At 60.6% G+C, this 55,164-nt stretch carries 56 protein-coding genes, 3 tRNA genes and 1 riboswitch (2 of these 60 running past the window's edge); of the genes, 34 read left to right on the top strand and 25 right to left on the bottom strand.

All coding sequences use genetic code 11. From position 1 onward, the window contains the following. Positions 1–1,343, top strand: partial view of an NAD+ synthase gene (locus tag ACZ5RT_RS08195; RefSeq protein ID WP_464454154.1) — the 3' portion only. The gene continues 331 nt to the left of window position 1, outside the view; only the last 1,343 of its 1,674 coding nucleotides appear in the window; its start codon lies off the left edge, out of view; the stop codon is at positions 1,341–1,343. Between the two features lie 35 nt (positions 1,344–1,378). Then, entirely contained in the window at positions 1,379–1,717 is a 339-nt protein-coding gene (locus ACZ5RT_RS08200) for a P-II family nitrogen regulator (RefSeq protein WP_108427832.1), read from the top strand. A 36-nt stretch (positions 1,718–1,753) separates the two neighbouring features. On the opposite strand, the gene ACZ5RT_RS08205 is transcribed toward ACZ5RT_RS08200, so the two are convergent. The 6 genes from ACZ5RT_RS08205 to ACZ5RT_RS08230 form a co-directional block, all read right to left on the bottom strand. Beyond that, positions 1,754–2,353 (bottom strand): LOG family protein, encoded by a 600-nt coding sequence (locus ACZ5RT_RS08205; RefSeq protein ID WP_464454155.1) that lies wholly within the window; start codon positions 2,351–2,353, stop codon positions 1,754–1,756. 5 nt (positions 2,354–2,358) lie between these two features. Further along, a complete protein-coding gene (locus ACZ5RT_RS08210; protein ID WP_422172319.1) occupies positions 2,359–2,757 on the bottom strand; it encodes a diacylglycerol kinase in 399 nt (132 codons plus the stop codon). Positions 2,758–2,771: 14 nt separating this feature from the next. Then, positions 2,772–3,248, bottom strand: a complete 477-nt coding sequence (locus ACZ5RT_RS08215; RefSeq protein ID WP_464454156.1) for an RDD family protein — start codon at positions 3,246–3,248, stop codon at positions 2,772–2,774. Positions 3,249–3,310: 62 nt separating this feature from the next. Further along, entirely contained in the window at positions 3,311–4,039 is a 729-nt protein-coding gene (locus tag ACZ5RT_RS08220; protein ID WP_291928734.1) for a DUF3106 domain-containing protein, read from the bottom strand. Next, the gene (locus ACZ5RT_RS08225) at positions 4,032–4,478 is read right to left on the bottom strand and encodes a DUF3619 family protein (protein WP_291928716.1); all 447 of its coding nucleotides are present in this window, start codon (positions 4,476–4,478) and stop codon (positions 4,032–4,034) included. Before ACZ5RT_RS08225 ends, ACZ5RT_RS08220 begins: the two co-directional genes overlap by 8 nt. Next, positions 4,475–5,041, bottom strand: coding sequence for an RNA polymerase sigma factor (locus ACZ5RT_RS08230; RefSeq protein WP_291928714.1), 567 nt, complete (start codon positions 5,039–5,041; stop codon positions 4,475–4,477). The genes ACZ5RT_RS08225 and ACZ5RT_RS08230 overlap by 4 nt, the downstream gene beginning before the upstream one ends. A gap of 316 nt (positions 5,042–5,357) precedes the next feature. On the opposite strand from ACZ5RT_RS08230, the gene ACZ5RT_RS08235 reads away from it, so the two are divergent. From ACZ5RT_RS08235 to ACZ5RT_RS08260, 6 genes are all read left to right on the top strand, one after another. Further along, positions 5,358–7,121: an acetolactate synthase 3 catalytic subunit gene (locus tag ACZ5RT_RS08235; protein WP_291928711.1), complete on the top strand. Its 1,764-nt coding sequence runs from the start codon at positions 5,358–5,360 to the stop codon at positions 7,119–7,121. Between the two features lie 2 nt (positions 7,122–7,123). Continuing rightward, complete coding sequence (ilvN, locus tag ACZ5RT_RS08240) at positions 7,124–7,615, top strand: acetolactate synthase small subunit (RefSeq protein WP_089953931.1); 492 nt, start codon at positions 7,124–7,126, stop codon at positions 7,613–7,615. Between the two features lie 39 nt (positions 7,616–7,654). Beyond that, positions 7,655–8,671, top strand: coding sequence for a ketol-acid reductoisomerase (gene ilvC, locus ACZ5RT_RS08245; RefSeq protein ID WP_108427839.1), 1,017 nt, complete (start codon positions 7,655–7,657; stop codon positions 8,669–8,671). Positions 8,672–8,789: 118 nt separating this feature from the next. Then, on the top strand, positions 8,790–9,605 hold the full coding sequence (pssA, locus tag ACZ5RT_RS08250; protein WP_108427840.1) for a CDP-diacylglycerol--serine O-phosphatidyltransferase: 816 nt from the start codon (positions 8,790–8,792) through the stop codon (positions 9,603–9,605). Between the two features lie 198 nt (positions 9,606–9,803). Next, a complete protein-coding gene (locus ACZ5RT_RS08255; RefSeq protein WP_108427841.1) occupies positions 9,804–11,342 on the top strand; it encodes a 2-isopropylmalate synthase in 1,539 nt (512 codons plus the stop codon). A 126-nt stretch (positions 11,343–11,468) separates the two neighbouring features. Then, a complete protein-coding gene (locus ACZ5RT_RS08260; RefSeq protein WP_291928696.1) occupies positions 11,469–12,557 on the top strand; it encodes a serine hydrolase in 1,089 nt (362 codons plus the stop codon). 60 nt (positions 12,558–12,617) lie between these two features. Here the strand turns inward: ACZ5RT_RS08260 and ACZ5RT_RS08265 are convergent, their stop codons facing one another. Genes ACZ5RT_RS08265 through aat form a run of 3 tightly spaced genes read right to left on the bottom strand, consistent with a single transcriptional unit; the run spans position 12,618 to position 14,947 of the window. Beyond that, positions 12,618–13,397 carry an IclR family transcriptional regulator gene (locus ACZ5RT_RS08265; RefSeq protein WP_108427842.1) on the bottom strand — a complete coding sequence of 260 codons (780 nt, stop codon included), beginning with the start codon at positions 13,395–13,397 and terminating at the stop codon, positions 12,618–12,620. A gap of 48 nt (positions 13,398–13,445) precedes the next feature. Beyond that, positions 13,446–14,183 (bottom strand): arginyltransferase, encoded by a 738-nt coding sequence (locus tag ACZ5RT_RS08270; protein ID WP_291928691.1) that lies wholly within the window; start codon positions 14,181–14,183, stop codon positions 13,446–13,448. Continuing rightward, the gene (gene aat, locus ACZ5RT_RS08275; RefSeq protein WP_291928690.1) at positions 14,180–14,947 is read right to left on the bottom strand and encodes a leucyl/phenylalanyl-tRNA--protein transferase; all 768 of its coding nucleotides are present in this window, start codon (positions 14,945–14,947) and stop codon (positions 14,180–14,182) included. Before aat ends, ACZ5RT_RS08270 begins: the two co-directional genes overlap by 4 nt. Before the next feature lie 233 nt (positions 14,948–15,180). On the opposite strand from aat, the gene pgeF reads away from it, so the two are divergent. After that, entirely contained in the window at positions 15,181–15,858 is a 678-nt protein-coding gene (gene pgeF, locus ACZ5RT_RS08280; RefSeq protein WP_464454157.1) for a peptidoglycan editing factor PgeF, read from the top strand. Here the strand turns inward: pgeF and ACZ5RT_RS08285 are convergent. Continuing rightward, positions 15,775–16,077 carry a large conductance mechanosensitive channel protein MscL gene (locus ACZ5RT_RS08285; protein ID WP_291928685.1) on the bottom strand — a complete coding sequence of 101 codons (303 nt, stop codon included), beginning with the start codon at positions 16,075–16,077 and terminating at the stop codon, positions 15,775–15,777. The two genes, pgeF and ACZ5RT_RS08285, sit on opposite strands and share 84 nt — an antisense overlap. Positions 16,078–16,164: 87 nt before the next feature. On the opposite strand from ACZ5RT_RS08285, the gene ACZ5RT_RS08290 reads away from it, so the two are divergent. The 3 genes from ACZ5RT_RS08290 (at position 16,165) to phbB (ending at position 19,951) form a co-directional block, all read left to right on the top strand. Beyond that, complete coding sequence (locus tag ACZ5RT_RS08290; protein WP_464454158.1) at positions 16,165–17,883, top strand: PHA/PHB synthase family protein; 1,719 nt, start codon at positions 16,165–16,167, stop codon at positions 17,881–17,883. Positions 17,884–17,912: 29 nt separating this feature from the next. Next, positions 17,913–19,094: an acetyl-CoA C-acetyltransferase gene (locus tag ACZ5RT_RS08295; RefSeq protein ID WP_108427848.1), complete on the top strand. Its 1,182-nt coding sequence runs from the start codon at positions 17,913–17,915 to the stop codon at positions 19,092–19,094. Between the two features lie 119 nt (positions 19,095–19,213). After that, positions 19,214–19,951 (top strand): acetoacetyl-CoA reductase, encoded by a 738-nt coding sequence (gene phbB / locus ACZ5RT_RS08300; protein ID WP_108427849.1) that lies wholly within the window; start codon positions 19,214–19,216, stop codon positions 19,949–19,951. Between the two features lie 86 nt (positions 19,952–20,037). Here the strand turns inward: phbB and ACZ5RT_RS08305 are convergent, their stop codons facing one another. Together ACZ5RT_RS08305 and ACZ5RT_RS08310 are read right to left on the bottom strand one after the other, a co-directional pair. Then, a complete protein-coding gene (locus tag ACZ5RT_RS08305; RefSeq protein ID WP_108427850.1) occupies positions 20,038–20,958 on the bottom strand; it encodes an SPFH domain-containing protein in 921 nt (306 codons plus the stop codon). A gap of 36 nt (positions 20,959–20,994) precedes the next feature. Next, on the bottom strand, positions 20,995–21,414 hold the full coding sequence (locus tag ACZ5RT_RS08310; RefSeq protein ID WP_422172324.1) for an NfeD family protein: 420 nt from the start codon (positions 21,412–21,414) through the stop codon (positions 20,995–20,997). 122 nt (positions 21,415–21,536) lie between these two features. Here ACZ5RT_RS08310 and dusA point away from each other — a divergent pair, with 122 nt between their 5' ends. Then, positions 21,537–22,538 carry a tRNA dihydrouridine(20/20a) synthase DusA gene (gene dusA, locus ACZ5RT_RS08315; protein ID WP_464454159.1) on the top strand — a complete coding sequence of 334 codons (1,002 nt, stop codon included), beginning with the start codon at positions 21,537–21,539 and terminating at the stop codon, positions 22,536–22,538. Between the two features lie 9 nt (positions 22,539–22,547). Here dusA and ACZ5RT_RS08320 read toward each other — a convergent pair whose 3' ends face one another. Then, a complete protein-coding gene (locus tag ACZ5RT_RS08320) occupies positions 22,548–23,183 on the bottom strand; it encodes a GntR family transcriptional regulator (RefSeq protein WP_464454160.1) in 636 nt (211 codons plus the stop codon). Positions 23,184–23,352: 169 nt separating this feature from the next. Between ACZ5RT_RS08320 and scpA the strand changes: the two genes are divergently transcribed. From scpA to ACZ5RT_RS08350, 6 genes are all read left to right on the top strand, one after another. Further along, positions 23,353–25,530 carry a methylmalonyl-CoA mutase gene (gene scpA, locus ACZ5RT_RS08325; RefSeq protein ID WP_464454161.1) on the top strand — a complete coding sequence of 726 codons (2,178 nt, stop codon included), beginning with the start codon at positions 23,353–23,355 and terminating at the stop codon, positions 25,528–25,530. Next, positions 25,527–26,567, top strand: a complete 1,041-nt coding sequence (meaB, locus tag ACZ5RT_RS08330) for a methylmalonyl Co-A mutase-associated GTPase MeaB (RefSeq protein WP_291928531.1) — start codon at positions 25,527–25,529, stop codon at positions 26,565–26,567. The genes scpA and meaB overlap by 4 nt, the downstream gene beginning before the upstream one ends. Next, positions 26,564–27,352: a hypothetical protein gene (locus tag ACZ5RT_RS08335; protein ID WP_464454162.1), complete on the top strand. Its 789-nt coding sequence runs from the start codon at positions 26,564–26,566 to the stop codon at positions 27,350–27,352. Before meaB ends, ACZ5RT_RS08335 begins: the two co-directional genes overlap by 4 nt. Before the next feature lie 12 nt (positions 27,353–27,364). Next, on the top strand, positions 27,365–28,897 hold the full coding sequence (locus tag ACZ5RT_RS08340) for an acyl-CoA carboxylase subunit beta (RefSeq protein WP_108427857.1): 1,533 nt from the start codon (positions 27,365–27,367) through the stop codon (positions 28,895–28,897). A gap of 81 nt (positions 28,898–28,978) precedes the next feature. Continuing rightward, positions 28,979–31,027, top strand: coding sequence for an acetyl-CoA carboxylase biotin carboxylase subunit (locus ACZ5RT_RS08345; RefSeq protein WP_464454163.1), 2,049 nt, complete (start codon positions 28,979–28,981; stop codon positions 31,025–31,027). Further along, positions 31,028–31,516 (top strand): VOC family protein, encoded by a 489-nt coding sequence (locus tag ACZ5RT_RS08350; RefSeq protein ID WP_291928521.1) that lies wholly within the window; start codon positions 31,028–31,030, stop codon positions 31,514–31,516. It begins immediately after the preceding gene. Between the two features lie 264 nt (positions 31,517–31,780). On the opposite strand, the gene rsxB is transcribed toward ACZ5RT_RS08350, so the two are convergent. The 3 genes from rsxB to ACZ5RT_RS08365 form a co-directional block, all read right to left on the bottom strand. After that, on the bottom strand, positions 31,781–32,470 hold the full coding sequence (rsxB, locus tag ACZ5RT_RS08355; RefSeq protein ID WP_464454164.1) for an electron transport complex subunit RsxB: 690 nt from the start codon (positions 32,468–32,470) through the stop codon (positions 31,781–31,783). 5 nt (positions 32,471–32,475) lie between these two features. Then, positions 32,476–33,942, bottom strand: a complete 1,467-nt coding sequence (locus tag ACZ5RT_RS08360; RefSeq protein WP_464454165.1) for a polyhydroxyalkanoate depolymerase — start codon at positions 33,940–33,942, stop codon at positions 32,476–32,478. Positions 33,943–34,111: 169 nt separating this feature from the next. After that, positions 34,112–35,308 (bottom strand): amino acid aminotransferase, encoded by a 1,197-nt coding sequence (locus ACZ5RT_RS08365; protein WP_464454166.1) that lies wholly within the window; start codon positions 35,306–35,308, stop codon positions 34,112–34,114. A gap of 119 nt (positions 35,309–35,427) precedes the next feature. Here ACZ5RT_RS08365 and uvrB point away from each other — a divergent pair, with 119 nt between their 5' ends. The 15 genes from uvrB (at position 35,428) to ACZ5RT_RS08440 (ending at position 45,754) form a co-directional block, all read left to right on the top strand. Beyond that, the gene (gene uvrB, locus ACZ5RT_RS08370) at positions 35,428–37,554 is read left to right on the top strand and encodes an excinuclease ABC subunit UvrB (protein WP_464454167.1); all 2,127 of its coding nucleotides are present in this window, start codon (positions 35,428–35,430) and stop codon (positions 37,552–37,554) included. 125 nt (positions 37,555–37,679) lie between these two features. Further along, positions 37,680–38,216: a Fe-S cluster assembly transcriptional regulator IscR gene (gene iscR / locus ACZ5RT_RS08375; RefSeq protein ID WP_108427862.1), complete on the top strand. Its 537-nt coding sequence runs from the start codon at positions 37,680–37,682 to the stop codon at positions 38,214–38,216. 19 nt (positions 38,217–38,235) lie between these two features. Then, complete coding sequence (locus ACZ5RT_RS08380) at positions 38,236–39,453, top strand: IscS subfamily cysteine desulfurase (RefSeq protein WP_291928506.1); 1,218 nt, start codon at positions 38,236–38,238, stop codon at positions 39,451–39,453. Between the two features lie 15 nt (positions 39,454–39,468). Continuing rightward, positions 39,469–39,855, top strand: a complete 387-nt coding sequence (iscU, locus tag ACZ5RT_RS08385) for a Fe-S cluster assembly scaffold IscU (RefSeq protein WP_019429402.1) — start codon at positions 39,469–39,471, stop codon at positions 39,853–39,855. A gap of 1 nt (position 39,856) precedes the next feature. Continuing rightward, positions 39,857–40,180, top strand: coding sequence for an iron-sulfur cluster assembly protein IscA (iscA, locus tag ACZ5RT_RS08390; protein ID WP_108427864.1), 324 nt, complete (start codon positions 39,857–39,859; stop codon positions 40,178–40,180). Further along, positions 40,180–40,695: a Fe-S protein assembly co-chaperone HscB gene (hscB, locus tag ACZ5RT_RS08395; protein ID WP_464454208.1), complete on the top strand. Its 516-nt coding sequence runs from the start codon at positions 40,180–40,182 to the stop codon at positions 40,693–40,695. Before iscA ends, hscB begins: the two co-directional genes overlap by 1 nt. 16 nt (positions 40,696–40,711) lie before the next feature. Then, positions 40,712–42,577, top strand: coding sequence for a Fe-S protein assembly chaperone HscA (gene hscA / locus ACZ5RT_RS08400; RefSeq protein ID WP_464452158.1), 1,866 nt, complete (start codon positions 40,712–40,714; stop codon positions 42,575–42,577). 14 nt (positions 42,578–42,591) lie between these two features. Then, positions 42,592–42,930 (top strand): ISC system 2Fe-2S type ferredoxin, encoded by a 339-nt coding sequence (fdx, locus tag ACZ5RT_RS08405; RefSeq protein ID WP_422172337.1) that lies wholly within the window; start codon positions 42,592–42,594, stop codon positions 42,928–42,930. A 19-nt stretch (positions 42,931–42,949) separates the two neighbouring features. Continuing rightward, positions 42,950–43,660 (top strand): DNA polymerase III subunit epsilon, encoded by a 711-nt coding sequence (gene dnaQ / locus ACZ5RT_RS08410; protein ID WP_464452159.1) that lies wholly within the window; start codon positions 42,950–42,952, stop codon positions 43,658–43,660. An 88-nt stretch (positions 43,661–43,748) separates the two neighbouring features. Continuing rightward, positions 43,749–43,823 (top strand) — tRNA-Val (locus ACZ5RT_RS08415). A gap of 147 nt (positions 43,824–43,970) precedes the next feature. Next, positions 43,971–44,426 (top strand): MerR family transcriptional regulator, encoded by a 456-nt coding sequence (locus ACZ5RT_RS08420; protein WP_464452160.1) that lies wholly within the window; start codon positions 43,971–43,973, stop codon positions 44,424–44,426. A gap of 27 nt (positions 44,427–44,453) precedes the next feature. Beyond that, positions 44,454–44,530 (top strand) — tRNA-Pro (locus tag ACZ5RT_RS08425). 49 nt (positions 44,531–44,579) lie between these two features. Continuing rightward, the gene (locus tag ACZ5RT_RS08430) at positions 44,580–44,729 is read left to right on the top strand and encodes a hypothetical protein (protein ID WP_464452161.1); all 150 of its coding nucleotides are present in this window, start codon (positions 44,580–44,582) and stop codon (positions 44,727–44,729) included. Positions 44,730–44,879: 150 nt separating this feature from the next. Continuing rightward, complete coding sequence (locus ACZ5RT_RS08435; protein ID WP_464452162.1) at positions 44,880–45,509, top strand: response regulator transcription factor; 630 nt, start codon at positions 44,880–44,882, stop codon at positions 45,507–45,509. Next, positions 45,506–45,754: a hypothetical protein gene (locus ACZ5RT_RS08440; RefSeq protein ID WP_464452163.1), complete on the top strand. Its 249-nt coding sequence runs from the start codon at positions 45,506–45,508 to the stop codon at positions 45,752–45,754. The genes ACZ5RT_RS08435 and ACZ5RT_RS08440 overlap by 4 nt, the downstream gene beginning before the upstream one ends. A 97-nt stretch (positions 45,755–45,851) precedes the next feature. Here the strand turns inward: ACZ5RT_RS08440 and ACZ5RT_RS08445 are convergent. The 9 genes from ACZ5RT_RS08445 to ACZ5RT_RS08485 all read right to left on the bottom strand — a co-directional run. After that, positions 45,852–45,927, bottom strand: a tRNA-Asn gene (locus ACZ5RT_RS08445). 79 nt (positions 45,928–46,006) lie between these two features. Further along, positions 46,007–48,205, bottom strand: a complete 2,199-nt coding sequence (locus ACZ5RT_RS08450; protein WP_464452164.1) for a TonB-dependent siderophore receptor — start codon at positions 48,203–48,205, stop codon at positions 46,007–46,009. 68 nt (positions 48,206–48,273) lie between these two features. Next, positions 48,274–48,376, bottom strand: a riboswitch (TPP riboswitch). Between the two features lie 27 nt (positions 48,377–48,403). Further along, entirely contained in the window at positions 48,404–49,441 is a 1,038-nt protein-coding gene (locus ACZ5RT_RS08455; protein ID WP_464452165.1) for an NAD(P)/FAD-dependent oxidoreductase, read from the bottom strand. A 46-nt stretch (positions 49,442–49,487) separates the two neighbouring features. Beyond that, a complete protein-coding gene (gene fdxA / locus ACZ5RT_RS08460) occupies positions 49,488–49,817 on the bottom strand; it encodes a ferredoxin FdxA (RefSeq protein ID WP_108427888.1) in 330 nt (109 codons plus the stop codon). 215 nt (positions 49,818–50,032) lie between these two features. Continuing rightward, positions 50,033–51,313 (bottom strand): sulfate adenylyltransferase subunit 1, encoded by a 1,281-nt coding sequence (locus ACZ5RT_RS08465; RefSeq protein WP_422169784.1) that lies wholly within the window; start codon positions 51,311–51,313, stop codon positions 50,033–50,035. 134 nt (positions 51,314–51,447) lie between these two features. Then, entirely contained in the window at positions 51,448–52,398 is a 951-nt protein-coding gene (gene cysD / locus ACZ5RT_RS08470) for a sulfate adenylyltransferase subunit CysD (protein ID WP_291928448.1), read from the bottom strand. A 257-nt stretch (positions 52,399–52,655) separates the two neighbouring features. Further along, on the bottom strand, positions 52,656–53,411 hold the full coding sequence (locus tag ACZ5RT_RS08475) for a phosphoadenylyl-sulfate reductase (protein ID WP_464452166.1): 756 nt from the start codon (positions 53,409–53,411) through the stop codon (positions 52,656–52,658). A gap of 99 nt (positions 53,412–53,510) precedes the next feature. Further along, on the bottom strand, positions 53,511–53,888 hold the full coding sequence (locus ACZ5RT_RS08480) for a DUF934 domain-containing protein (protein ID WP_108427890.1): 378 nt from the start codon (positions 53,886–53,888) through the stop codon (positions 53,511–53,513). Between the two features lie 90 nt (positions 53,889–53,978). Next, positions 53,979–55,164, bottom strand: partial view of a nitrite/sulfite reductase gene (locus ACZ5RT_RS08485; RefSeq protein ID WP_464452167.1) — the 3' portion only. 635 nt of this gene lie beyond the right edge of the window; only the last 1,186 of its 1,821 coding nucleotides appear in the window; its start codon lies beyond the right edge, outside the window; its stop codon occupies positions 53,979–53,981.

Consider the following 55,164-nt stretch of genomic DNA (forward strand, 5'->3'; position numbering starts at 1 on the left):
GCGAGGGGCGCGTGGTGTGTGCCTACGACAAGCGCGAGCTGCCCAACTACCAGGTGTTTGACGAGCGCCGCTATTTCACACCCGGCAACGGGGTGGGGGTGTTCGAGGTCGAGGGCGTGAAGGTTGGCTTGTTGATTTGCGAAGATGCCTGGTTTGACGAGCCCGCCCGCCTGGCGCGTGACGCGGGTGCGCAGGTGCTGGCGGTGCTGAATGCTTCACCGTTCCATGCGGGCAAAGGCCCGGAGCGCGAGCAGCGCATGCGCGAGCGTGTGGCCGATTGCGGCCTGCCTTTGGTTTACGCCCACCTGGTCGGCGGGCAAGATGAGGTGATTTTTGAGGGCCGCTCGTTCGCCTTGAATGCGCAGGGCCAAGTGGTGGCGCGGGCCGAGGGCTTTCGCGAAGCGGAAATGACGGTGCAGGCCCAGCCAGCCGACACAGGTGTGGATCTGAGTGCTGCGCACGAGGCTTTGGTGCCCATGGCCGGAGCCGACGCCGAGTTGTGGGATGCGCTGGTGCTGGGTGTACGCGACTACCTGGGCAAAAACGGTTTTAAAGGCGCGATTTTGGGTCTGTCCGGCGGCATCGATTCGGCGCTGGTGCTGGCGATCGCGGTGGATGCCATCGGGGCCGACAAGATCCACGCGGTCATGATGCCTTCGCCCTACACGGCCGACATCAGCTGGATCGATAGCCGCGAGATGGTCAAACGCCTGGGTGTGCGTTACGACGAAATCCCGATTGCCCCTTTGTTTGACGGCTTCAAGCAGGCGCTGTCGGCGCAGTTTGAGGGTTTGAAAGAGGACACGACCGAAGAAAACATCCAGGCCCGCATTCGCGGCACGCTGCTCATGGCGCTGTCGAACAAGACCGGGGCGATTGTGTTGACCACCGGCAACAAGAGCGAGATGGCCACGGGGTATTGCACGCTGTACGGCGACATGGCGGGCGGCTTTGCGGTCATCAAGGACGTGGTCAAAACCCGCGTGTTTGACCTGGCCCGCTGGCGCAACCTTCATGATCCGTATGGCACGGGCAGCCAACCCATCCCCGAGCGCATCATCACCCGCCCGCCCAGCGCCGAGCTGCGCCCCGACCAGAAAGACCAGGACAGCCTGCCCGCTTATGAGGTGCTGGACGCGATCATCCAGCGCTACATGGAAAACGACGAGGGTGTGGAGGCGCTGATGGCCGACGGCTTTGAGCGGGCCGATGTGGAAAAAGTCACGCGCCTGATCAAGCTCAACGAGTACAAGCGCCGCCAGGCCCCGGTGGGCATTCGTGTGACGCACCGCAGCTTCGGCAAGGATTGGCGTTATCCTATGACCAACAAGTTTCGCGCCTGATGGCGTGTTTTGAACATCTTTGAAGGACTTTTCCCATGAAACAGATCACCGCCGTCATCAAGCCTTTCAAGCTGGAAGAAGTCCGTGAAGGCTTGGCCGAATGTGGCGTGACCGGTCTCACGGTGACCGAAGTCAAAGGTTTTGGCCGCCAAAAAGGCCACACCGAGCTGTACCGCGGCGCCGAGTACGTGGTCGACTTTTTGCCCAAGGTCAAGGTCGAGGTGGTGGTCAAAGACGAAGACGTGGACCGCTGTGTGGACGCCATCGTCAAGGCGGCGCGCACCGGCAAGATCGGGGACGGCAAGATTTTCGTGACCTCGGTCGAGCGCGTGGTGCGCATCCGCACAGGCGAGCAGGACGAAACGGCCATTTGAGGCGGGAGGCGTGTCCCTCCAGACTGACCCAGTCGATCAGAGCAGTTCGATTTTGGCGCGGGGCGCAAAGCCTGCTTTTTGCACCAGGTTTTGCAGCAGTGCCTCGGGCTCGGTGCCCAGAGTCACCAGTTCGGTTTGCCAATCGCCCATGAAACCGTCTTGCACCACTTGGCCAATGAAACCCATCAGGCCATCGTAATAACCCAGGCTGTTCAGGATGCCCACGGGCTTGTCGTGATAACCCAGTTGGCGCCAGGTCCAGACTTCAAACAGTTCTTCGAAGGTGCCAATGCCCCCCGGCAAAGCCAAAAACGCGTCGGCTTTGTCGGCCATCAGGCGTTTGCGTTCGTGCATGGTGTCCACCACATGCAGCTCGGTGCAGCCGTGGTGTGCCCACTCCTTTTCCACCAGGGCGGTCGGGATGATGCCAATCACCGTACCGCCTGCGGCCATGGTGGCTTCGGCCACCAGACCCATCAGGCCGTTGCGCCCGCCGCCGTAGACCAGTTGGCCGCCGTGTGTGCCAATCCAGGTGCCCACTTGCACAGCAATTTGCGCAAACTCAGGCTTGTTGCCTGGTTTTGAGCCGCAATAGACGCAGATGGAAAAGGCGGGTGAAGTCGTTTGGGATTTCATGAGAGTCAAGCCAGACGCTGCCAAAGTGCGCCCAGCCAAATGCCGCCACACAGCAGCAAACTGAGCAAAACGGCCGCGCTGCCCATGTCCTTGGCGCGTTTGGACAGGTCATGCCACTCCGGACCGATGCGGTCGATGGCCGACTCCACGCTGGTGTTGAGCAATTCCACGATCATGACCAGCACCACCGAGCCGGCCAACAAGGCGGTTTCGACCCAGCTTTGGCCCAACCAGAAAGCCAGTGGCAACAAGGCCAATGACAGGATGGCTTCTTGGCGAAACGCGGGCTCTCCCCATCCAGCCCGAAGGCCCTGGATCGAGTAACCCCCCGCATGCAGGATACGGTTCAGGCCTCGGCGTGCTTTTTGAGGGTTGACCTCTTGGTGGCGAGATGGCTCTTGCATGGTGCCGCTGGGGCTCAGGTTGTTCGTGCGGAAATCAGACGCGTGCCCGCAAGGGCATCGTGCCAGAACTGACGCTGTGGGTGAAAGCGGCTGAGGATGGCCCAAATCGCCACCCAGCCCAGGGTCAAAACGGTCACTTCAATCACGGACAAGCGGAAGGGGGCCGCTGCCGCAAGGGGCGGAAGAAACCACAACCAGCTGGCCATGTAGCGCTTGAAAGCGAGTTTGCGACTCACCCTTTGTCCTTGCAGATCGACCATTTCGATGCGCCAGGTTTTCATGGCCAGCGTCTGGCCACGGTGCCACATCCAGATGAAGTAAACCCCCAGCACCAGAAAGCTGATGGCTTGCAGGCCGGATTTCAGTTGGGTGTGGAGGTTCATGTCGCCGGGGGCCAGGCCGGTCAGCCAATATGCGGCGATGAAGTACACCAGCCCGGAAGACACCATGACCCCAAACAGCAGCATGCCTTCATAGAGCCAGCAGGCCATGCGGCGGGTGAGTGAAGGCGGGGTGAGGTCCAGAGCAGGAGAGGGGGGCGAACCGTTTGGCGTCATGAGGGGGCGGTTTCTGTGGCTTGGCGAACGCCATCCGGCGCTCCAGTCGTGGACGGCGTGGGCACATCGGGTGCGGGCGCTGCCAGTGCCGCGGGGCGCGGCAAAAGGGTTTTGCGGTCAATGGCGATGGTGGCCGCTGGTGCGCTGCCAGGTGCAGCCTTCAAGGGCGTTTGAACCAGGCGGTGAGGCTCCAGGGGTTTGGCGGTCGGTGCCGCATTCTTGGGCAGCGGCTTGGAGCCGGCTGAGAGCAGGCGTTTTTCTTCGGCGGGCAGGGCCTGGTAGGCCTCCCATTTGGCTTTTTTGTCTTCTTTGGGCAGATTTTGCAGCTTGTTGAAGTTCAGCCGTGCCAAATTGCGTTGCTGCGGGCTCAGGGCCACCCAGTCGGCCATCCGCGCATGCATGGTGATCTGATCCGTCACGGACAGTTGCGTGAAATTGGTCGAAATGGCCAGCCATTTGTTTTGCTGCTGGGGTGTCAAGGCCCCCCACTGTGCGCCCAAAGGTGCCAAAGCTTGTTTTTGCTGGGGGGTGAGTTGTTGCCAAGCTTTCGAGACCGGACGCGGCTGAGCCTGTGGCGTGCTGGTCTGGCCTGGTGCTGCTGCAGGCGTTTGCGGTTCGGAGGGTTGCGCCGACACGGTGCTCAAACAAGCCGACAAAAGCCAAGCGCCGCCCAGTTTCAGGGCGGCACGCAGGCGCATGGGTCGGCTGGAATGGCGTTCAGTCATGGCTCGTGGGGTGGCCAAGGCTTTGCTTCAAAAACTGGGCGAAACCGGCATCGGTGTAAGCGTCCGGGGGCAATTCGTCGGTGAGCAAGGCCGAGTCGGTTGCGGCGATTTCGGATGTGATGTGGTCTTGCTGGATCCATTGAATGGCCATCAAGCCGATCACCAAAGCCAGCAGGGGCAAGGCAGAGGCCAGGATGCTCCACAGGTTCAGGCCTTCATCAGCGGGGGCGGTCAAGGTGCCGTTGCTGTTGATCTGTGTGTTGTTGGCCAGGCGTGACTGCACCAGCGGCTTGCGCTGCGCCACGGCCAACTGCCGGGCCACGCGCAGCCGTTCGCTGATGTCATGGGGCAAGTCTGCAGCGGCCAGCGTCAGCTGGCGCGAAAAATGCTGGCCCCAGCGGTCCACGTCTTGTTCGGTCGGTGTATGGGGGTGTTTCATGGTCTGATTCCTTGTGTGCCCAAGGTTTTGCTCAGGGCTTGAATGGCCCGAGAACAATGGGTTTTGACGCTGCCTTCTGAGCAGCCCATCACTGCGGCGGTCTCTGCAACGTCCAGCTCCTCCCAGTAACGCAGCAGGAAGGCTTCTCGTTGACGTGCCGGCAGGGCCATGACCGCTGTTTCGATGTGTTCCAAGGTCTGAAGTCGGCCCACCCAGTCTTCGGCGCTCTCAGACCCGGCATCGCCGGAGCTGTCCGTGGTCACTTCCAGCAGGTCAAAGTCGCCTTCTGCATCCGCACCGCTGAAATCCCCCAAGTTGCTGAAAACGGCGTTGCGGGTCTTTTGCCTGCGAAACCAGTCCAGCATGGTGTTCGACAGGATGCGCTGAAACAGCAGGGGCAACTCGCTGACGGGTTTGTCGGCGTAGTTGGTACACAGCTTGATCATGCTGTCTTGCAGGATGTCCAGGGCCGCATCCTCGTTCCGGACATGGTAGAAGGCGCGTTTGAACGCTTTCTTTTCCATGTTTTTCAGAAATTCTGAGAGTTCGGAGTCGGATGCCAACTTTTATTCAGCGCCCGTGTCGGCGGTGCGCTTGCCAGTTTTGGAAAATGAGGGGGGAACTTGGCGGCCGGTGGGGGCCGCCGTCCAATGGGTGCGAATTATGGCATCCGAAGGCCGCGCGTCGCGAAATCCGGAAAGAGCGTTTGACAAATGCGATAATGCGCGATTGCAATTGAAAAAAAGCAAACGGATCACCGTCCGGCACTTTTACAGTTTGGTGCCCATGTCTGTGGTCTCAAGTCCCAAAGCCACTTCACAAGAGTCGAGCCCAGGGGCACCCAAGGTTTTTCGTTAGAGAAATTCACAAAGGTTGAATATGGAAATGAACAAGGCCGATACGGCACACACTTCTGCCGGCGCTCAGGAATTGCGCGGCGCAGAAATCCTCGTCAAAGCGCTCCAAGCTGAAAACGTGCAATACGTCTGGGGTTATCCCGGCGGTGCTGTTCTTCACATTTACGACGCTTTTTACAAACAAGACACCATTCAGCACGTTTTGGTGCGCCACGAGCAGGCTGCCGTGCACGCGGCGGACGGTTTTGCCCGTGCCACGGGCGAGGTGGGTGTGGCGCTGGTCACGTCGGGCCCTGGCCTGACCAATGCCGTGACCGGCATTGCCACCGCCTACATGGACAGCATCCCCATGGTCATCATCAGCGGGCAGGTGCCCACTGCGGCCATTGGCTTGGACGCTTTCCAGGAGTGCGACACCGTGGGCATCACCCGCCCGATCGTCAAGCACAACTTCCTGGTCAAAGACGCCAAGGACATGGCCACGGTCATGAAAAAGGCGTTTCACATTGCCCGAAGCGGCCGTCCTGGCCCGGTGGTCGTCGATGTGCCCAAGGATGTTTCCTTCAACAAGACGCTGTTTTCGGGCTACCCCGAGTCGGTCGAGATGCGTTCTTACAACCCGGTGCGCAAGGGCCATGGCGGGCAGATCCGCAAGGCTTTGCAGTTGTTGATGTCGGCCAAGCGCCCCTACATCTATACCGGTGGTGGTGTGCTGCTGAGCAATGCCAGCGCCGAACTTCGCGCCCTGGTGGACATGCTGAATTTCCCGGTCACCAACACCTTGATGGGTTTGGGTGCTTTCCCGGCCACCGACCGCCGTTTCCTGGGCATGTTGGGCATGCACGGGACGCTGGAAGCCAACAATGCCATGCAAAACTGCGACGTTTTGCTGGCCGTCGGTGCCCGTTTTGACGACCGCGTGATCGGCAACCCCAAGCACTTCGCTTCGGTGGACCGCAAGATCATCCACATTGACATCGACCCGTCCAGCATCTCCAAGCGCGTCAAAGTCGACGTGCCAATTGTGGGCGACGTGAAAGACGTGCTGACCGAACTCATGGGCATGATCCGCGAGTCCGGCCTCAAGCCTGATGCGCAGGCGCTGAGTCAGTGGTGGGAAACGGTTGAAGGCTGGCGCAGCCGCAACTGCATGAAGTACGACAACAGCAACAATTTGGTGATCAAGCCGCAAAAGGTCATCGAGACCTTGTGGGAGATGACCAAGGACGCGGATGCGTACATCACTTCCGACGTGGGGCAGCACCAGATGTGGGCGGCCCAGTACTACAAGTTCAACGAGCCTCGCCGCTGGATCAACTCCGGCGGTCTGGGCACCATGGGTGTGGGCATTCCTTACGCCATGGGCATCAAACTGGCCAAGCCCGACAGCGAAGTGTTCTGTGTCACCGGCGAAGGCTCGGTGCAGATGTGCATCCAGGAATTGTCGACCTGCCTGCAGTACAACACGCCGATCAAGGTACTGGCCCTGAACAACCGCTACCTGGGCATGGTGCGCCAGTGGCAAGAGATTGAATACTCCGGCCGCTACAGCCACAGCTACATGGACGCCTTGCCCAACTTCGTGAAGTTGGCAGAAGCCTATGGCCACGTCGGCATTCTGGTGGAAAAACCGGAAGATGTGGAACCTGCCTTGCGCGAGGCCCGTCGGTTGAAGGACCGCACCGTTTTCCTGGATATCCGCACGGACCCGACCGAGAACGTGTTCCCCATGGTTCAGGCTGGCAAGGGCATCACCGAGATGCTCATGGGCGTGGAGGACCTGTAATCATGAAACACATCATTGCTGTACTGATCGAAAACGAAGCGGGCGCCTTGTCCCGCGTGGTGGGGCTGTTCTCGGCCCGTGGCTACAACATCGAGTCCTTGACCGTGGCCCCGACCGAAGACCCGAGCCTGTCGCGCATGACCATCCAGACCACCGGGTCGGACGATGTGATCGAGCAAATCACCAAACACCTGAATCGCCTGATCGAGGTGGTCAAGGTGGTCGACCTGACCGAAGGCGCTTACACCGAACGCGAGCTGATGCTGGTGAAGGTGCGCGCCGTGGGCAAGGAACGCGAAGAAATGAAACGCATGGCCGACATCTTCCGTGGCCGTGTGATCGACGTCACCGACAAGAGCTACACGATTGAGCTCACCGGTGATCAGTCCAAGAACGACGCCTTTTTGGAGGCGATCGACCGCAGTGCCATTTTGGAGACCGTGCGCACGGGTGCGTGCGGTATCGGGCGCGGCGAGCGCATCCTGCGCGTCTAAACCCACTCTTTGAACCTGTTTATTCCTAAGGAGAACCCTGTGAAAGTTTTTTACGACAAAGATTGTGATCTGAGCGTCATCAAGGGCAAGACTGTTGCCATCATTGGTTACGGCTCGCAAGGCCACGCACACGCCCAAAACCTGAACGACAGCGGCGTCAAAGTGGTCGTCGGTCTGCGCAAAGGCGGCGCATCGTGGGACAAAGTCGGCAAAGCCGGTTTGACCGTGATGGAAGTCAACGACGCAGTCAAAGCCGCTGACGTGGTCATGATCTTGTTGCCCGACGAGCAAATCGCCGAGGTTTACAACAACAACGTCGCCCCCAACATCAAGCAAGGCGCTTCCTTGGCGTTTGCCCACGGCTTCAACGTGCACTACAACCAGGTCGTTCCCCGCGAAGACCTGGACGTGTGGATGGTCGCGCCCAAGGCCCCCGGCCACACCGTGCGCAACACTTACACCCAAGGCGGCGGCGTGCCCCATTTGGTCGCGATCCACCAGGACAAGAGCGGCAAGGCCCGCGCTTTGGCCCTGAGCTATGCCATGGCCAACGGTGGCGGCAAGGCCGGCATCATCGAAACCAACTTCAAGGAAGAGACCGAGACCGACTTGTTCGGCGAGCAGGCTGTTCTGTGCGGTGGTGCGGTCGAGCTGATCAAGATGGGTTACGAGACCCTGGTGGAAGCCGGCTACGCCCCCGAAATGGCCTACTTCGAGTGCTTGCACGAGCTGAAGCTGATCGTGGACCTGATCTACGAAGGCGGCATCGGCAACATGAACTACTCGATCTCGAACAACGCCGAGTACGGTGAGTACGTGACCGGTCCTGAAGTCATCAACGAGCAGTCGCGCGAAGCCATGCGCAACGCCTTGAAGCGCATCCAGACTGGCGAATACGCCAAGATGTTCATCCTGGAAGGCAAGACCAACTACCCGAGCATGACCGCACGTCGCCGCTTGACTTCGGAGCACTCCATCGAAGTCGTGGGTGCCCAGCTGCGCGCCATGATGCCCTGGATTGCCAAGAACAAGCTGGTCGACAAGACCCGCAACTGATCTGGCCCTTGGGCGAGTTTGAAAAAGGCCACTGCGGTGGCCTTTTTCTTGGGCGCTGGGTCTGCCTTAAACTCCGCTGACACGGGATGGCTCCGAAAAACCGTTACAGGAATGGACGATGAACAAAGTCAACGACACCGCTGAAGACGCCGAAGTCGCCGCACCGGTGCGCAAACCCTCCAAGGGCATTTACATGCTGCCCAACATGATCACGCTGGCCGCGCTGTTTGCCGGTTTTTACGCGGTGGTCATGGCCATCAATGGCCGTTTTGACCTGGCCACGGTGGGCATTTTCAGTGCCATGGTGCTCGACAGCCTGGATGGCCGGGTGGCCCGCATGACCAACACCCAAAGTGCGTTTGGCGAGCAGATGGATTCGCTGTCGGACATGGTGTCGTTTGGTGCCGCGCCTGCCTTGATCGCCTACGTCTGGACTTTGAAGGAGCTGGGCCGTTGGGGCTGGATTGCCGCTTTTGTGTACTGCGCTTGTGCCGCGCTGCGCTTGGCACGCTTCAATGTCAACACGGGTGTGGTCGACAAGCGTTATTTTCAAGGTCTGCCCTCGCCAGCCGCTGCAGCCTTGGTGATGGGTTTTGTGTGGATCATGTTTGAAAACGCTGTGCCCGCCAAAGCGGTGTCGTGGGGCATGTTCGCCGTGTGCCTGTTTTCGGGCCTGACCATGGTGACCAATGTGCCGTTTTACAGCTTCAAGGACATGCACATGAAAAAGAGCGTGCCGTTTGCCACGCTGGTGCTGGTGGCTTTGGGCATCGCAGCGGTGAACATCGACCCGCCCACCGTGTTGTTCGGTTTGTTCGTGGCTTATGGCCTGAGCGGTTACGTGATTTATGTCTGGCGCAAGGCCAAAGGGCAGCCGACCAGCATGATCAGCACCTCCACCGACGAGCCCGAAGAGCGTGGCTTACACCAGTGATGTCCTGTGCACGACAAGGCCTGTTTTGAACTGTGCTACAGTGTTTGTATGAAATTTTCTTTGTTTGCACTACTGCTAGCGCCCCACGGGCGGGATGTGTAGCGCACGCAAACATTTTCCCAAAAGGCCCGTATGCCATCCGCAACGGGCCTTTTGCATTTTTTGCTTGGACTTGCGGGTTTTTGACCAGGAGTGAACATGGCTGACAAACTGATTATTTTCGACACCACTTTGCGCGACGGCGAGCAATCGCCAGGCGCCTCCATGACCCGCGATGAGAAACTGCGCATCGCCCGTCAACTGGAACGCCTGCGTGTGGACGTCATCGAAGCCGGTTTTGCCGCCAGCTCCAACGGCGACTTTGAGGCGGTCAAAACCATCGCCGACGCCATCAAGGACTCCACCATTTGCTCTTTGTCGCGAGCCAACGACCGCGACATCTCGCGTGCGGCCGAGGCTCTCAAAGGGGCCAACAGCGGGCGGATCCACACCTTCATTGCCACCTCGCCTTTGCACATGGAAAAGAAGCTGCGCATGACACCCGACCAGGTGTTTGAGCAAGCCAAGCAGTCGGTGCGCTTTGCCCGCAACCTGGTGGGCGATGTCGAGTTCAGCCCGGAAGACGGCTACCGCAGCGACATGGACTTTTTGTGCCGTGTGCTGGAAGCGGTGATTGCCGAGGGCGCCACCACCATCAACGTGCCCGATACCGTGGGTTATGCGGTGCCGGAGTTGTATGGCCAGTTCATCAAGACCCTGCGCGAGCGCATCCCCAACTCGGACAAAGCCATCTGGTCCGTGCATTGCCACAACGACCTGGGTATGGCCGTGGCCAACTCCCTGGCAGGCGTCAAGTTGGGTGGGGCGCGTCAGGTCGAGTGCACCATCAACGGCTTGGGCGAGCGGGCGGGCAACTGCTCCCTCGAAGAGGTGGTCATGGCCGTCAAAACCCGCCGTGATTATTTTGGCCTCGACATTGGCATCGACACCAGCCACATCGTGGCGGCCAGCCGCATGGTCAGCCAGACCACCGGCTTCGTGGTGCAGCCCAACAAGGCGGTGGTGGGGGCCAACGCCTTTGCCCACGCCTCCGGCATTCACCAGGACGGCGTGCTCAAAGCGCGTGACACCTACGAAATCATGCGTGCCGAAGACGTGGGCTGGACCACCAACAAGATCGTCTTGGGCAAGCTCAGCGGCCGCAATGCCTTCAAGCAGCGCCTGCAGGACTTGGGCGTGACGCTCGACAGCGAGACCGAAATCAACAACGCCTTTGCCAAGTTCAAGGAGTTGGCCGACCGCAAGAGCGAGATCTTTGACGAAGACATCCTGGCTCTGGTCGGGGACGAAAGCGTGACCGCTGAAAAAGAGCAATACGGCTTTGTTTCGATGTCGCAACACAGCGAAACCGGTGAGCGCCCCCATGCGGCAGTCGTTTTCACGGTCGATGGCAAAGAAGTCCGGGCCGAGTCGGACGGCAATGGTCCGGTGGATGCGTCCTTGAAGGCCATCGAGTCCCACATCAAAAGTGGGGCAGAAATGGTGCTGTATTCGGTCAACGCCATCAGCGGTTCGACCGAAAGCCAAGGCGAGGTGACGGTGCGCCTTCAAAACAGCGGTCGTGTGGTCAACGGCGTTGGCGCTGACCCGGACATCGTGGTGGCCTCTGCCAAGGCGTACCTGAGTGCACTCAATAAATTGCAAAGCAAAGCCGATCGGGTGGCTGCTCAGGGGTGATGCTGTAGTCTTTGGATGTACTATCTGGCTTCAATAAAGTCACGCAAGTCATTGTTCTTGCGTGACTTTTTTTATTTCGGTACACTTGGAAACAATTGCCCCTATCATTGAACGAAGATGTCCCTGATGCGATTTGCTTCCCTGTTTCCCTTTCAAGCCGCTGGCCGTTGGTCGCAGGGCTTGCTTGCCGCTTTGACCGCAGGGGTGTTTCTGGCCGTCTCGGCTTGGCCCAGTGCGGTGCTGGCACAAAACAAGGCGTCCACTGCCAAGAAGCGTCCGGCGGCAACGGTCAGTAAAACCGTTCAGAAAAAAAAGCAGACCGTCGCTAAAAAATCCAAAGGCCAACGGGCCGGAGTCGCAAACAGCAAGGCAGCAGTGCCTATGCGTGCCTCTTACGGGCAAATGGCGGGTCTTCACAGCGCCAACGATCCTCTGGATTTGCGCTCCAGCGTGGCCCTGGTGATTGACCAGGACACCCGCGAAGTCCTGTTCCGTAAAAACGACCATGCCGTTTTGCCCATTGCCTCCTTGACCAAGTTGATGACCGGTCTGGTCATTTCCGAGGCGCAATTGCCCATGTCCGAGATGATCGCCATCACCCAAGCCGATGTGGACACGGAAAAAGGCAGCACCTCCCGTTTGGCGGTGGGCACCGTGCTCAGCCGTGGTGATTTGCTCCATTTGGCGTTGATGTCCAGCGAAAACCGGGCGGCCCACGCTTTGGGTCGCACCTTTCCGGGTGGTCTGGATGCCTTCGTTGCGCGCATGAATGCGCGTGCGCAGGCTCTGGGCATGTCCGACACACGTTATGTGGAGCCGACAGGCTTGTCCAGCCGCAACCAGTCCAGCGCCAGTGACTTGGCCATTTTGGTGGGGGCTGCCTACAAAGAGCCGGTCTTGCGTGAGTTGTCCACTTCGCACGGCCGTGAGATCGAAGTGGGTCGCCGCACGCTTCAGTACAACAACACCAACCGTTTGGTGAAAAGTGCCGACTGGGACATCGGTCTGCAGAAAACAGGCTACATCTCGGAGGCGGGTCAGTGCCTGGTGATGCAGGCGCAAGTGGCCGGGCGCAAACTGATCATGGTGTTTCTGGATTCTGCGGGCAAACTCAGCCGCATCGCCGACGCTGAGCGTGTCCGCCGCTGGGTGGAGAAGTCGTCAGGTGCCTCCGGCGTCAGGCACTCGGCTTTGGCTGAACACCTGCCCGGTTGATGCGTGTCAGCCCATGGAAAAAGGCCTCTCGGAGGCCTTTTTTCATGGGCGAGCGGCGCTTCAATGGTCGCCGTGGTAACCCAGTGTTTTGCTGATCTCGAGTGACGTTGCCTGCAGCTTGGGCAGCCAGCCTTCGTCCAGGCGGTCGGCGGGGGCAGAGATGGACAAGCCGGCCAGCAGTTTCCCTTGGTCGTCGTAGATGCCGGCTGCGATGCAGCGCACGCCCAGTTCCAGCTCTTCGTTGTCTCGGGCAATGCCGTATTGCTTGACCCGGGCCAGCTCCCTTTCAAGAACCTGCAGCTGCGTGATGCTGTTGCGTGTCTGCCCCAGCAAACCGGTGCGTGTGGCGTAAGAGCGAACCCGCAGCGGGTCGTCTGCTGCCAGGAAAAGTTTGCCCACCGAAGTCAGGTGCAAAGGCGCCCGCCCGCCAATGGCCCGAACCACTTGCATGCCGGAGCGTTCGCTGTAGGCCCGCTCGATGTAGACGATTTCATCGCCTTGGCGCATGCTGAGGTTGACGGGTTGCTGAATGAGCTTGTGCAGCTCACGCATGGGCACCAGGGCCGCGTCGCGCACATTCAGCCGCCCCTTGACCAAGTTGCCCAGTTCCAGCAGCCGCATGCCCAAGCGGTAGTTGCCCGCTTCCGGGCGATCAACAAAACGGCCAGTGGCCAAATCGTTCAGAATGCGGTGCGCTGTAGAGGGGTGCAAGCCTGTTTTTTCACTGATCTCTTTCAAGGAGATCGCTTCTTCGCGGGAGGCGAGCACGTCAATCAGCGAAAACATCCGCTCAATGACCTGGATGGTGGGAGAGGGTGTGAATGCAGGGTCTTTTTTCATGGTGTCGTCAGGCGATGCTCAAATTTTACACTGTGAAAATTCGGCCTATCACGCCAGCGCTTGCCATTGGCCTTGAACACGTATTTCACAGGGTTCAAAGCGCGATTTGTAATTCATTTTGGGGCTGCTTTCGATCCAATAGCCCAAATACACATAAGGCAGTTGCAGTTGTGCCGCTTGCTGAATTTGCCAGAGCACGCCGTAGGTCCCATAGCTGGCCTGGTCTTCAGGCTCATAGAAGGTGTAAACCGCCGAGAGGCCATGGTTCAGCACGTCCACAATGCTGACCATTTTCAAGGCACCCAAGCAGCCCTCGCTGGCCGGCTCGCGAAATTCCACGATGCGTGAATTGACCCGGCTTTGCAGCAAAAACTGGTTGTATTGGTCCACGCTGTCCTGATCCATGCCGCCTCCCGGGTGGCGACTCATCTGGTAGCGCAAATACAAAGCGTAGTGGTCAGGATCGAATTGCAGGTCCAACACCCGAGCCTGCAAATGCTGGTGTTTGCGCCAGCTGCGTCGCTGGCTGCGGTCCGGCTTGAAGGCGGCGACCTGCACGCGCAAGGGCTGGCAGGCCTGGCAGCCATCGCAGTAGGGGCGGTAGGTGAACATCCCGCTGCGGCGAAAACCCTGCTCCACCAAGTCGGAGTAGACCTCGTTCTGGATCAGATGGCTGGGCGTTGCCACCTGCGAGCGTGCCGAGCGCTCAGGCAGGTAGCTGCACGCGTAGGGCGCCGTGGCATAAAACTGCAAGGCCTGAATGGGGAGATCTTTGAGATGGGTCACGACGTGGTGTCCAAAGCCGTCAACGTGGTCCAGTATAAAGTTTGCTGTGCCCAGTCGATGGGGGGCTTGAGGCGCTCTTGCTGGACGGTCGCCACAAAATCAGCCCGGGGTATTTCCCGGGCACCCAAGGAGGCCAGGTGCCGGGTGTTTTGCTGGCAGTCGATGGCGGGCACGCCATGCGCCAGGCACACACTGACCAGGCAAGCCAAAGCCATTTTGGAGCCATCGCTGATCGTGGTGAACATCGATTCACCGAAGACGGCATGGCCCAGCGCCACAAAATACAGCCCGGCGACCAGCTCGCCATCGAGCCAGACCTCGGCGCTGTGGGCGTGGCCTGCGCGGTGCAATTCTTCATAGGCTTGCACCATGGCCGGCACGATCCAGGTGCCGTTTTGTCCGGCGCGGGGTGAGGCGCTGCAGCGGCGGATGACCTGACCGAAATCGCGGTCGAAGCTCAGTGAAAAACCAGGGTGCCGCAGCCAGCGTTGCAATGACTGGCGCAGCGAGCGGCGCAAGCGGAAATCGCCCGGCCGCAAGACCATGCGGGGGTCAGGACTCCACCACAGCACGGGCTGTCCGTCGCTGAACCACGGAAAAATCCCCTGGCTGTAGGCCTCCAGCAAACGCGAGGCGGACAGGTCTTGGCCCGCTGCCAGCAAGCCCGGGGCGGGCGATTGCGGGCCCCAGGCCTGGTGCACCGGAGGCAGGGCCTGGTCAGCGTCAATCCAGCACAGTTCGGGCAGAGGAGAAGTCCGTGGCATGGCTGCATTACACATGAACAGGTACACGTTTCTTGTCGTTTGGGGCCCGGATCGCGATTTTTTTGCGTTTATCCTCAACCACACCTGACCGACCGGCTTTGACCCCTCATTTTTTGCGCGTGATGACATCTTTTCCACCCCATTGGTTGCGACCCCACTGGCCTGCGCCAGAGCATGTTCAGGCTGTGATGACCGATCGGCATGGCGGCGTCTCCCGCCCCCCTTGGGACAGCATGAACCTGGGTGACCATGTGGGTGATGCGTCGCACAGCGTGCAAGTCAACCGCCAGCGCTTGCAAACCCTCATGGGTAGCCGTCCGGTATTTTTGAAACAGGTGCATGGCCATCAAGCGGTGGTGCTGAACGCCAACACCCCGGATGGCACCGAGGCCGACGCCTGCGTCGCGTTGAATGCAGAGGTGGCCTGCACCATCATGGTGGCCGACTGTTTGCCCATCTTGATGTGCGACAGGTCTGGCCAATGGGTGGCTGCAGCGCATGCAGGCTGGCGAGGTCTGGCGGGTGAGGGCGGTACAGGTGTGCTCGAAGCCTTGTGCCAGCAGTCTGCTTTGCGGGACACCCCGCCTGACGACATCCTGGTCTGGCTGGGGCCTTGCATTGGCCCCGAGGCTTTTGAGGTGGGCTCAGACGTGCGAGAGGCTTTTTGTGCAGATGCCCCAGAGGCAGGCGTTTACTTCAAACCCGCTGTGGCGGACAAATGGCTGGCCGACCTGGCAGGCCTGGCCCGGTGGCGGTTGCACCGCTTGGGACTTCACCGTGTTTTTGGCAACGACAGCCAGTCTGCGTGGTGCACGGCCACGCAGCCTTCAAGGTTTTTTTCGCACCGCCGCGACAGTCGTGTCCTCGGACAGAGCGGGCGCATGGCCGCCTGCATCTGGCTCAGCCGTTGATGGGGGGACTGGGGTTGGCTCTTGCGCTTTTGCTTCTGTCTGCCTTCGGGCTTTGCGGCGCAAGGGTGTGCCCATCAAATACACCACCAAGGACATGGGTAAAACCCCATACAAAAGAAAAGTGATGATGGCCCCCAACACAGTGCCTTGGGTACTAAATGCTTCAGCCAGACCCATCAACAAGGTCACATAGAGCCAGGCAATAACGATCAAATACATTTTTTTGCGCTTTGTAATTTAGGTGACATCAAATTGACAGATACTGAAGGTAACCGATATCAAAAAAACCATTTACCGGAGACAAGCATGAGCACATCCAAGCCAGAATTCTGGTCCAGCATGAGTGAGAGTTTTCAACAAAACCTGTCCAAAAGCTGGGGGCAGGCGATGCAGCATTTCCAAACCCTGGACCTCGGTGGGCTCAAACCTGGTGTCGACGCCGCTTTGCCACCCATCAAATTCTCGCCTGAAAAGCTACAGGCCCTGCAAGGGCAGTACTTCAAAGACGCCTCTGAGTTGTGGAATCAGAGCCTGCACAACAGTTTGCAAGTCAAAGACCGTCGCTTTTCAGGGGAAGCTTGGAGCGCCAATCCGATGGCGGCTTTCAATGCGGCCACCTATTTGCTCAATGCCCGCACGCTGATGGGATTGGCCGATGCGGTGGAGGGGGACGAGAAAACACGCAATCGCATCCGCTTTGCCGTGGAGCAATGGGTGGCCGCTGCTGCGCCCAGCAATTTTCTGGCCTTCAATGCCGAGGCACAAAAGAAAGCCATCGAAACCCAAGGCGAGAGCATTGCCAAGGGCGTGAAAAACCTGATGCACGACATGCAGCAAGGCCATGTGTCGATGACCGACGAAAGCCTGTTCGAGGTGGGCAAGAACGTGGCCACCACCGAAGGCGCGGTGGTCTTTGAGAACGAGTTTTTCCAGCTCATCGAATACAAGCCGCTCACGGCCAAGGTCTACGAAAAACCCTTCTTGCTGGTGCCGCCTTGCATCAACAAGTTCTACATCCTGGATCTGCAGCCTGAGAACTCCTTCATCCGTTACGCCGTGAGCCAGGGCCACCGCACCTTTGTGGTGAGCTGGCGTAACCCCGACGAATCCATGGCGCAAAAGACCTGGGACGACTACATCGAGCAAGCGGCCATCCAAGCCATCAGCACGGTGCAGTCGATCACGGGCGCACCCAAGATCAATGCGCTGGGTTTTTGCGTGGGCGGCACCATCTTGTCCACCGCTTTGGCCGTGTTGGCGGCCCGTGGCGAAAAGCCTGTGGCCAGTGCCACCTTCCTCACCACCCTGATCAACTTCACCGACACCGGCATTCTGGACGTGTTCATTGACGAGAACTTCGTCAAGTTCCGTGAGCAGCAAATGGGCAAGGGCGGCTTGCTCAAGGGCCAGGACCTGGCCTCGACTTTCAGCTTTCTGCGCCCCAACGACCTGGTCTGGAACTATGTGGTGGGCAACTACCTCAAGGGCGAGACGCCGCCACCGTTTGACCTGCTCTACTGGAACAGCGACTCGACCAATTTGCCCGGACCTTTTTACGCCTGGTACCTGCGCAACACCTACCTGGAAAACAACCTGGTCAAGCCCGGCAAGGTCAAAGTCTGTGGCGAGCCCATTGATTTGGGCAAGGTCGACATGCCGGTCTACATCTACGGCTCGCGTGAAGACCACATCGTGCCCATCGGCGGCGCGTACGCCAGCACCCAGGTGCTGCCGGGCAAAAAGCGTTTTGTCATGGGGGCCTCGGGCCACATCGCGGGCGTGATCAACCCGCCCGCCGCCAAAAAGCGCAGCCACTGGCTGAGCGAGGGCAGCAAATTCCCGGCCGATGTGAATGACTGGATCGTCAGTGCCAAAGAGCTGCCCGGCAGCTGGTGGACCGACTGGTCCGATTGGCTCAAGGGCCATGCGGGCAAGCAAATTGCCGCCCCCAAAACCTATGGCAAAGGCAGCCAATTCAAAGCCATCGAAGCGGCCCCAGGCCGCTACGTGAAGGCCAAAGCCTGATTTTTATTGACACAACGGAGATCTGAAAAATGGAAGACATCGTCATCGTCGCAGCCGCTCGCACCGCCGTGGGCAAATTTGGCGGCTCGCTCGCCAAGACCCCTGCCACCGAGCTGGGCAGCATCGTCATCCAGGGCTTGCTCCAGCGCAGCGGCTTGCCGGTCGACGCCATTGGCGAAGTCATCATGGGCCAGGTGCTGGCCGCAGGCGTGGGCCAGAACCCCGCCCGCCAAGCCATGATGAAAGCCGGGCTGGCCAAAGAGACCCCGGCGCTGACCATCAACGCCGTGTGCGGCTCGGGCCTGAAAGCCGTGATGCTGGCCGCGCAGGCTGTGGCCTGGGGCGACAGCGAAATTGTGATCGCGGGTGGCCAGGAAAACATGAGCGCCAGCCCCCACGTCTTGAACGGCAGCCGCGACGGCCAGCGCATGGGCGACTGGAAGATGACCGACACCATGATCGTGGACGGCCTGTGGGATGTCTACAACCAGTACCACATGGGCATCACCGCCGAGAATGTGGCCAAGGCCCATGGCATCACCCGCGACATGCAAGACGCCCTGGCCTTGGGCAGCCAGCAAAAAGCCGCTGCTGCGCAAGACGCGGGCAAGTTCAAGGACGAGATCGTGGATGTGCTGATCCCTCAGCGCAAGGGCGATCCGCTGGTCTTCAACACCGACGAGTTCATCAACAAGAAAACCAATGCCGAGGCCCTGGCCGGTCTGCGCCCTGCGTTTGACAAGGCGGGCAGCGTGACGGCTGGCAATGCCTCGGGCATCAACGACGGCGCTGCCGCCGTGATGGTGATGAGCGCCAAAAAGGCCGCTGCCTTGGGCCTCAAGCCCCTGGCCCGCATTGCAGCCTTCGGCACCAGCGGTCTGGACCCGGCCACCATGGGCATGGGCCCGGTGCCCGCTTCGCAAAAGGCCTTGGCCCGTGCGGGCTGGAAGGCGCAAGACGTGGACCTGTTCGAGCTGAACGAGGCCTTTGCTGCACAAGCCTGCGCCGTCAACAAGGCGCTGGACATCGATCCGGCCAAAGTCAACGTCAACGGCGGTGCCATTGCGATTGGCCACCCGATTGGCGCATCCGGTTGCCGCATTCTGGTGACTCTGTTGCACGAAATGCAGCGCACTCAGGCCAAAAAAGGCCTGGCCGCGCTGTGCATCGGCGGCGGCATGGGCGTGTCATTGGCGGTTGAACGCGTTTAAAAACCTGCGCCGCTCATGCGGCGTGGTTTGGCGCACTGTCCAACCGTATAAGGGCAGCCAATCATCGCGGTTTGAGCGGACTTCATTGATCCCACTTCACTCATAACAAGGAGACAAACATGAGTCAAAAAGTAGCTTACGTCACAGGTGGCATGGGCGGTATCGGTACCGCGATTTGCCAACGCCTTCATCAGGAGGGCTTCAAGGTCATCGCCGGTTGCGGCCCGACCCGTGACTACAACAAGTGGCTGGACGAGCAAAAAGCCCAAGGCTTCACTTTCTATGCATCGGTGGGCAACGTCGGTGACTGGGATTCCACGGTGGAAGCCTTCAGCAAGGCCAAGGCCGAGCACGGCAGCATCGATGTGCTGGTGAACAACGCGGGCATCACCAAGGACCGCATGTTCCTGAAGATGACCCGGGATGACTGGGACGCCGTGATGAACACCAACCTGGACTCCATGTTCAACGTGACCAAGCAGGTCGTGTCCGACATGGTTGAAAAGGGCTGGGGCCGCATCATCAACATCTCGTCGGTCAACGGTGAAAAAGGCCAGGCAGGCCAAACCAACTACTCGGCTGCCAAAGCCGGCATGCATGGTTTTTCGATGGCCTTGGCGCAAGAGTTGGCCACCAAGGGCGTGACCGTGAACACCGTGTCGCCGGGCTATATCGGCACCGACATGGTCAACGCCATCCGTCCTGACGTGCTGGAAAAAATCGTGGCCACCGTGCCCGTCAAGCGCTTGGGTAAGCCCAGCGAGATCGCTTCCATCATCGCCTGGTTGGCCAGCGAAGAGGGTGGTTACGCCACTGGCGCTGACTTCTCGGTCAACGGTGGTTTGCACATGGGCTGATGCCCGGGCCCTTGGGCCACATCGTCCTGGGCATGGCCCACAAAAAAACCCGCCTCGGCGGGTTTTTTGTTTTTGCAAGCAGGCGTTCAGGGGCCGACTTGCTTGCCTGTGCCCACCAGCTGCATGGCCGAGGCGATCAGCCCGGACACTTCGGTCATGTTGCCTGGCACGATGAGTGTGGTTTTGGCGTCTTGCGCCACTTTGCCGTAAGCCTGCACGGCTTGCTCCGCCACCTTGAGTTGCACCGCCTGCTCGCCCCCGGGCTGGCGGATGGCGGCGGCGATGCGCTCGATGGCCTGCGCGGTGGCGTTGGCCATTTCGGTGATGGCGGCGGCATCGCCTTGCGCTTTGTTGATGGCGGCTTGTTTCTCACCTTCTGATCGCGCAATGAAGGCCTCGCGCTCGCCCGTGGCGATGTTGATCTGCTCCTGGCGGCGGCCTTCGGAGGCCGCGATCAGGGCGCGCTTTTCACGCTCGGCCGTGATTTGCGACTGCATGGCCAGCAAAATTTCCTTGGGCGGTGTCAGGTCCTTGATCTCGTAGCGCAGCACCTTCACGCCCCAGTTGAGCGCCGCCTCGTCGATGGCTGCCACCACCTGCGCGTTGATGATGTCGCGCTCTTCGAAAGTCTTGTCCAGCTCGAGCTTGCCGATCACGCTGCGCAGGCTGGTTTGCGCCAGTTGCGTCACGGCCACGATGTAGTTGGACGAACCGTAGCTGGCCAGTTTGGGGTCGGTGACCTGAAAGTACAGGATGCCGTCGACTTGCAGTTGCGTGTTGTCGCGGGTGATGCAAATCTGGCTGGGCACATCGAGCGGGATTTCTTTCAGGCTGTGCTTCTGGATCACGTTGTCGACAAAAGGCACCACAAAGTTCAGGCCCGGGGCCAGACTGGCGTGGAATTTGCCCAGCCTTTCGACCACCCAGGCTTCTTGCTGCGGCACGACCTTGACGGTCTTGACGATGAACAGGACCGCGATGATCACGAGAACGGCTGCGACTTCCATGGTTTTTCTCCCTATTGAGTGGTTGGAGCGGTGTGCTCAGATTTTCTCGAGGACCAGGCGGTTGCCCGCGATGGCCTGGATGCGGTGTGCACCCGGTGCGGCGCTTTGGCCCGGGGCCAGCTCGGCACTCCAGGCCGCGCCCCGGTGCAAGACCCGTGTGGTGCCCTGTGCGTCCCAGGCCTCGACCATCACAGTGGCCCCCAGGTCCAGATGCTGGTCTTGCGCTTCTTGTGGCGTGGCGGCTTGGCGCTTGCGCCATTGGCCCAGCAGCACAGCCCCAAGGCCGCCCACGACCGCCGCCACCACGAGTTGGGTGGTCAGGCCATAACCTGCCATGGCGGTCAAGGCTGCCGCCACGGCGCCCAGGCTCAGCATCAGCAGGTAAAAAGTGCCGGTCACCAACTCCAGTGCCACCAGCACACCGGACAGGACCCACCACATCGTTGCGTTGCTCATCTTTCCCCTCCAGAATTTTTTGTCTTGTCAGCCTTGCGACCACAGGTATTTATACGCCGTCCCAACGGGCGCTTGCCCGGGCTTGGGTCAAGTCCGGCACCAGCCAAGGATAATCCGTCCCTATGCATTTCCCTGAACCCCAACGCTGGCGCCTGTCCGTCGCCCCGATGATGGACTGGACTGACCGTCATTGCCGTTTTTTCCATCGCCTGCTGACCCGCCACACGCTGCTCTACACCGAGATGGTGACCACCAGTGCTTTGCGCCATGGCAGCGTGCAGCGGCACCTGCGCTTCAACGCCGAAGAACACCCCGTGGCGCTGCAATTAGGCGGCAGCGATGCGGCCGACCTGGCCCACGCCGCCAAGCTGGGGCAGGCGTGGGGCTACGACGAGATCAACCTGAACTGCGGCTGCCCCTCAGACCGGGTGCAGCGCGGCGCTTTTGGCGCTTGCCTGATGAACGAGCCGCGCACCGTGGCCGATGGCGTGAAAGCCATGCTGGACGTGGTGGACGTTCCGGTGACCGTGAAGCACCGCATTGGCATTGACCGCATCGAAAGCTATGACTTCGTACGCGACTTTGTGGGCACGGTGAGCGAGGCGGGCTGTCGGGTGTTCATCGTGCACGCCCGCAATGCCTGGCTCGACGGCCTGAGTCCCAAGGAAAACCGCGAAATCCCGCCGCTGCGCTACGAGCTGGCCTACCAGCTGAAAAAAGATTTCCCGAGGCTGCTGATCGCGGTGAACGGTGGCATCAAGACCAACGAAGAGATCGCGCAACATTTGCAGCACGCCGACGGCGTGATGGTCGGGCGCGAGGCTTATTACAACCCCTGGCTGTTGGGCAGCTGGGACGCCACGTTTTATGGCGATGCCCACGAGGTGCCCAGCCGCGAAGCGGTGGAAGAAGCCATGGTGGCCTACATGGAGCGGGCCTTTGCCGAAGACGGCTGCCCCTGGTACGCCATTGCGCGGCACATGCTGGGCCTCTACCACGGGCAACGCGGTGGGCGTTTGTGGCGTCAGGTCTGGAGCGACCATAAGCTCAAGCCTTTGCCGCCGCGAGAGGTCTGGGCTTTGGCCCGTGCGGCGCTGGCCCGTGGGGCGGTGGTCAGCGACTGACCATCAGATTTATTGCGCGGCCTGCAAGCCGTTTGTGAAGTGTGCCGACATGCGCTCGGCCGCTTGCTCGGGCTGGCGTTCGGTCAGGGCCTGGACGATGGCGCGGTGCTCGGCCAGGGATTGCTCAATGCGGCCCTCTTTGAACAGCGAGCTGTGGCGGTTGAGCTTCATCACCTTGCGCAGGTCGGCCACCATTTGGTCGCGCCAGCGGTTGTCGGCCAATTCCAGCAGCAGCATGTGAAAGGCTTCGTTGATCTCGAAGAAACGGTCCCGGTCGTGTTTGGCTTTTTCCAGGTCCTGGTGCAAGGCCTGAATCTGTGCCATCTGTTCGGCACTGGCGTTCTGTGCCACCACGCGGGCAGCGTCTGATTCGAGCAGGGCCAGCAGATGGTACACATCGCGCAGGTCTTTTTCGCTGACTTCGGTCACGTAGGCGCCGCGGCGCACCTTCATGGTCACCAGGCCCTCGGCTGCCAGCACCTTCAGGGCTTCACGCAGCGGGGTGCGGCTGATGCCCAAAGCCTCGGCAATGCGCAATTCGTCGATCCAGCTGCCTGGCTCCAGTTCGCGCGCAAAAATGCGCTGGCGCAGGAGTTCGGCCACTTCTTCGTACAGAGCGCGGGGGGCAAGGGACAGGGCAGACATGGTGTGAGCGGTCGAGGCGGGGGCTGGTCAGGGCGTTTCAGATGCTGAATTGTAAGCCGGTTAAAATATTCTGCATCAATAATTATGAATCACGGTACTTGTAAGCCGGTAGGCAGTTGCAAGCTGCCAAAATCCGGACCAGTCATTTTTGTCCCGAAAGCACAGCGCCATGACGTCTCCATCTTTTGAATTCAACGCCTCCAATCTGGAAGCCTGGCAAAAAGCAGCCGCCAAATCCGCCCCGGGTGGCGATGTGTCGGCCCTGAACTGGAAGACGCCCGACGGCATCGTCGTCAAGCCGCTCTACACCGCCGAAGACACGGCGAACTTGCCTTACGCCAACACGCTGCCGGGCTTCGAGCCCTTCCTGCGCGGCCCGCAGGCCACCATGTACGCGGTGCGTCCCTGGACGATCCGCCAATACGCGGGTTTCTCCACCGCCGAAGAATCCAACGCGTTTTACCGCAAGGCTCTGGCCGCAGGCGGGCAGGGCGTGTCGGTGGCTTTTGACCTGGCCACGCACCGCGGTTACGACTCCGACCATCCGCGCGTCACGGGCGACGTGGGCAAGGCCGGCGTGGCGATCGACTCGGTCGAGGACATGAAGATCCTGTTTGACCAGATTCCGCTGGACAAGGTCAGCGTCTCGATGACCATGAACGGCGCGGTGCTGCCCGTGCTGGCGGGCTACGTGGTGGCCGCCGAAGAGCAGGGCGTCTCGCAGGACAAACTGAGCGGAACGATTCAGAACGACATTCTGAAAGAGTTCATGGTGCGCAACACCTACATCTACCCGCCCGAGCCGTCGATGAAGATCATCGGCGACATCATCGAGTACACGAGCAAGAACATGCCCAAGTTCAACTCGATCTCGATCTCGGGCTACCACATGCAGGAAGCCGGGGCCAACCAGGCACTCGAGATGGCCTTCACCCTGGCCGACGGCAAGGAATATGTGAAGACCGCCATCGCCAAAGGCATGGACGTGGACGACTTCGCCGGTCGCCTGTCCTTCTTCTGGGCGGTGGGCATGAACTTCTACCTGGAGATTGCCAAGATGCGTGCGGCGCGCCTGCTGTGGTGCCGCATCATGAAGGGCTTCAACGCCAAGAACCCCAAGAGCCTGATGCTGCGCACGCACAGCCAGACGTCTGGCTGGTCGCTGACCGAGCAAGACCCCTACAACAACGTGGTGCGCACCACCATCGAGGCCATGGCAGCCGTGTTTGGCGGCACCCAGTCGCTGCACACCAACAGCTTTGACGAAGCGATTGCCTTGCCCACCGAATTCAGCGCCCGCATTGCCCGCAACACGCAGCTCATCATCCAGGAAGAGACCCACATCACCAACGTGATCGACCCCTGGGCTGGCAGCTACATGATGGAGAGCCTGACCCAAGAAATGGCCGACAAGGCCTGGGCCATCATTGAAGAAGTCGAGGCCATGGGCGGCATGACCAAGGCCGTGGGCAGCGGCTGGGCCAAGCTCAAGATCGAAGCGGCGGCCGCTGAAAAGCAGGCCCGCATCGATTCGGGTAAAGACGTCATCGTGGGCGTGAACAAATACAAGCTGGCCAAAGAAGACCCGATCGAGACGCTGTCGATCGACAATGTGCGCGTGCGCGACGGTCAGATTGCACGCCTCAAAGCCATCCGCGCCAGCCGCGACAGCGCCAAGGTGCAAGCCGCGCTGGACGCGTTGAGCGCCGCCGCCGAATCGGGCCAGGGCAATTTGCTCGACTTGTCGATTCAGGCCGTGCGCCTGCGTGCCACGGTCGGCGAGGTGTCGGATGCGCTGGAAAAAGCCTTTGGCCGCCACCGTGCCGACACGCAAAAAGTCACGGGCGTGTACGCCGCGGCTTATGACGACGGCGAAAACGTGGGAGACACCATGGAATACTGGAACCAGCTCAAAGCCGACATCGCCGCCTTTGCCGAAGCGCAAGGCCGCCGTCCCCGCGTGATGATCTCCAAACTCGGCCAGGATGGTCACGACCGGGGCGCCAAAGTGGTGGCCACGGCGTTTGCCGACCTGGGCTACGACGTGGACATGGGCCCCTTGTTCCAGACCCCCGAAGAGTGCGCCCGTCAGGCGATTGAGAACGACGTCCACGCCGTGGGTGTGAGCACGCTGGCCGCTGGCCACAAAACCTTGGTGCCCGCCATCATTGCCGAACTCAAGAAGCAGGGTGCCGACGACATCATCGTCTTCGTCGGCGGTGTGATCCCTCGCCAGGACTACGACATGCTCTACGAAGCCGGCGTCAGAGGCATTTACGGCCCCGGCACACCGATCCCTGTCAGCGCCAAGGATGTGCTGGAGCAGATCAAAAAGGCGATCGGGTGAGCCCTGAGCACTTGCTCGACGGCTTGCTCAATGGCAGCGCTGCCGTGCAGCGCCGCGCCATGGCCAAGGCCATCACCTTGCTCGAATCCACCCGCCCGGATCACCGGGCCTTGGCCGACGAGCTGCTCACGGCCATGCTGCCGCACACAGGCAACTCGTTCCGCCTGGGCATCAGCGGTGTGCCCGGCGTGGGCAAGTCCACCTTCATCGAAGCGCTGGGTTTGTATCTGATTGGTCAAGGCCACCGCGTGGCGGTGCTGGCTGTAGACCCTTCCAGCACGGTGTCGGGCGGGTCGATTCTGGGTGACAAGACCCGGATGGAGTTGCTCAGCGTGCACGAACGTGCCTACATCCGCCCCAGCCCCAGCAGCGGCACCCTGGGTGGCGTGGCCGAAAAAACCCGTGAATCGATGCTGGTCTGCGAAGCGGCGGGCTACGACGTGGTGATCGTCGAGACCGTGGGTGTGGGCCAGTCCGAGACGGCCGTGGCCAACATGACCGACATGTTTGTGCTGATGCAGCTGCCCAATGCGGGCGACGACTTGCAGGCCATCAAAAAAGGCGTGATGGAAATCGCCGATCTGGTGGTCATCAACAAGGCCGACATCGACGCGATGGCCGCCACCCGCGCCGAGTTGCAGATCACCAGCGCCCTGCAACTGCTGGGCATGCACGGCAGCTCGGGCCACGCGCACGCCGACACCTCTCAGTGGCACCCCAAGGTGGTGCAGCTGAGCGCTCTGCTGGGCCAGGGCGTGGACAGTTTTTGGGCGGCGGTCACAGAATTTCGGGCCTTGCAAACTGGCAACGGCCGTCTGGGTGAGCGGCGTCAGCAGCAAGCCTTGTCCTGGATGTGGGAGCGGATCGAGGCGGGGCTTCGGCAGTCTTTCAAAGACCATCCCGAGGTCCGGCATCAGCTGCCTCTGGTGTCTGCCCGAGTGGCACAGGGCACGTTGGCCGCTTCGACGGCAGCACGCCAATTGCTGGCGAGCCTGTCGATCCCGGCGAGCCCCAGCGTTTCGGGTTCTGCGCCATGAGTTTGAGCCCTGAATCCCTGCAACTGATCGCAGCGGACCCGCGCTGGCGCACGCAGCGCATTGCCCGGGTCGACACGCCCGATGGCCCGCTGTTGATCAAAGGCCAGCGTCCTGCAAGGGGGCCTTTGCGCTTCAAAATCATGAAGTGGCTGTCCCAGCTGACGCGCAACCCTTTGTTGCAGCCTGTGCCCGCCCATGGTGGGGCGCGTGCCCAAAACACCGAGGTACAGCGCTTGAGACAACTCGCGGCTGCAGGCTTGCCCGTGCCTGCGGTGTTGCACCAGGCACCGGATTACATCGCCTTGCAATTCTTGCCGGGTGAATCCTTGCAGCACGGCCTGACACAGACCCCGGATCTGGCGCTGCGCCTGTTTGAGCAAGGCTTGCAAGCGATTGGGCATGTCCACCAGCAAGGCCAGTATCTGAGTCAGGCTTTTGCCCGGAACATCATGGTGTCTTCCGGGCAACTCTGGTTCATCGACTTCGAGGACGATCCATTGGAGGTCATGGACCTGCCGCAGGCCCAGACCCGCGACTGGCTGGCCTATTTGCTGTCCACCCTCTGGATGGCGAATGCGCCCCAAGAGGCGTTGCTGCAAAGTTGGCACCGCCAGTTTGAGCAACTCGATGCCAACACCCAAAACCGTTTGGTGCAATCGTGTGACCGCCTGGTCTGGTTGCGCCACCTGTCCAATCAAAGAAGACCCTGGGGTCGGGATATCGTCACCTTGCAAGCGCTGGGTGATTTTCTTGACCGCTGGCGAACCCATCTGAACCGAGCATAAGGAGCTGACAACATGCAAGACATCATTGAACAACTGGAAAAAAAGCGCGCTGCGGCCCGCTTGGGCGGCGGGCAAAAACGCATCGATGCGCAGCACGCCAAAGGCAAGCTCACCGCGCGTGAGCGCATCGAGGTCTTGCTCGACGAAGGCACTTTCGAAGAGTGGGACATGTTCGTCGAGCACCGTTGCACCGACTTCGGCATGCAGGACAACAAGATCCCCGGCGACGGCGTGGTGACGGGCTACGGCATGATCAACGGCCGCCTGGTGTTTGTGTTCAGCCAGGACTTCACCGTGTACGGCGGCGCTTTGTCGGAAACCCACGCCGAGAAGATCTGCAAGATCATGGACCAGGCCATGAAAGTCGGTGCCCCTGTGATCGGTTTGAACGATTCGGGCGGTGCGCGTATTCAAGAAGGCGTGGCGTCCTTGGGTGGCTATGCCGACGTGTTCCAGCGCAATGTGATGGCCAGCGGTGTGGTGCCCCAGATCAGCATGATCATGGGCCCCTCGGCGGGTGGTGCGGTGTATTCGCCAGCTTTGACCGATTTCATCTTCATGGTCAAGGACACGTCTTACATGTTCGTCACGGGCCCCGAAGTGGTCAAGACCGTGACGCACGAAGAAGTGACCGCCGAAGAGCTGGGTGGCGCGTTGACCCATACCACCAAGAGCGGCGTGGCCGACATGGCCTTCGAAAACGATGTGGAAGCGCTCTTGATGCTGCGCCGCCTCTACAACTACCTGCCGCTCAACAACCGCGAAAAAGCGCCTGTGCGCCCCAGCGGTGACCCGTCGGGTCGCATGGACATGAGCCTCGACACCCTGGTGCCCGAGAACCCCAACAAGGCCTATGACATGAAAGAACTCATCGTCAAGACCGTGGACGATGGCGATTTCTTCGAGCTGCAACCCGACTACGCCAAGAACATCCTGATCGGCTTTGCCCGCATGGAAGGCCAGACCGTGGGCATCGTGGCCAACCAGCCGCTGGTGCTGGCCGGTTGCTTGGACATCAAGAGCTCGATCAAAGCCGCCCGCTTTGTGCGTTTTTGCGATGCGTTCAACATCCCCGTCATCACCTTTGTGGACGTGCCCGGTTTCATGCCCGGCACCAGCCAGGAGTTCGGCGGCATCATCAAGCACGGCGCCAAGCTGCTGTACGCGTACGCCGAATGCACCGTGCCGAAAATCACCGTCATCACCCGCAAGGCCTATGGCGGCGCGTACGACGTGATGGCTTCCAAGCACCTGCGCGGCGACGTGAACTTTGCCTGGCCCAACGCCGAAATCGCGGTCATGGGTGCCAAAGGCGCGGTGGAAATCATCTTCCGCGAAGACAAGGGCGACCCCGAAAAGTTGGCCGCCAAAGAAGCCGAATACAAAGCCCGTTTTGCCAACCCCTTTGTGGCGGGCGCACGCGGCTTCATCGACGACGTGATCCAGCCGCACGAGACCCGCAAGCGCATCTGCCGCTCGCTGGTGATGCTCAAGGACAAGAAGATCGAGAACCCCTGGCGCAAGCACGGGAACATTCCACTGTGATTGCTACCCCGTCATGGCGGACGTGAGCCGCCATCCATGGATCCCGGGTCAAGCCCGGGATGACAGATAAAAGGATTCCATATGTTCAAGAAAATTTTGATTGCCAACCGCGGTGAAATCGCCTGCCGCGTCATCGCCACCGCCCACAAAATGGGCATCCAGACCGTGGCCGTTTACTCCGAAGCCGACAAGGAGGCCCGCCATGTGCAGCTGGCCGACGAAGCCGTGTTGCTCGGCCCCGCACCCTCACGCGAGTCGTATCTGGTCGCGGACAAGATCATCGCAGCCGCCAAAGCCACGGGCGCGCAAGCGATCCACCCCGGCTACGGCTTCCTGAGCGAGAACGCCGAGTTTGCCAAGCGCTGCGAAGACGAGGGCATCGCCTTCATCGGTCCGCGCCACTTCTCGATTGCCGCCATGGGCGACAAGATCGAGTCCAAAAAACTGGCGGGTGCTGCTGGCGTGAACTGCATTCCTGGCGTGAACGATGCGATTGAAAGCGCTGAGAAGGCGGTTGAAATTGCCAAGGGCACTGGCTACCCCGTCATGATCAAGGCTTCGGCAGGCGGCGGCGGCAAAGGCCTGCGCGTGGCCTTCAACGACAAAGAGGCATTGGAGGGCTTCACCTCTTGCCGCAACGAAGCACGCAACAGCTTTGGCGATGACCGCGTGTTCATCGAAAAATTTGTTGAGGAACCTCGCCACATCGAAATCCAGGTGCTGGGCGACAGCCACGGCAATGTGATTTACCTGAACGAGCGCGAGTGCTCCATCCAGCGCCGCCACCAGAAGGTGATCGAAGAGGCACCTTCGCCCTTCATTTCTGAAGCCACCCGCAAAGCCATGGGCGAGCAGGCGGTGCAACTGGCCAAGGCGGTGAAATACCAAAGCGCTGGCACGGTGGAGTTTGTGGTCGGCAAAGACCAGAGCTTTTACTTCCTGGAGATGAACACCCGCCTGCAGGTGGAGCACCCGGTGACCGAAGCGATCACGGGTCTGGACCTGGTCGAGATGATGATCCGTGTGGCCGCTGGCGAGAAGTTGCCGATCGAGCAGAAAGACGTCAAGCGCAACGGCTGGGCCATCGAGTGCCGCATCAACGCCGAAGACCCGTTCCGCAACTTCCTGCCGTCCACGGGCCGTCTGGTGCGTTTCCAGACGCCCAAACAAACCATGTTCCAGGCCAACACCGCCGACCTGCTGGGTGTGCGTGTGGACACGGGTGTGCAGGACGGCGGCGAAATCCCGATGTTTTATGACTCGATGATCGCCAAGCTGATCGTGCACGGCAAAGACCGCAACGACGCGATCGCCAAAATGCGCGAAGCCCTGAACGGCTTTGTCATTCGTGGCATCAGCTCCAACATCCCGTTCCAGGCTGCTTTGCTGGCGCACCCGCGTTTTGTCTCGGGTGAATTCAACACCGGCTTCATCGCAGAGCAGTACGGCAAGGGCTTCCGCGCCGAAGACGTGCCGCACGACGACCACGACTTCCTGGCCGCACTGGCCGCCTTTGTGCGCCGCAAGTCGCGCGAACGTGCCGCCAACCTCAGCGGTCAGTTGCCCGGCTACGACGTCAAGATCGGCCAGGACTATGCGGTGGTCGAGTTGGGGCAGGGCGGGCAGAACCGCTATGTGGCTGTGCATGTGGACGAATTCCCGGGCAAACCCGGCGTGGCGCAGATCACGGTGGACGGCAAAACCTATGCCATGGAGAGCAACTCGCGCCTGAACGACATCCGCATTGAAGGCACCTGCAACGGCAAACCTTTCACTGCGCAAGTCGAGCGCGGTACCTTGAAGAACCCCTTGGCCCTGCAGGTGCAGCACAACGGCACGCGCATCGAGGCCTTGGTCATGTCGCCCCGCATGGCCGAGCTGCACAAGCTCATGCCTTACAAGGCCCCGCCGGATCTGAGCCGTTATGTGCTCTCGCCCATGCCCGGTTTGCTGGTCGACGTGGCGGTGAAGCCAGGCCAGAAGGTGCAGGCGGGCGAGCGCGTGGCCGTGATCGAAGCCATGAAAATGGAAAACGTGCTGTTTGCCGCGCAAGACGGTGTGGTCAAGAAAGTGGTCGCTGCCAAGGGCGAATCGCTCACCGTGGACCAGATGATTGTGGAGTTTGAATAAATGAGCACCCAACGCCCCTTCAAGGTGCTGGGCGTCCAGCAGATCGCCATTGGCGGGCCTGACAAGGCCCGCTTGCAAAAGCTCTGGGTCGACATGTTCGGCCTGGAAGTGACCGGCACCTTCCAAAGCGAACGTGAGAACGTGGACGAAGACATCTGCGCCATCGGCTCTGGCCCGTTCAAGGTCGAGGTCGATTTGATGCAGCCACTGGACCCCGAGAAAAAGCCCGCCGTACACACCACGCCGCTCAACCACATTGGCTTGTGGATCGACAATCTGCCAGTGGCGGTGGAATGGCTCACGTCACAAGGCGTGCGCTTTGCGCCCGGCGGCATCCGCAAGGGCGCGGCCGGATTTGACATCACCTTCTTGCACCCCAAGGCGAACGACGAGTTCCCGATTGGCGGCGAGGGCGTGTTGATCGAGCTGGTGCAGGCCCCCCCCGAAGTGGTCAAGGCCTTTTCGGCTTTGGCGGCCCACGCACACTGAACGAAATTGGGCCTGAAGGTCCGGATCTGTCATACCCGCGAACGCGGGTATCCATGACAAACGAAGGCATGGACCACCGATCAAGTCGGTGGTGACAAATCTTTGTCATGCCCGCGCATGCGGGTATCCATGCCAAATGAAGGCATGGACCGTCGATCCAGTCGGTGGTGACAAGACTTCGTCATGCCCGCGAACGCGGGTATCCATGACAAACGAAGGCATGGACCACCGATCAAGATGGCTAAGACCGGGCGCAGCAGCCCGTCAGACCCCGGTCTGCCGGGCTTTGGCCTTGGCCAGCGCCGCCTCGATGATGGCGCGTTTGCGGTCCACTTCGGGTGCGTTGTCGCTGCCCTTGGTGTGCGCAGTCAAATCGGCCAGTTTGTGCTCCGCTTTGGCTTGCAGTTGCCTTTGGTGCTCGGCTTCTTCGCGAACCAGGCGTTGCTGGCGTGAGGTGTAGCGCTCGCGTGCGATGTGGGCTTGTTCCGCAGACCAGGCAGCCCAGCCGGTTTGCGTGCCGGTCACGTTCTCCAGCGCGATGCAGTCCACCGGGCACACCGGAATGCACAGCTCGCAGCCCGTGCACCAGGGCTCGATCACGGTGTGCATCAGTTTGTTGGCACCCAAAATCGCGTCGGTCGGGCAGGCTTTGATGCACAGCGTGCAGCCGATGCACCAGGCTTCATCGATGATGGCCACATGGCGGGGGCCTTCGATGCCATGCTCAGGGTTGAGGGGTTCCACTGGCTGACCCGTCAGCGCAGCCAAGCGCTCGATACCGGCTTGTCCACCCGGCGGGCATTGGTTGATGGGCGCTTGACCATTGGCCATGGCTTGGGCATAGCTGGCGCAGTCGGGATAGCCGCACCGCGTGCACTGCGTTTGGGGCAGGGCGTCGTTCAGCAATAGAAAAAGCGCCTGGGTCTCAGGCGCTGATCTTGGCAAAGCGGGCATGGGCCTCAGGCTTTTTTCTTGGGCTGGACCCAGGTGGTTTGGATGGAGCCTCTGGGCGGGGTGGCTGCAGCGGCCTTGCTCGTGACTTTGGCCACAGACTTGAGGGCGGTCTTGGCCACCGTTTGTACGGGTTTGGTCTGGACTGCCTTCTTGGCCACGGCACTGACCGCCTTGGGCTGGGCCGTTACCGAGCCTTTGGCGGCCGTTTTGGTCGGGTGGTTCAGGATGAACTTGACCAGTTGCGGGTAGACGATGTCGCGCCAGCGGCGGCCGCTGAAGATGCCGTAATGGCCTGCGCCGGGGACTTCCAGATGCAGGCGTTCGTTGGCGGGCACACCGCTGCACAGGTCTTGCGCTGCGCGGGTCTGGCCCGAGCCGGAGATGTCGTCGAGCTCACCTTCCACGGTCAGCAAGGCGGTGGTCTTGATGTCTTGTGGGCGCACGCGCTCGATCTTGCCATCCACGCCCTTCACGTCCCATGTGCCGTTGACCAGTTTGAATTCCTGGAACACGGTCTGGATGGTCTCCAGGTAGTAATCGGCGTCCATGTCGAGCACGGCGTTGTACTCGTCATAGAACTTGCGGTGGGCTTCGGCGCTGGCATCATCCCCCTTGATCAGGTCCTTGAAGTAGTCGTAATGGCTGGTGGCATGGCGGTCGGGGTTCATGGCCACAAAACCGGTGTACTGCAAGAAGCCGGGGTACACGCGGCGACCCGCCCCCGGGAAGGACGGTGGCACGCGGTAGATCACGTTGTTCTCGAACCACTCGAAGCTCTTGTTGGTGGCCAGGTTGTTCACCGAAGTGGGCGACTTGCGCGCATCGATGGGGCCGCCCATCATGGTCATGGTCAAGGGCGTCTTTTCGCTGCGGCTGGCCATCAAGGACACGGCGGCAAGCACCGGCACGGTGGGCTGGCAAACGCTCACCACATGGCAGTGGCCGTAGATGGCCTGCAGGTGGCGGATGAATTCCTGCACATAGTTGATGTAATCGTCCAGGTGGAACTCACCGTCGGACAAAGGCACCAAGCGGGCGTTCTTCCAGTCGGTGATGTAGACCTTGTGGTCTTGCAGCATGGTCTTGACGGTGTCGCGCAGCAAAGTGGCGTAGTGGCCCGACAAGGGGGCCACGATCAAGACCGCAGGTTGGGCCTTGAGCATCGTCAAAGTCGCGGGGTCGTCCGAGAAACGCTTGAAACGGCGCAACTCGCAAAATGGCTTGTCAATTTCGACCCGCTCGTGGATGGCCACATCGGTTTTGTTGACCTTGACCGTGCGGATGCCGAACTCGGGTTTTTCGTAGTCCTTGCCCAGGCGGTGCATCAGGGCGTAACCGGCCGAGACGCGCTGAGCCAGGGGGGTTTGCGCCATGGGGTTCAAGGGGTTGCTGTAGAGCTTGGCTGCAGCTTGGGCCAGATCGGCGAAAGGCTCCATGATGGAGCGTTGGGTTTCAAAAATCTGATAAAGCATGTGACGGTTTCCCTGGCGACGAATGGTGCGCTGCAGCAATGCTACAGGAGTCGGACCCGAATTTTTGGAGTGATGACCCTAATCGGCAGTCACCTTCCGGACGGCCCAAAAATAAACCGCCCCGTCGGGGGCGGTTGCAAGCCAGGTGTCAGCCTTGATGGGGGTCAAGTCAGACGACTTTGGCAATCGCAGCGCAGACGTAGTCGATGTTTTTGCTGTTGAGCGCGGCCACGCACATGCGGCCGGTGTCGGTGCCGTACACGCCGAATTCGTTGCGCAGGCGCACCATTTGGTCCTTGGTCAGGCCCGAGTAGCTGAACATGCCAATTTGCTGGGTGATGAAGGACATGTCCTGTTTCACGCCAGCGGCTTTCAGGCCGTCGACCAGCTTCTGGCGCATGGCCTTGATGCGCACACGCATTTCGGCCAACTCGGCCTCCCACTGGGCACGCAGCTCGGGGTTGCCCAGCACGGCCGCCACCACGGCACCGCCGTGGATGGGCGGGTTGGAATAGTTGGTGCGGATCGCGATTTTCAATTGCGACAACACGCGGGAAGCCTCTTCCTTGTCAGACGCCACCACCGACAGAGCACCCACGCGCTCACCGTACAGGCTGAAGCTCTTGGAAAAAGACGTGGACACGAAGATGTTCAGGCCCGCCGCCACAAACTTGCCGATCACCGCGCCGTCTTCGGCGATGCCGTGGCCAAAGCCCTGGTAGGCCATGTCCAGGAAGGCCGTCAGGCCCTTGGCCTTGACGACAGCAATGACCTGGTCCCATTGGGCGGCAGTGATGTCATAACCCGTGGGGTTGTGGCAGCAGGCGTGCAGCACGACGATGGTGCCGGGGGCGGCCGCGTTCAGGTCGGCCAGCATGCCGTCGAAGTTGACGCCGCGCTTGGCCGCGTCGTAGTAGGCATAGGTGCCGACCTCGAAACCGGCGTTCACGAAAATGGCGCGGTGGTTTTCCCAGCTGGGGTCGGAAATCAGCACCTTGGCGTTGGGGCTGACCTTTTTCAGGAAGTCGGCGCCAATCTTCAGGCCGCCCGTGCCGCCAATGGCTTGCACGGTGGACACGCGGCCGGATTGGACCACGTCCGAATCAGCACCAAACACCAGCGCCTTGACCGCGTTGTCATAAGCCACGATGCCGTCGATCGGCAGGTAGCCGCGTGGTGCGGGCTTGTCCATCATGGCTTTTTCAGCAGCCTGCACGCATTGGAGCAGAGGCAGTTTGCCAGCGTCGTCGAAGTACACGCCCACACCCAAATTCACCTTGTTGGGGTTGGTGTCGGCGTTGTATTGCTCGTTCAGACCCAGGATCGGGTCGCGGGGGGCCATTTCGACGGCGGAAAACAGAGACATGGAAAGTCCTTGGATTGTGTTCAGTGGTGGCAGGAAACCCGTTCCTCGGTTAGGCTTTCGGGTTATTCCTGATTTTAACGGCCCCCGCCGCCTGGTTTAGCCAAGCCGCGCTTACAAAGATGTCCACCGTGCCCGAAGTTCCTGTTGTTGAAGTTGTGTCTGATGCGGACAAGTACGCAGTGGGGAAGTTTGTCAGTTATCCCGGCTCCCCGTTTGAGTTGTACCAGCCGTACCCGCCGGCAGGCGACCAGCCTGTGGCCATTGAGCAGCTGGTGGAAGGCGTGCAGGACGGCGAGGTGTTCCAGACCCTGCTGGGCGTGACCGGCTCGGGCAAGACCTTCACCATGGCCAACGTGATCGCCCAGCTGGGGCGGCCCGCCATCGTGTTTGCGCCCAACAAGACGCTGGCGGCGCAGCTGTACAGCGAGTTCCGCGAGTTTTTCCCAAAAAACGCGGTCGAATATTTCGTCAGCTACTACGACTATTACCAGCCCGAGGCCTATGTGCCCCAGCGCGATCTGTTCATTGAAAAAGACAGCGCGATCAACGAGCACATCGAGCAGATGCGCCTGTCGTGCACCAAAAGCATCATGGAGCGGCGCGATGTGGTGATCGTGGCCACCGTGTCGGCCATCTACGGCATTGGCGAACCCGAGAGCTACCACCGCATGATCATGACGCTGCGCACGGGCGACAAGCTGGGCCAGCGCGACGTGATCGCGCAGCTCATACGCATGCAGTACCAGCGCAACGACATGGAGTTCAGCCGGGGCAAGTTCCGCGTGCGGGGCGACACGATCGACGTCTTCCCGGCGGAACACTCCGAGTTGGCGATTCGCATCGAGCTGTTTGACGACGAGATCGAGAGCCTGCAGCTGTTTGATCCGCTGACAGGCCGCATCCGCCAGAAGATCCCGCGTTTCACGGTTTACCCGTCCAGCCACTATGTGACGCCACGCGACAAGGTGCTGGCCGCGGTGGAGACCATCAAGCTGGAGCTGGCCCAGCGCCTCAAAGAATTGGTGGGCATGGGCAAGCTGGTCGAAGCGCAACGTCTGGAGCAGCGCACCCGGTTTGATTTGGAAATGCTGTCGGAAGTGGGCCATTGCAAGGGCATTGAAAACTACACTCGGCATTTGTCGGGTGCGGCCCCGGGTGACCCGCCCAGCACGCTCACCGATTACATGCCGCCCGACGCCATCATGTTTCTGGACGAGAGCCACCAGATGATCGGCCAGCTCAACGCCATGTACAACGGCGACAAGGCGCGCAAAACCACGCTGGTGGAGTACGGCTTTCGCCTGCCCAGCGCGCTGGACAACCGACCCCTCAAGTTTGAAGAATTTGAAAAGCGCATGCGCCAGTGCATTTTTGTTTCGGCCACCCCGGCCGATTACGAAAAAACGCATTCGGGCAAGGTGGTCGAACAAGTCGTGCGCCCCACTGGTCTGGTGGACCCGCAGGTCGAGGTGCGCCCCGCCACGCACCAGGTGGACGATGTGCTGCAGGAAATCCGCATCCGGGTGGACAAGAACGAGCGGGTGCTGATCACCACACTCACCAAGCGCATGGCCGAGCAGCTGACCGATTACCTGAGCGACAACGGTGTGAAGGTGCGCTACCTGCACAGCGATGTGGACACAGTGGAGCGCGTCGAAATTTTGCGCGATCTGCGTCTGGGCGCTTTCGATGTGCTGGTGGGCATCAACCTGCTACGCGAGGGCCTGGACATTCCCGAGGTGTCGCTGGTCGCCATTCTGGACGCCGACAAAGAGGGCTTTTTGCGGGCCGAGCGCAGCCTGATTCAGACCATTGGCCGCGCCGCCCGCAACCTGAACGGCCGGGCGATTTTGTACGCCGACCGCATCACCGAGTCCATGAAAAAAGCCATGGGTGAAACCGAGCGTCGGCGCATCAAGCAATTGGCGCACAACGAGGCCATGGGCATCACGCCCCAGAGCATCGTCAAAAAAGTCAAGGACCTGATCGACGGGGTGTACAGCGAAAAATCGGGCAAGGAAGCCGAGCGCCTGGAGCAGGCGGCGCTGCAGCGGGCCAAGGTCGAGGACATGAGCGAAAAGGACATCGCCAAAGCCATCAAGCAGCTCGAAAAACAAATGATGGAGCACGCCCGCAACCTCGAGTTCGAAAAGGCCGCCCAGGTGCGGGACCAGTTGACCATCCTGAAAGAGCAGGCCTTTGGTGCCACAGGCGGCGACAACGTCGTGCCTTTGATTCGGGCTTAAGAAGCCAGTGAATGACCCTATAACCCGAGTGATTTGATCGGGATTGCGTTATACTTGACTCGTTTAGTCGGGATCCTGCTCAGGCAGGCCAAAGACCAAGCCCCCAACCACTTCAGGAGTCTGCCATGCGTCTTACCACCAAAGGCCGTTTTGCCGTCACCGCCATGATCGATCTGGCCCTGCGCCAGGATGCCGGCCCCGTGACTTTGGCCGCCATCAGCCAGCGCCAACAGATTTCCCTGTCCTATCTGGAACAGCTCTTTGGCAAGCTGCGCCGCCACAACCTGGTCGAGTCCACCCGTGGCCCCGGCGGCGGTTACACCCTGGGCCGCAAATCCACGGACATCACCGTGGCCGACATCATTTTGTCGGTGGACGAGCCCATTGACGCCACCCATTGCGGCGGCAAGGAAAACTGCAACGGTGGCGATGGCCGCTGCATGACGCACGACCTGTGGGCTTCGCTCAATTCCAAAATGGTCGAGTTTCTGGACTCGGTGTCCCTGCAAAAGCTGGTGGACGACCAGCTGGCCAAGGGCCTGGTGGTAGAGCTCAAGCCCACCCTCAAGCGCGCCATCTCCCCCATGCCGGTCAGCAAGCCGATCCGCCTGACCGGACCCAATTCCGTGTTCGACCTGGGCAATGTGTTTGCCAAATCCTGATTGAAAAGAAGTACCACCCATGACCACGCCCCACTTTCCCATTTACCTTGACTACGGCGCGACCAATCCCTGCGATCCGCGCGTGGTGGACGCCATCATCCCTTGGCTGCGCGAACACTTTGGCAACCCTGCCTCCCGCAGCCACGCCTGGGGCTGGGAAGCCGAAGCCGCCGTTGAAAAAGCCCGCGAGCAAGTCGCCGACCTGATCGGTGCCGACCCCCGCGAAATCGTCTGGACCAGCGGCGCGACCGAGTCCAACAACCTGGCCATCAAGGGCGCGGCGCATTTTTATAAGTCTCGCGGCAAGCACCTGATCACCGTCAAAACCGAGCACAAAGCGGTGCTGGACACCATGCGCGAGCTGGAGCGTCAGGGTTTTGAAGTCACTTATATGGACGTGCAGGCCGATGGCTTGCTGAACATGGATGCGCTCAAGGCCGCGATTCGCCCCGACACGATCCTGATCAGCGTGATGTTCGTGAACAACGAAATCGGCGTGATCCAGGACGTGACCGCGATTGGCAATCTGTGCCGCGAAAAAGGCATCGTGTTCCACGTCGATGCGGCGCAAGCCACGGGCAAGGTCGAGATCGACATGACCCAGCTGCCCATCGATCTGATGAGCCTGGCCTCGCACAAAACCTATGGCCCCAAAGGCATTGGCGCTTTGTACGTGCGCCGCAAGCCCCGCATTCGCCTGGAAGCGCAAATGCACGGCGGCGGACACGAGCGCGGGATGCGTTCGGGCACTTTGCCTACCCACCAGTGCGTGGGCATGGGCGAGGCGTTCCGCATTGCCAAGCTGGAAATGGCGCAAGACAACGCCAAGGCCCGTGCCTTGCACGACCGCCTGATCAACGGCCTGAGCGACATGGAGCAGGTGTTTTTGAACGGCCACCCCACCCAGCGCGTGCCGCACAACATCAACATGAGCTTCAACTTCGTCGAAGGCGAGTCGCTGATCATGGGCATCAAAGGCTTGGCGGTCTCGTCCGGCTCGGCCTGCACCTCGGCCAGCCTGGAGCCCAGCTATGTGCTGCGTGCCTTGGGCCGCAGTGACGAGTTGGCCCACAGCAGCTTGCGCATGACGATTGGCCGCTGGACCACCGAAGAAGACATCGACTACGCGATCAAGACCATCCGCGAGAACGTGGCCAAGCTGCGCGAACTCAGCCCCTTGTGGGAAATGCACAAAGACGGCATCGACTTGAGCACCATCCAGTGGGCTGCCCACTGATAAAGGAGAAACACCATGGCTTATTCTGAAAAAGTGGTTGACCACTACGAAAACCCCCGCAACGTCGGCTCGTTCGACAAGGGCGACGACAGCGTGGGCACCGGCATGGTCGGTGCACCGGCTTGCGGCGACGTGATGAAGTTGCAAATCAAGGTCAACCCGCAAACCGGGGTGATCGAAGACGCACGCTTCAAGACCTACGGTTGCGGCTCGGCCATCGCCTCCAGCTCACTCGTCACCGAATGGGTCAAGGGCAAAACGCTCGACGAAGCAGCGGCCCTGAAGAACAGCCAGATCGCCGAAGAGCTGGCGCTGCCACCTGTCAAGATCCATTGCTCCATCCTGGCCGAAGACGCCATCAAGGCTGCCGTGGACGACTACAAAAAGAAACACCTGAACTGACATGGCCATCACACTGTCTGCTGCCGCCGCACGGCACGTGAACCGCTACCTGGCCAAGCGTGGCTCGGGCGTCGGTGTGCGCCTGGGCGTCAAGACCACCGGCTGCTCGGGTCTGGCTTACAAGCTGGAATACGTGGACGAGATCGCCCCGGAAGACGTGGTCTTTGAAGGCCACGGCGTCAAGGTGTTGGTGGACCCCAAAAGCCTGGCCTACATCGACGGCACCGAGCTCGACTTCGTGCGCGAAGGCTTGAACGAGGGCTTCCGCTTCAACAACCCCAACGAGCGTGACCGCTGCGGTTGCGGTGAATCGTTCCGCGTGTGATCTCGCTGCAAGCCAACGACTTCGAGCTTTTTGACGTGCCGGCGCAGTTCGCGCAGGACCGCGCACAGCTCGACGCCCGCTGGAAAGCCCTGCAGCGTGAAGCCCATCCGGACCGTTTTGCCGCCGAGGGCGCTGCCGCCCAGCGCGTGGCCATGCAGTGGTCGGTGCGCATCAACGAGGCGTACCAGCGCCTGAAAGACCCGCTCAAGCGGGCTGCCTATTTGTGCGAGTTGCGTGGCGCACCGGTGCAGGCCGAAAACAATACCGCCATGCCTGCGTCCTTTTTGATGCAGCAGATGGCCTGGCGTGAAAGCCTGGACGACACCGACTCGGTCGAGGGTCTGGAAGCGCTGGCCGACGAAGTCGCTGCCGAGCAGCGCCGTGTGCAGCAAGAACTGGCCCGTTTGCTGGACGAAGCCCAAGACCCTGCGCAGGCCGTGGGGCAGGTGAGGGCGCTGATGTTCATCGAGCGCTTCACGCAAGAAGTGAACGCTAAACTCGACCAGTTGACCTGAACTTTCCCGATTGACCATGGCCTTATTGCAGATTTCCGAACCGGGCCAGTCGCCCGACCCGCACCAGCGTCGCATTGCGGTGGGCATTGACCTGGGCACCACCCATTCGCTGGTGGCTTCGGTGCGCAATGGCGTGGCCGAGTGTTTGCCCGACGACGATGGCCGCGTGATCCTGCCTTCGGTCGTGCGCTTCATGCCGGGCCAAGGCCGCCAGATCGGCTTTGACGCGGTGCAGTCGGCGGCCACCGACCCGGTCAACACCATCGCTTCGGTCAAGCGCTTCATGGGCCGTGGCTTGAACGATATCGCCGACCGCAGCAAATTGCCTTACGAATTCACTGCCAGCGACAAAGGGATGCTCAGCATTCAGACCGTGCAAGGCCCCAAATCGCCTGTGGAGGTGAGTGCCGAGATCTTGGCCACCCTGCGTTACCGCGCCGAGGACACCTTCAACGACGACCTGTATGGCGCGGTCATCACTGTGCCGGCTTACTTTGACGACGCTCAGCGCCAGGCCACCAAAGATGCCGCGCAACTGGCGGGCCTGAATGTGCTGCGCCTGATCAATGAACCGACCGCCGCGGCGATTGCCTATGGCCTCGACAACGCGAGCGAAGGCGTTTACGCCGTGTTCGATCTCGGCGGTGGCACGTTTGACATCTCCATCTTGCGCCTGACGCAAGGCGTTTTTGAAGTGCTGTCTACGGGCGGCGACTCGGCTTTGGGCGGCGACGATTACGACCAAGCCCTGGCCGACTTCGCCATGGCCCAGCAGCCAGGCTTGCAAGCTGCCACGGCCGAAGACAAAACCCAACTCAAGGCAGCGGCCCGTGCAGCCAAAGAAGCCTTGACCAACGCCGACACGGCCAGCCTGAATGTGGCCCTGTCCACCGGCGCTTTGTCGGTGCAAATCAGCCGCGCCGATTTCGAGCAAGCCACCCAGGCCCTGACGGCCCGCTGCATCACCGCCGTGCGCAAAGCGCTGCGCGATGCAAAACTGGCCAAAGAAGACGTGCAAGGCGTAGTCATGGTGGGCGGCTCCACCCGCATGCCGCAAATCCAGCAAGCCGTGGCCGACTTTTTTGGTCAGGCCCCGCTCAACAACCTCAACCCCGACGAAGTCGTCGCTCTGGGCGCGGCCATTCAGGCTAACCAATTGGCGGGCAACAACGCCGCTGGCGAACTGCTTTTGCTGGATGTGATCCCGCTGTCGCTGGGCATCGAGACCATGGGTGGCCTGGTCGAGCGCATCATCCCGCGCAACCAGACCATCCCCACCGCCATGGCGCAGGACTTCACCACCTACCAGGACGGCCAAACCGCGCTGGCGCTGCATGTGGTGCAGGGCGAGCGCGATCTGGTGCAAGACTGCCGCAGCCTGGCCCGCTTTGAGCTGCGCGGCATTCCCCCCATGGCTGCAGGTGCTGCCCGCATCCGCGTGACTTTCACGGTCGATGCCGACGGCCTGCTCAGTGTGGGTGCCAAAGAACAAATCAGCGGTGTCGAAGCCCGCATCGACGTGAAACCCTCTTATGGCCTGAGCGACGAGCAGATTGCCAGCATGCTGCAAGAAAGCTTCACCACCGCGCAAGCCGACATGAAGGCCCGCGCCTTGGTCGAGGCGCGTGTGGACGCCGACCGCATGCTGCTGGCCACGCGCAGTGCCTTGGCTGCAGATGGCGATTTGCTCAGCCCTGCAGAGCGCGCCACCATCGATGCCCTCATGGCCACTTTGCAAGCGGCTATCCAGACCGAGCAAGACGCCAAAGCGCTGGAAGACTGCACCCAGGCATTGGCCAAAGGCACCGAAGCTTTTGCCGCCGAGCGCATGAACCACAGCATTCAAAAAGCCCTGGCTGGCCAGAACATCCAGTCGATGTGAACCACAATACCGTCATGCCCGTCATCAAAATCCTGCCCCACCCCGAGTACTGCCCACAAGGCGCGCAGATCACCGCCCCTGCGGGCACCAGCATCTGCGAGGCCCTGCTCGACAACCACATCAACATCGAACACGCTTGCGACATGAGCGCCGCCTGCACCACCTGCCATGTGGTGGTGCGTGAGGGCTTCAACACCCTCAACGAGATGGAAGAAACTGAGGAAGACCTGCTCGACCGCGCCTGGGGCCTGGAGCCGAACTCGCGCTTGAGCTGTCAGGCCTTTGTGGCCAAGAATGATCTGGTGATCGAGATCCCGCGCTACACCATCAACCACGCCAAAGAAAACCACTGAACAGACGGAGCGGGAAGACATGCGCCAAATCGTTCTGGACACCGAAACCACAGGCCTGTCGGCCGAAGGCGGTGACCGCATCATCGAGCTGGGCTGTGTGGAGCTGTACGCGCGCAAGCTCACCGGCAACAACCTGCATTTCTATTTCAACCCCGAGCGCGACAGCCACGAAGACGCGCTCAAGGTGCACGGCATCAGCAACGAATTTTTGCGCGACAAGCCCAGGTTTGCCGAATTGGCCGAAGAAATTCTGGACTACCTGAGCGATGCCGAACTCATCATCCACAACGCGGCTTTTGACATTGGCTTTTTGAACAAAGAGCTCGAGCGTGTGGGCAAGAAGCCACTCAAGGCCTACGTCAGCAACGTGATCGACACCTTGGCCATGGCCAAGGAGATGTTCCCGGGTAAGCGCAACAGCCTGGATGCCTTGTGCGACCGTCTGGAAGTGGACAACTCGGGCCGCACGCTGCACGGCGCTTTGCTCGATGCCGAGCTGCTGGCTGACGTCTACATCAACATGACGCGCGGGCAAGAGGCTTTGTTGATTGATGCGGGCGATACGCCCAGCGATTCGCAAAGTGTGGTGGTGCAAGTGGATTTGCGCCAATACGCTTTGCCCATCTTGTCGGCCAATGCACAAGAGGTGGCGGCGCACGAAGACGTGCTGTCTCAGCTCGACAAATCCAGCGGTGGCAAAACCGTTTGGCGTCAGATACAAGCCGCTTGAGGGCGCTGCGAAGGATCCATTTTTTGCGCGCTCGGGCCAATTCGGCGGTATTTTTATGCCATAATTCAGGTCTTCGCTGATAAGCGTAGGGCGGTTAGCTCAGGGGTAGAGCACTGCATTCACACTGCAGGGGTCACAAGTTCGAAACTTGTACTGCCCACCAAAAATTCCCGATTAAAAAAGCACTTGAGAGAAATCCCAAGTGCTTTTTTGTTTTGTCAGGCCTTTTTCGCTTCGGTTGAATTCGTCTGGACGCCAGTGGCCCAGTTGCAGTAAGCTACAAGGTTTTCCACGTAACTTGTTGTCGTTCATGGACAGTCCGCTTCCCTCCATTCCAGCCAAACGCTATTTCACCATCGGTGAAGTGGGCGAATTGTGCGGTGTCAAGCCGCACGTTTTGCGCTATTGGGAGCAGGAGTTCACGCAGTTGCGGCCAGTCAAACGCAGGGGCAACCGCCGTTATTACCAGCACCATGAAGTGTTGATGATCCGGCGCATCCGTGACTTGCTTTATGACCAAGGCTTCACCATCAGCGGTGCACGCAACCGGTTGCAGGAGTTGGTCCAGACGGACCGTCAGCTGCGGCGCGATGCCTCCGGTGGCTTTGAGGCTGCCGACACACCCGGCCGCTCAGATGCGTTGCTTCATCCTTCGGTAGATCAATTGATCTCGATGGGCCCCGAATTTTCCGTTCCCGAGTTCGCTTCCTCACCGCTGCACAAGGAACTGCTAGAAATTAGAGCCTTGCTGACCATTGGGGCCTGATTTATCCGGTTATAATTTGAAGCTTGTCGGCGTGTAGCGCAGCCTGGTAGCGCACTTGCATGGGGTGCAAGGGGTCGCGAGTTCGAATCCCGCCACGCCGACCATTTGATCTGAAAAAGGCTTCTGACTAGTGATAGTTAGAAGCCTTTTTTCATGGGTGTAACCGAAAAACGGCTTGCGAAGCCTATCTTTGAATCATCATTGTTGACGGCGACCGTGGAGATCAAGACAGGTCAAAAGTCCGTGCTGGAATACCTGTTCCGGCCTTTGCAAAACGTGACTCAGGCACTGCGTGAGCGGTGATATATGTATTTTGTGGCCTTTTTTATTCTTAAAACATGAGGCCAAGTCTTGAATCGATGAAAATGTTGACCGAGACTCCCCAAATAGGGATGTTCTTCGCAGGGTTTGCCACCTAGTATTGGCAAGTTTGATGATTTTCATAATTCCAAAATGAGCCTATCTGCACGCGGCCATGTCTACGTTGTCGATGACAATCCTGACATCCGTTTCTATTTGACTGATTTGCTGCGGCAGATGGGCTACAGCATTGAGGGCTATGACAGCGCGCAGGCGTTCTTGCAGCAGTCGTTTGACATGTTCCCTGCGGTGTTGGTGCTGGATGTGCGCATGCCCCAAATGTCTGGCATCGAGTTGCAGGAAAAGATGAAAACGCTGGGGCGTCACACGCCTATCATCTTCATCAGCGGCGAAAGCCATTCCGAAGAAATCATCCGGGCCATGAAGGGCCAGCCGATCGAATTTTTGTGGAAGCCTTTTCAGATCCAGGACCTGATCGACGCCATTGAACGGGGCCTCGCGATCGACACCCTGAACCGACAAGCCTTCATTCAAAAAAATGAGATACGCCGTAAATGGCAGACCTTGAGTTCGCGTGAACGTGCGGTGTTCACTTTGATGCTGGAGGGTCACACCAACAAGGGCATCTCCGAGCGTTTGGATATCTTGCCCGATACGGCCAAAAAACACCGTGCCAATGTTTTGCAGAAGATGGAAACACCGCAGCTGTCCGACTTGCTGGCCTTGTGCAAAGGCCTCGATCCGAAAGTGTTGGAGCCATGAACGCAACCTGGGAACCCTGGTCTGAAGAGGAAGCCGCTGAGTTGCAAAAGCTCAGGCTGCAAGCGCATTTGGACAGTTCCCGTTTCGCCATTGAAAACGCGATTTCGCACACCCAGTTGCTGCAGCTCGAAAACGGGGGTGATACCTTGTTTTATTCCCCAGCCATCAAGGCGCATGTGGGGCGCAAACTGATCAAGAAATTGCAGGCACGGTCCGAGGCGTCGGACACGCACAACCGGTTCTGAGCAAACCGTTGGCACCTGGGTGGGATAGACGAAGACCGCGCAAGTGTTCGGCCCAAAGAAAAAGCCTCTGCACGTAAGTGCAGAGGCTTGTCTTTTTTGGCTCCTCAACCTGGGCTCGAACCAGGGACCTACGGATTAACAGTCCGGCGCTCTACCGACTGAGCTATTGAGGAATAGCTTTGAATTATAGAGTGATTTTGAGGCTGTTTTGAGAGGGGCGGCAAGATTTTTTAAAAATCTTGCCGCTGTGTTTCAGAAGCTGGCTTTGACACCCACGCGCACGGTTCGAGGCGCACCGGGATACAGGTAGTAGTGGCCAAACTGCTTGGGCGATTCGCGCCAGTAACGACGGTCTGCCAGGTTGTCGATGGCCAAGGTCCATTCGGTGCGGGTGCCTTGGATGCGGGTGTCGTAATGCGTGGCCAAGTCCACGGTGGTCCAGTTGGGCAACTGGATGCTGCCGTCTTCGGTCACGCGTCGCGATCCTTCGTGGTTCAGGCGCAAGCTGCTGCGCAAACCGGGGATGTCGGTGAAACGGTACTGGGCCATGGCGCGCAGGGTGTATTTGGGCACGTTGAGGGCTCGTTGGCCATTGACTGTGGTGTCGATCACGGCGTTCTGGCGCAGCGCTTCAATCCAGGCCGCGCCCATGCCGAGTGTCAAGGGGCCTTGTGTGGTGCCTGCCGCCAGTTCAAGGCCGCGATGTCGGGCTTCCCCATTGATCTTGCGTGTGCAGGTGTCGGCTTCGTCGCATGCACCAGCATCACCGGATTGTGGACGCGTGATGTCGAATATGCTGGCTTGCCAGTGGGTGCGTGTCCATTGGCCCTTGATACCTAATTCGTATTGCTTGCTGCGCAGTGCGGGTAGAGCCTGGCCGGCGTTGGTGTAACGGCTGCGGTTGGGCGTGATGTCGGTTTCAATGCCTTCACCGTAACTGCCGTACACCAGATAGGCCGGGGTGACCTGGTGGGTCAGGGCCAACCAGGGGGTGTTGAAGCTGCGCTCGTCCTGCACGGCGCGGCTGCCGTCGGTGCGCACGCTGGCGCGATTCAGCCGCGTGTGCCGCATACCCAGCCAGAGCGCTGTGTTGGCGCTCAGCGTGACTCGGTCCTTCAGTGCGATTTCGGTGGTGTATTCGCTGCGGTTGGTGTTCAGATCCCTCGGCGTAGGTTGTGCTTCAGGGCTGTCGGACGTGCCGTCGATGTTGCCAGTGCCCGCGAAGTTGTAGGCCTGCATATCCGACAGACGGTCCAGCAGGCGGCTGCGCATCACGCTCACACTGACATCATGGCGCAGGTCTGCCAGGCGAATCTGGCCGCTGAGCTCGGTTTGCAGGGCATCGCTGGAACGGCGCTCGTTGTCGCTGCGGTAGTCGTACAGGTCAAAGCCGCCGTTGCTGCAGTATTTGTCGCCCAGCCAGTCGCCACTGGGCAAGGTGCAGCCAAAGGCAAAGCTCACACGGTCATCGGTGCGCAGGCGCTGAGCCCCGTATTGTGTGGTCCACAACCAGCCGCCGTCCAGGTTCTGCTTGAAGCGCAAGGTGCCAGTGGTGCCGACAAACACACCGGGTACCGACCAGGTTTGACGTGTGATGTTTCGGGTGCCATCCACTACCGCGGGCAGGGTGGGCACGCCATTCAGAGGATCTGCGGCATTAGCCAACAGGCTGTAGCCGTTCACGCCGAATTGTTGTCGTTCGCTGCGCTCGATTTCCCACTCCAGCTTGCTGTCGGGGCTGATGCGCCAGTCCATGGCCAGTGCGAACAGTTTGCGGTGGCCTTCGGTGTTCTGGATGTAGGGATTCAGGTTTTCATAAGCCGCGTTGAAGCGGTAGCCCAAGGCTTGGTCTTGACCAAAGCGCCCACCCAGGTCCAGGCCCGTGCTGCTGCTTTGGCCTGGGCCATAGCTGGCGCTGACCGAGCGGATGGTCTCGTCCTTGGCCGAAGGGGGGCGCTTGACCACATAGTTGACCAAGCCGCCTGGTGCGCTCGTGCCAGCCTGGATGCCGCTGGTGCCCTTGAACAGCTCGATGCGTTCCTTGTTGTCCATGGGGATCATGGTCTCGGCCGAGATCGGCAGGCCTTCTCGACGGTAGTTGTAGCGGTTGTCCAAGGTGTAGCCGCGCACGCTCAGCATGTCCCAGTAAGCCGGTGAGTTGTAGCTGTCGGCCACGCTGGCGTCCAGGCGCAGGGCGTCGGACACCCGTTGTGCCCCGATGTCCTGCAGCGTTTGCTGGTCGATGGTGACCGCACTGAAAGGCGCTTTGCTCAAGGGCACATCACCAAAGCCGCTGACCTGCGAAGGGGCCGTGTCGGTGATGGTGATTTCGGTCAGGCTTTGTGCATGGCCGCTGCCCAGTGTCAGCAGCGCAACGGCGCTGGCGATGTGGCTGGCGCGACATGTGAAACGGCCAGATGTCCGGCGAGAAAATGGCGAAAAAAATGCCATGACGTTTTTCCTTCAACGTAATGGCAGGTCGGCTGACTGGGAACGCGACGTGCCCGTGAGAAGGGCACCGTTCTTTTGACAAGCTTCCCTGCGCGAGGATTACCTCAATCAGGTTCAAAGGGACTTTCTCAGTCGAAGACCTCACGGCCTTCAACACCCCTAGCGGATGCGCCACAGGGGAGTGACGCGGTGTGGATTCTATGCGATGCCCAGACGTTGGTGCAGCAGCGTCGACGTTGTCGTGTACTGAAGCAGGGTTTTTTCTTCGGGGCGCAGCAGGGCCACGGCGCCGAACGCGGCCAGGGTGGCTTCGTGGAAACCGCAGAGGATCAGCTTCTTTTTGCCAGGGTAGGTGTTGATGTCACCCACTGCAAAAATGCCAGGCTCTGATGTGCCGAAGTTTTCGGTGTTCACCGTTAATTGCTTGCGTTCCATGGCCAGGCCCCATTGCGCCACGGGACCGAGCTTGGGCGACAGGCCCAGGCAGGTTTGCAGCACATCGAGAGTGAGCCACTCGGTTTCACCTTGCGGGTTGAGCAGTTCGAGCGCTTGCAGTCGGCCCGCTTCTGCACGCAAGCCGGTGGGCTGGCCCGCCACAAAGCGCATCTGGCCTTGGGCGCAGGCTTGCCGCATTTGATCGATCAGTTCAGGGGCTGCGCTGAACTGATCGCGTCGGTGCAGCAGGGTCACGCTGGCGGCCGCTTGCGGAACTGCTATCGCGCTCAGGCAGGTTTGCAAGGCGGTGTCGCCGTCTCCGGCGACGACAAGGTGTCGCCCGGCCCAGCGCTCGGGCGTGGGGTGTTCGGCAAACACCTGTGTGCCTTCGAAAGCCGTCAGACCTTCGAGCGCCATGCGGCGCGGCACAAAGGCGCCCACGCCCGCAGCAATGAACAAGGTGGTGGTGTGAAAGGTCTGGCCTGCGCTGGTGCTCACCTTCAGACGCTGATCGGGCAGTCGCTCAATGTGGTCGACTTGTTGGGCCAGGTGCTGGGTGGCCTGGAACGGCGCGATTTGCTGCTGCAAGCGCTCGACCAACTCATGGCCAGTACAAAAAGGGATGCCGGGGATGTCGTAAATCGGCTTGGGGCCGTACAGCTCGGCGCATTGCCCGCCGACATGGGGCAAGGCATCGACCACATGGCAGTGAATGCCTTGCAGGCCGAGCTGGAAAATCTGAAAGAGGCCGACGGGGCCTGCGCCAATGACCAGCGCTTCGGTGTCGATGGGGGCGGTCATGGTGCAGAGTTCACAAAGAAAGGACCAAGGGCTTGGCCCTTGGGGCTTAACGGATCAGTTCAGACAGTTTGCCGGTCTTGTCTTTCCACTCTTCGGCGGTGGGCAGGGGGGCCTTGCGCTTGGTGATGCTCTTCCAGCCAGGCAGCAAGGCCAGCTCGGCGTTGATTTGGGTCATGTGCTGCTGGTCGGCCGGCAAGTCTTCCTCGGCATAGATGGCGTTCACGGGGCATTCGGGGATGCACACGGCGCAATCAATGCACTCATCGGGGTCGATGGTCAGAAAGTTGGGGCCTTCACGGAAGCAATCCACAGGGCAAACGTCCACACAGTCGGTGTATTTGCACTGGATACAGGATTCGGAAACAACGTGGGTCATGATGGACTCGGAAAATGGGGCTGCGCGTTCGAATTGGCGCGGAACCGTGGATTTTAAAGGAGATCGGTTGACCTCTGTGGGGGCGAGCCCCTGCTAGCGAAAGGGAAAACAGCGAACCCAGGATGTGGCTGATGCGGGCTGGTTTGTCGGGGCTAAAGCCGCCGACCTACGACATGATTTGTAGGTCGGCGGCTTTAGCCCCGACATCAAGTCCCTCAGTTCACCAACACAGCGCCAGATGTCTTGTGGCTGGCCGTGTCCACCAGCACCAGCGCGCCCAGAATGCGCGACTGGGCAAAGGGCAGCGTGACCAGCGGCTCCTGCAGGGCCAGGGTCACATGGCCAATGGCGTTGGGGGCCAGCTCAGTGGCCTCTTCTTCGGCCAGGGTGTTCACGTTCAGGCGGTGCACCACGCGCTGCACTTTGGCCTTGACCCAGCGGTGGCCGTGCAGTGCCCAGTACACACGACCCGCCACCAAGGGCTCGTCGTCCATCCAGGCGATGGTGGTACTCAGCTGGCGTTGGCCTTCTGGCGCGCCTTCGGCAGCCAAGAGCCAGTCACCACGCGACACGTCCACCTCGCGGTCCAGCACGATGCCCGCGCTGTGGCCAGCGGTTTTGCCCTGCGGCTGTCGGGTGGCGCTCAACACTTGGGACACCACGGCGGTCTGGCCGCTGGGGAAGACCTGGATGGTCTGGCCCGGCGCGATGCTGCCGGTGGCCACACGGCCCCAGAACACGCGGCGGCCCTGGGTGGTCACGCCGGAGTCATGGAACTTCTCGACCCACTGCACCGGGAAGCTGAAGGCCACATCGGTCTCGGCTGGCGTGACCGGCAGGTCTTCGAGGATGCTCAGCAGGCTTGGGCCGGAGTAACCGCACCAGTCGGGCTGGTCATTGTTTTCTGTGGTCACCACGTTCCAGCCCTTGAGGGCCGACACAGGCACCATGGCCGTGACGGTGATGCCCGCTTCTTTGGCGAACTTTTCCAGGGCACCCGCGATGTTCTTGTAGGCCACGGCGGCATCGGCCACCGCGTCGAGCTTGTTGATGGCGAACACGATGGATGGCACGCGCAGCAGATTGACCAGCAGCGAGTGGCGGCGGGTTTGTGGCAGCAGTTGCAGGTCGGGGTTGGCCCAGTCGAGTTTGATGGCATCGACCAGCACCACAGCGGCGTCGGCGCTCGATGCGGCCGTGACCATGTTGCGGGTGTACTGCTCGTGGCCGGGGGCGTCACCAATGATGAACTTGCGCGCGGAGGTAGCGAAGTAGCGGTAGGCCACGTCGATGGTGATGCCTTGCTCGCGCTCGGCGCTCAAGCCGTCCGTCAGCAGGGCCAGGTCGGTCTCACCCGAGCGCTGCACGCCCGCCAGGTGGTCTTGCAGCACGGCCTTGGTGTCCACCAGCAGGCGGCCAATCAGCGTGCTCTTGCCGTCGTCGACCGAGCCGCAGGTGATGAATTTGAGGGCAGAAAAGTGTTGTTCGTTGTGCATGGTTCGTGTTTCTTTGGTGTTCTGTAGGGGCGGCATCTTTGTGGGAGCGAGCCCCTGCTCGCGAATGGTGACGCTCCGTGAGCGCCCATTCGGCCGCAGGGGCGGCCTCCTACAGGGGATGGATCAGCGATGGGTCAGAAGTAGCCATCCTTCTTGCGCTTCTCCATCGAAGCCTCGGACGTCTTGTCGTCCATGCGGGTCGCGCCGCGCTCGCTCACATCGGCAGCCAGCGTCTCGATCACGATCTGCTCGGGCGTGGCCGCATCGCTTTCGACCGGGCAGGTACAGGTGATGTCGCCCACGGTGCGAAAACGCACGTCACGGATTTCGACCTTTTCGCCGTCTTTGGGCGGGGTCAGCTCGGTCACGGGCACCAACAGGCCACGGCGGTCCACCACCTCGCGCTTGTGGGTGTAGTAGATCGAGGGCAGGGCGATGTTTTCGCGGGCGATGTACTGCCACACGTCCAGCTCGGTCCAGTTGCTGATCGGGAACACGCGGAAGTGCTCACCTGGATGGATGCGGGTGTTGAACAGCGTCCACAGCTCGGGCCGCTGGGCCTTGGGCTGCCACTGGCCAAAGCTGTCGCGGTGCGAAAAGATGCGCTCCTTGGCGCGGGCTTTTTCTTCGTCACGGCGGGCGCCGCCGATCAGGGCGTCAAAGCGGAACTCTTCGATGGCTTCGAGCAGCGTGACCGACTGGTGCACGTTGCGGCTCTCGCCCGGGTGGGCCAGGCGCACGGTGCCGCGCTTCATCGAGTCCTCGACGCTGCGCACGATGAGCTCAGCCCCCAATTCCTTGGCGCGCAAGTCGCGGAAGTCGGTCACTTCCTTGAAATTGTGGCCGGTGTCGATCATGAGCAGCGGGTAGGGGATGCGGCCGCTACCGGAGGGGCTTGTTTTGCCTCCAAAAGCTTTCTCGGCGCACTTGAGCATCACCAGCGAGTCCTTGCCGCCTGAAAACAGCAAGGTGGGGCGCTCGAAGGCGGCGGCGACTTCGCGCAGGATGAAGATGGTTTCTTCTTCCAGTGCGTCCAGGTGGCTGTTGCTCAGGGTGTGCAACTCGGTTTGTGTCATGGCGTTCATGGTCGTTGTTGGTTTGTTCGTATTCAATTTGTCATTCCCGCACTGTCCATTCGTCATCCCCGCGAAGGCGGGGATCCAAAATCGGAGGCATGGATCCCCGCCTTCGCGGGGATGACATTCAAGAGGCATGTCATTCAAGAGGCATGTCATTCAAGAGGCATGGCATTCAAGAGGCATGGCATTCAAGAGGCATGTCATTCAAGAGGCATGGCATTCAAGAGGCATGGCATTCAAGGGGGCATGGCATAACAGGGACATCAGTTCTTGACGTGCAGCCCGCATTCCTTGGCCGCTTCGTCTTCCCACCACCAGCGCCCGGCGCGGAACTCCTCGCCCAGGCTGATGGCGCGGGTGCAAGGGGCGCAGCCGATGCTTGGGAAGAACTGGTCGTGCAGCGGGTTGTAGTCCACGTTGTGGGTGGCGATGTAGTGCCACACATCGCCCCAGGTCCAGCGGGCCAGCGGGTTGAATTTGTACAGCGACTTGGTGGCCACTTCGCTCTCGTCGAGCAGCGGCACCTCGGCGCGGGCCGCAGATTGTTCCTGGCGCAAACCCGTGATCCAGGCTTTTTGGCCTTGGAGTGCCCGGCCCAGCGGTTCCATCTTGCGGATGCCGCAGCATGCCTTGCGCAGTTCGATGCTCTGGTAGATCGCGTCCTGGCCTTTGTCCCGCACGAACTGGATGACCGATTCGTGCACCGGGCGGAAGACGTTGATCGGCGCACGCGAATGCGCCTGGGTGCGTTCCAGCAGGGCCAGGGTTTCGGTGTGCAGCGCGCCGGTTTCCAACACAAAGACCGGGATGTCGAGTTGCAGGCTGTTGATGAGGTGCGTGATCACCACATCTTCGGCGCCCAGACTGGAGGCTTGGGTCAGGGGGGCGAATTCGGCCGCAGCGCGGCGCAGCAGCGCCTGGGTCTCGGCCAGTTTGGCGGCAAAGTCAGGGCTGGCTTGGGCGTGAAGCTCGGTGGCTTTGGCCGGGGCGCTGCGGGAGGAAATCAAGGAAGAGGTCATGGTCTCGTGTTCTTCTGTGGGAGGCTGCCCCTGCGGCCGAATGCGTGCAATGGCTCCGGCTGACATTCGCGCGCAGGGGCGCGCTCCCACAAAGCCATTTCAGGCGGCTTTGGCGAATGGGGGTTGTGTATCGACTGCCGAGCCTTGGTAGAAACCGGCATAGCGGTCCAGCTGGCGCTGGGCGGCGCTGGCGTCCACGCCATCTTTGAGCACGGCCACGTCAAAGCCCGTGCGCCTCATCTGCACCAGCTGGTCGATCAGCACGTCGCCTGTGGCGCGCAGTTCGCCCGCAAAGCGCAGGCGGCGGCGCAGCAAAAAGGCCTGGCTGTAAGCGCGGCCATCGGTGAAGGCCGGGAAGTGCAGGTCGATGCGGGTGACGCCGTTCAGGTCGAGCGTGCGCGGGTCCACATCGTTAGCCAGCGAGAGGACGGCTGGCGATTCAACGGCTTGGTGTTCTTGTGCGGTGATGATTTTCATGTGTGGTCGTGGACTGTTTGGGCTTGTGGGAGCGCGCCCCTGCGCGCGAATGGATCATTCGGCCGCAGGGGCGGCCTCCTACAGGAGTGTTCAGGCAGTTTGTTCCTCAGCCGGATGGCGGGCTGCATGGGCCGCGGCCTTGAACGGGTCGTGTCCCACGCGGCGCAGCGTCTCGATGAAGGCTTCCTGCTTGCCGTGGCCGGTGCTCACGCGCAGCTGCTTGTAGGTGTCCAAAATCGATTCGATCACGTCAGGCACTTCAAACGAAGAGAACGACGGGCCCACCACCTTGCCGGGTGTGGCCGCGCCGGACAGGTCCTTGCCGTCCGAGCCGCCCAGCGTGACCTGGTACCACTCCTTGCCGTCTTTATCGACCCCCAAAATGCCGATGTGGCCCGAATGGTGGTGACCGCAGGAGTTGATGCAGCCGCTGATGTGGAAGTCGATGTGGCCCAGGTCTTCGAGTTCGTCCAGGTCCTGGTAGCGCTCGGTGATGGCGCTGGCCGTGGGGATGGAGCGGGCATTGGCCAGCGCGCAGTAGTCGCCGCCGGGGCAGGCGATCATGTCTGTCAAAAGGCCGATGTTGGGCTGGGCCACGCCCAGCGCCTTGGCTTCGAGCCAGAGCGCGTGCAGCTGGTCTAGGCGCACCCAGGGCAGCAGCAGGTTTTGCGTGTGCGAGACACGGGCTTCGCCAGCCGAATATTTCTCGACCAAAGCGGCGGCGGCGTCCAGTTGATCGGCGGTGGCATCACCTGGCGCATAACCCGGACGCTTGAAGGACAGCGACACGGCGCGCAGCAGCGGGTTGCGGTGCGGGCGCACGTTGCGTGCCAGCCAGCGGGCAAAGGCGGGGGTCTTGGCCGCTTCAATGCCGATGGCTGCTTCGGCCTGGGCGAGCCAAGCATTGAAATTCGGGTCGGTGCTCTCGGGCAAGTTCAGGGTGGGGTCCACAAAACCGGCTTTCACGCGGTCAAGCTCGGCCTGCGGCAGGGTGTGTGGCGCGCCATCGCGCTCGAGGATTTCGCGGAACTCGGTTTCGACTTCGTCAAAGTAGCGCTGGCCTTCGGCCTTGACCAGGATCTTGATGCGGGCCTTGTACTTGTTGTCGCGGCGGCCCCAGCGGTTGTAGACGCGCACCACGGCTTCGAGGTAATTCATGATGTCCTGCCAGGGCAGGAACTCTCGGATCACCACGCCATTCACCGGGGTGCGGCCCATGCCGCCGCCCACCAGCACCTTGAAGCCGACTTCGCCCGCGTCATTCTTGAGCACTTGC

The sequence above is a fragment of the Limnohabitans sp. TEGF003 genome (assembly GCF_055395455.1).

What these genes read in the sequence shown, in the direction of transcription:
- ACZ5RT_RS08435 (WP_464452162.1), top strand. Translation starts at nt 44,880, where the DNA reads ATGAGCCTATCTGCACGCGGCCATGTCTACGTTGTCGATGACAATCCT.
- dusA (WP_464454159.1), top strand. Translation starts at nt 21,537, where the DNA reads ATGCATTTCCCTGAACCCCAACGCTGGCGCCTGTCCGTCGCCCCGATG.
- uvrB (WP_464454167.1), top strand. Translation starts at nt 35,428, where the DNA reads ATGTCCACCGTGCCCGAAGTTCCTGTTGTTGAAGTTGTGTCTGATGCG.
- ACZ5RT_RS08310 (WP_422172324.1), bottom strand. Translation starts at nt 21,414, where the DNA reads ATGAGCAACGCAACGATGTGGTGGGTCCTGTCCGGTGTGCTGGTGGCA.
- scpA (WP_464454161.1), top strand. Translation starts at nt 23,353, where the DNA reads ATGACGTCTCCATCTTTTGAATTCAACGCCTCCAATCTGGAAGCCTGG.
- ilvN (WP_089953931.1), top strand. Translation starts at nt 7,124, where the DNA reads ATGAAACACATCATTGCTGTACTGATCGAAAACGAAGCGGGCGCCTTG.
- ACZ5RT_RS08255 (WP_108427841.1), top strand. Translation starts at nt 9,804, where the DNA reads ATGGCTGACAAACTGATTATTTTCGACACCACTTTGCGCGACGGCGAG.
- ACZ5RT_RS08305 (WP_108427850.1), bottom strand. Translation starts at nt 20,958, where the DNA reads ATGGAAGTCGCAGCCGTTCTCGTGATCATCGCGGTCCTGTTCATCGTC.
- rsxB (WP_464454164.1), bottom strand. Translation starts at nt 32,470, where the DNA reads ATGCCCGCTTTGCCAAGATCAGCGCCTGAGACCCAGGCGCTTTTTCTA.
- iscR (WP_108427862.1), top strand. Translation starts at nt 37,680, where the DNA reads ATGCGTCTTACCACCAAAGGCCGTTTTGCCGTCACCGCCATGATCGAT.
- dnaQ (WP_464452159.1), top strand. Translation starts at nt 42,950, where the DNA reads ATGCGCCAAATCGTTCTGGACACCGAAACCACAGGCCTGTCGGCCGAA.
- ACZ5RT_RS08265 (WP_108427842.1), bottom strand. Translation starts at nt 13,397, where the DNA reads ATGAAAAAAGACCCTGCATTCACACCCTCTCCCACCATCCAGGTCATT.
- ACZ5RT_RS08350 (WP_291928521.1), top strand. Translation starts at nt 31,028, where the DNA reads ATGAGCACCCAACGCCCCTTCAAGGTGCTGGGCGTCCAGCAGATCGCC.
- ACZ5RT_RS08220 (WP_291928734.1), bottom strand. Translation starts at nt 4,039, where the DNA reads ATGACTGAACGCCATTCCAGCCGACCCATGCGCCTGCGTGCCGCCCTG.
- phbB (WP_108427849.1), top strand. Translation starts at nt 19,214, where the DNA reads ATGAGTCAAAAAGTAGCTTACGTCACAGGTGGCATGGGCGGTATCGGT.
- ACZ5RT_RS08420 (WP_464452160.1), top strand. Translation starts at nt 43,971, where the DNA reads ATGGACAGTCCGCTTCCCTCCATTCCAGCCAAACGCTATTTCACCATC.
- ACZ5RT_RS08340 (WP_108427857.1), top strand. Translation starts at nt 27,365, where the DNA reads ATGCAAGACATCATTGAACAACTGGAAAAAAAGCGCGCTGCGGCCCGC.
- ACZ5RT_RS08465 (WP_422169784.1), bottom strand. Translation starts at nt 51,313, where the DNA reads ATGCACAACGAACAACACTTTTCTGCCCTCAAATTCATCACCTGCGGC.
- ACZ5RT_RS08450 (WP_464452164.1), bottom strand. Translation starts at nt 48,205, where the DNA reads ATGGCATTTTTTTCGCCATTTTCTCGCCGGACATCTGGCCGTTTCACA.
- fdx (WP_422172337.1), top strand. Translation starts at nt 42,592, where the DNA reads ATGCCCGTCATCAAAATCCTGCCCCACCCCGAGTACTGCCCACAAGGC.
- hscA (WP_464452158.1), top strand. Translation starts at nt 40,712, where the DNA reads ATGGCCTTATTGCAGATTTCCGAACCGGGCCAGTCGCCCGACCCGCAC.
- ACZ5RT_RS08440 (WP_464452163.1), top strand. Translation starts at nt 45,506, where the DNA reads ATGAACGCAACCTGGGAACCCTGGTCTGAAGAGGAAGCCGCTGAGTTG.
- ACZ5RT_RS08335 (WP_464454162.1), top strand. Translation starts at nt 26,564, where the DNA reads ATGAGTTTGAGCCCTGAATCCCTGCAACTGATCGCAGCGGACCCGCGC.
- pssA (WP_108427840.1), top strand. Translation starts at nt 8,790, where the DNA reads ATGAACAAAGTCAACGACACCGCTGAAGACGCCGAAGTCGCCGCACCG.
- ACZ5RT_RS08225 (WP_291928716.1), bottom strand. Translation starts at nt 4,478, where the DNA reads ATGAAACACCCCCATACACCGACCGAACAAGACGTGGACCGCTGGGGC.
- ACZ5RT_RS08260 (WP_291928696.1), top strand. Translation starts at nt 11,469, where the DNA reads ATGCGATTTGCTTCCCTGTTTCCCTTTCAAGCCGCTGGCCGTTGGTCG.
- iscA (WP_108427864.1), top strand. Translation starts at nt 39,857, where the DNA reads ATGGCCATCACACTGTCTGCTGCCGCCGCACGGCACGTGAACCGCTAC.
- ACZ5RT_RS08475 (WP_464452166.1), bottom strand. Translation starts at nt 53,411, where the DNA reads ATGACCTCTTCCTTGATTTCCTCCCGCAGCGCCCCGGCCAAAGCCACC.
- ACZ5RT_RS08235 (WP_291928711.1), top strand. Translation starts at nt 5,358, where the DNA reads ATGGAAATGAACAAGGCCGATACGGCACACACTTCTGCCGGCGCTCAG.
- ACZ5RT_RS08290 (WP_464454158.1), top strand. Translation starts at nt 16,165, where the DNA reads ATGAGCACATCCAAGCCAGAATTCTGGTCCAGCATGAGTGAGAGTTTT.
- ACZ5RT_RS08345 (WP_464454163.1), top strand. Translation starts at nt 28,979, where the DNA reads ATGTTCAAGAAAATTTTGATTGCCAACCGCGGTGAAATCGCCTGCCGC.
- ACZ5RT_RS08205 (WP_464454155.1), bottom strand. Translation starts at nt 2,353, where the DNA reads ATGAAATCCCAAACGACTTCACCCGCCTTTTCCATCTGCGTCTATTGC.
- ACZ5RT_RS08380 (WP_291928506.1), top strand. Translation starts at nt 38,236, where the DNA reads ATGACCACGCCCCACTTTCCCATTTACCTTGACTACGGCGCGACCAAT.
- ACZ5RT_RS08360 (WP_464454165.1), bottom strand. Translation starts at nt 33,942, where the DNA reads ATGCTTTATCAGATTTTTGAAACCCAACGCTCCATCATGGAGCCTTTC.
- ACZ5RT_RS08285 (WP_291928685.1), bottom strand. Translation starts at nt 16,077, where the DNA reads ATGTATTTGATCGTTATTGCCTGGCTCTATGTGACCTTGTTGATGGGT.
- ACZ5RT_RS08295 (WP_108427848.1), top strand. Translation starts at nt 17,913, where the DNA reads ATGGAAGACATCGTCATCGTCGCAGCCGCTCGCACCGCCGTGGGCAAA.
- ACZ5RT_RS08480 (WP_108427890.1), bottom strand. Translation starts at nt 53,888, where the DNA reads ATGAAAATCATCACCGCACAAGAACACCAAGCCGTTGAATCGCCAGCC.
- ACZ5RT_RS08320 (WP_464454160.1), bottom strand. Translation starts at nt 23,183, where the DNA reads ATGTCTGCCCTGTCCCTTGCCCCCCGCGCTCTGTACGAAGAAGTGGCC.
- ACZ5RT_RS08455 (WP_464452165.1), bottom strand. Translation starts at nt 49,441, where the DNA reads ATGACCGCCCCCATCGACACCGAAGCGCTGGTCATTGGCGCAGGCCCC.
- fdxA (WP_108427888.1), bottom strand. Translation starts at nt 49,817, where the DNA reads ATGACCCACGTTGTTTCCGAATCCTGTATCCAGTGCAAATACACCGAC.
- ACZ5RT_RS08210 (WP_422172319.1), bottom strand. Translation starts at nt 2,757, where the DNA reads ATGCAAGAGCCATCTCGCCACCAAGAGGTCAACCCTCAAAAAGCACGC.
- cysD (WP_291928448.1), bottom strand. Translation starts at nt 52,398, where the DNA reads ATGAACGCCATGACACAAACCGAGTTGCACACCCTGAGCAACAGCCAC.
- iscU (WP_019429402.1), top strand. Translation starts at nt 39,469, where the DNA reads ATGGCTTATTCTGAAAAAGTGGTTGACCACTACGAAAACCCCCGCAAC.
- ACZ5RT_RS08200 (WP_108427832.1), top strand. Translation starts at nt 1,379, where the DNA reads ATGAAACAGATCACCGCCGTCATCAAGCCTTTCAAGCTGGAAGAAGTC.
- pgeF (WP_464454157.1), top strand. Translation starts at nt 15,181, where the DNA reads ATGAACCTGGGTGACCATGTGGGTGATGCGTCGCACAGCGTGCAAGTC.
- ACZ5RT_RS08215 (WP_464454156.1), bottom strand. Translation starts at nt 3,248, where the DNA reads ATGGCCTGCTGGCTCTATGAAGGCATGCTGCTGTTTGGGGTCATGGTG.
- ACZ5RT_RS08365 (WP_464454166.1), bottom strand. Translation starts at nt 35,308, where the DNA reads ATGTCTCTGTTTTCCGCCGTCGAAATGGCCCCCCGCGACCCGATCCTG.
- aat (WP_291928690.1), bottom strand. Translation starts at nt 14,947, where the DNA reads ATGCCACGGACTTCTCCTCTGCCCGAACTGTGCTGGATTGACGCTGAC.
- ACZ5RT_RS08430 (WP_464452161.1), top strand. Translation starts at nt 44,580, where the DNA reads ATGGGTGTAACCGAAAAACGGCTTGCGAAGCCTATCTTTGAATCATCA.